Here is a 55,311-nt window from a genome sequence, read left to right as displayed (position 1 = left end):
GGCGCCGGACGTCAAAGCATCGCCAGTCAAAGAGACTGCTGATGACCTGGCTGACGCTGATATCTGATTGATCCGATGACCGCCGTACTCGATACACTCGTCGCGGTGCGGCGAACCGCAATGGACCTGCTCGCACGACGCGAGCACGGTCGAGTCGAGCTGACGCGTAAACTGCGTCAGCGCGGCGCCCTCCTTGAAATGATCGACACAGCACTCGACCGCTTGACGGAAGAGGGCCTGCTGTCTGAATCCCGTTACCTCGAAAGCTTTGTTTCCTACCGTGCCCGTTCGGGCTATGGCCCTTTGCGTATTCGTGAGGAGTTGAGCCAGCGCGGTCTGCAACGAGTCGATATCGAACTGGCGTTACGCGAGAGTGGTATCAACTGGCAGGAGCAACTGGAGGATACCTGGCGGCGTAAATTTTCCGGGCATCTTCCGATAGACGCTCGGGAGCGTGCCAAGCAGGGGCGCTTCCTGAGTTATCGGGGATACTCCATGGAGATGATCGGTCGCTTGCTCAGTGGCCGGGGAATGGATGATTGATAAAAAATGGCCCGCTATTTCGATAGCGGGCCATTTTTTCTGCCTTACGTCACCTTGGAAGGTTTGCGCGTGAGTTGTTGTGTCTGGGGTTTGGGCTGAGCCCGGTTTTCCGGCAGGTTGATGTAATCCACCAGTTCGCGCAGACGGCCATGATCACGCGCGTTGAAATTGAAGGCCAGTCGCGCCAGGTGGCTGAACTGTGCTTCGTCGTGTTCCTCTTCGTTGTAGGCATGCTGATGAAAACGATCGCTCAGGCACAAGTCGGCAAAGGCCTTCTGCATGTGTTCGAGCGCTTGCTCGCTGAGCCTGTGATTCATGCGAATCACGAACTGACGCTTCAGCCAGCGACTGGAATGGAAGTTGCTGTAGAACTGGTTGATCTGTTCCACCGCCTCTTCGGCGCTGTAGACCAGGCTCACGAGCTTCATGTCGGTCGGCAGGATGTAGCGGTTTTCCTCCAATTGATGGTGAATGAAGTCCAGCGCGCCTTGCCAGAACTTGCCGCCCGGCGCATCCAGCAGTACCACCGGCACCAAAGGGCTTTTACCGGTTTGAATCAATGTCAGTACTTCCAGCGCCTCATCCAGGGTGCCGAAACCACCTGGGCACAGGACTAGCGCATCGGCTTCTTTGACGAAGAACAGCTTGCGGGTAAAAAAGAAGTGGAAGGGCAGCAGATTGGCAGTGCCTTGCACGGTGGGATTGGCATGCTGTTCGAAGGGCAGGGTGATGTTGAATCCCAGGCTGTGCTCCCTGCCGGCCCCTTCGTGAGCGGCCGCCATGATGCCGCCGCCAGCACCCGTGATCACCATCAGGTCGGAGCGCGCCAGCGCCGCCCCCAATTCTCGGGCCAAACCATACAGCGGGTGTTCGATCGGTGTTCGGGCGGAGCCAAACACGGTGACTTTACGCCGCCCCCGGAACTGCTCGAGAACACGAAAGGCGTGCTCCAGTTCGCGCAGGGCTTGAAGGGTGATCTTGGCATTCCAGCGGTTGTGATCTTCCTGGGCCATGCGCAGCACGGTCAGGATCATGTCGCGGTAAATGGGGAGGTTGGGACTGTTGGGTGAAACCAGGTTGAGCTGTTCTTCGACCTTGCTGGTGAGGTCGTGGCCGCTTTCTTCAAAATGACGGCTTAGCAGATCATTCGGTTGGTAAGGCATCAATTTCTCCTTCCATACAGGCTCTGTTTTTCCCTTGGATGAAGGAAACATTCGCACATCAAGACGCGTCGCGGGCGGCCCCTTTCCAGCCCGGAAAAGTGAATGGGAACACTATGAATCTAGACCCTTGCAGAGATTTACGCTGCCTTGATCATTGCGCCGCAAAGTCTTTCCTGGCAATCGCTTATTGACGGTTTGCAAGGTGATTTCACCGCTCGTCTGAACACGAGCCGAGTCTCTGGCGCTCTGATTTACTAAGTTACAGGCGTAACACGACAACTTTGCGTCAAAGGCAGGGCGCGCGGTTCAAGAGATTGAAGGATTTGTTTCGCTCAAGCAGGGCGAGGAGCAGGGAGGCGGGATGTTATGGCCAGAGTCATTCTGGAAATCGATGCGCAACTGTATCGATTACTGAAATCATCTGCCGAGACCCATCATGTGAGTCTCGAAGAGGAGTGCTGTCGGCGTTTAGAGGGAGCCGAACGGCGCTCACGTTACTTGCAGGCGTTATTGGCTGAACTGCGCGCCGAGGATGAACAGCGGCGCGCAAATGCTCGTTGATTACTTTTTCTTCACCGGTGTGGCTTTCGGGCAATCCGATTCCTGGAAGCTTGCGGAGCCGATCGGGCGATTGGACTTCACCTCGGCAAAGTCATAACGCATGATCGCGCCCTTTGCCATCAGCTTGCGGAACCCCGGGTTTCTGCAGACGGACGCGCCAAGCTGGAAGTAAACCGCTTTCGGGTCAGACCGCATCTTTTCGGCGTGGCTGCTCTGCACACTCAGGTGGTTGATCAGTACATTGCCTTCGACAGTGTAGCCCTGATCGAGAATGTCCTCGTTGATCGCCCGTGGCGTGCCGACGCTGCTTTGTGCCGCGACATTTTGCAGCTCTTTGTTGAGGTTCTGCTCTTTCAAGGACGCCGCCTGAGCACTGAAGGACGACGCCAGCAAAATGGCAACGGTGGGAACGATAAGGCGCAGCATGAAACTCTCCTGGTTCAGTGACTGGTGCTTCGACCCGCCACATGACTGTGCGTTCAGTGGCGGCGAATTATAGGGGACGAGCTCCAGACGGTACAGGCTTGCACCGACTGCTCTGGTAAACTGGCGCCACTTTTTGCCCTGCCGAGTGTTTTTCGTGTCGATTTACTTCCCTTGCCGGCGTTGCCTGCGATGAACCCCGCAATTTCTCACTTTGCTGCCAACGCTGTGGCCCGCTTGCGCGATATGCGAGAGGAAGAGGGTATCAAGCCGATTCAGGCCCGAGGCTGGCGGGCAGCGCGTTGCCGTGCCTGCCGCGTGATCGAGAGCCACTGCCTGTGCGCCTGGCGCCCGCAGGTCGAGGCGCGTTCTGGTGTGTGCCTGATCATGACCAACAAGGAAGTGTTCAAACCGAGCAACACCGGTTGGCTGATTGCCGATGTAGTGCGCGACAACCATGCGTTCATCTGGTCGCGCACGGAGGTCGATGAACAACTGTTGGCGTTGCTGGCCGACCCGCAATGGCAGCCGTATCTGGTGTTTCCGGGGGAGTACGTCGAGCCCGAGCGTGTCACCAACAGCGTCGACACGGATAGCTCGAAACGTCCGCTGTTCATTTTGCTGGATGCCACCTGGACAGAGGCCCGGAAGATTTTCCGCAAAAGCCCCTATTTTGACCGGCTTCCGATCTTGAGCCTGCTGCCCGAGAAACTGTCACGGTATCGGTTGCGCAGGTCGACCCGCAGCGAGCATTTGTGCACCGCCGAAGTGGCGGCACTGTGTCTGGATCTGGCCGGTGACACTGACGCTGCATCGGCGCTGGACGCTTATTTCGACGTGTTCAGCCAGCATTACCTGGACGCAAAGCATCAGTTGGACATGAATGTGGCAACGCCGGCTCACGCCGACCTGATGCCGTTCGTGCAAAACACGGCCCCGGTCATCTGCTGATTGTCACCCATACTGCAAAGAACTGTACCGGCCAAGCACCTTGACCACCCCGACTTCGCTGGGCATGCTTGGCGCCGATTAGGGCGCGGCCAGGTTTGATACGCCGAATTCTTGCGTTAGTTAATAGCTACGTGATTGGCGTTGAACGTGCCCTGTTAGTGCAGCTTCGTGGCTGTGCCTTGAGTTGTTTGAAAAACAGGATCATTTGAAAAATGGCCACATACGAAATCCTGATTGCCGATGATCACCCACTGTTTCGCAGTGCGCTGCATCAGGCCGTGACGCTGGGCCTGGGCCCGGATGTTCGGCTGGTGGAAGTGGCGAGCATTGCCGAGCTGGAAGCCCGCCTGGATGAAAAGTCCGACTGGGATCTGGTGCTGCTGGACCTGAACATGCCCGGCGCCTACGGTTTTTCCGGGCTCGTGCTGTTGCGCGGTCAGTACCCGCAAATTCCGGTGGTGATGGTTTCCGCGCAGGAAGAAGCGTCAATCATGGTCAAGTCCCGTGAGTTCGGCGCCAGTGGGTTCATTCCAAAATCCAGCGACCTGAGTGTCATCCAGAAGGCTGTCCGTGCGGTGCTGGACGGCGACGTATTCTGGCCACCTCAAGCCTTTGAAGCGGTCAGTGTTTCCGATGAGGCCAAAGCGGCCAGCGAAGGCCTTGCGAGCCTGACGCCCCAGCAATTCCGGGTGTTGACCATGGTTTGCGAGGGCTTGCTGAATAAACAGATTGCGTACGAGCTGAGCGTCTCCGAGGCGACGATCAAAGCCCATGTCACGGCGATTTTCCGCAAGCTGAATGTGCGGACCCGCACTCAGGCGGCGTTGCTCTTGCAACAACTTGAGTCAATTTCCAGCCACTAAACTATTACATGTTCACGCTTTTTTGACTTTGCTTGATCTAGCGTTCCCATTCCTACCTGGTCAGTTGCCCATTCTATGTCACCTTTCAAAGGCCAAACCGGCCTCAAACGCATCCTCAATGCCACCGGTTACTCGCTGGATGGCCTGCGCGCCGCCTTCACCGGTGAAGCGGCCTTTCGGCAACTGGTGTTGCTCAACGTTATCCTGATACCGATTTCGTTCTTCTTGAACGTCAGCCGCGTCGAACAGGCGCTGCTGATCGCCGTCTGCCTGTTGGCGCTGATCGTCGAACTGCTGAACTCGGCGGTGGAAGCCGCCATCGATCGCATTTCCCTCGAACTGCACCCGCTGTCCAAAAACGCCAAGGACATGGGCAGCGCAGCTCAATTCGTGGCGTTGAGCATGATCGCGCTGGTCTGGGCAGTCATCCTGCTTTAAGCGATGTTTGGCAGAACGATCTCGTCGCTGCGCTGAACCCCCTCGGTGAACGCGCGGCACAGCTCGAGGAATTCGCGCATCGCCGACGTCTGATATTTCTGTTTGTGCCAGATGAAATAAAACTGCCGCGCCAGGTCCAGGTCCGGTGTCTCCACGGGCACCAGGCTGCCACGACGGAACGCATCGCGCAGTGCCAGGCGCGAAATGCAACCGATCCCCAATCCCGACTCCACGGCGCGCTTGATCGCTTCGGTGTGTTCCAGTTCGAGCCGGATATTCAGCGCACTGCGATGGTGACGCATGGCCTGGTCAAAGGTCAGCCGTGTGCCAGAGCCTTGTTCTCGCAGAATCCAGGCCTCGTGGGTCAGTTCTTCCATGGTCGCGGTGCCGCGTTTGGCCAGTGGATGCTGAGGCGCGCAAAACACCACCAGTTCATCCTCGACCCAACTCTGCACTTCGATGTCGGGATGACTGCAATCGCCTTCGATTAGACCCAGATCAATTTCATAGTGGGCAACTTGTTGCACGATATTGGCAGTGTTTTGCACGTGCAGCTTCACCTGGCTTTCCGGGTGGCGCTGCATGAAGCTGCCGATCAGCAGGGTGGCCAGGTAATTGCCGATGGTCAGGGTCGCGCCGACCGCCAGCGAGCCGAACCCGGACTTGCCGTTGAGCAGGTCTTCAATTTCCTTGGACTGATCGAGCAATGCCACGGCCTGTGGCAGCAACTGTTTGCCGAGGGCGTTGAGGCTCAAGCGTTTGCCAGCGCGGTCAAACAACTGGCAGCTGGACTGGCGCTCCAGTTCGGTGATCGAGGTGCTCGCCGCCGATTGTGAGAGGTTGAGCAAGCCCGCAGCACGGGATACGCTTTCCTGCTGGGCGACGGCGACGAAAACTTGAAGTTGACGGAGAGTAAATCGCATATCGATATAACCGATAACCCTTATCTTAATAATCCATTTAACAGATATTGTCTCTGCCTTTAGAATGCGATGCAATTGCGCATATCACTGGCGCAGGCAAAATCTCCAGGAGTCCCACGTACATGAGCAACATGAACCACGAGCGTGTCCTCAGTGTTCATCACTGGAACGACACTCTGTTCAGCTTCAAGTGCACCCGCGATCCGGGCCTGCGCTTCGAGAACGGTCAGTTCGTGATGATCGGCCTGCAACAGCCCAACGGCCGCCCGCTTATGCGCGCTTACTCGATTGCCAGCCCGAACTGGGAAGAGCATCTCGAGTTCTTCAGCATCAAGGTGCCTGATGGCCCGCTGACTTCCCAGTTGCAGCATCTGAAGGAAGGCGACGAGATCATCATCAGCAAGAAGCCTACCGGCACACTGGTGCTGGATGACTTGAAGCCTGGCAAACATTTGTACCTGCTCAGCACCGGTACCGGTCTGGCGCCATTCATGAGCGTCATCCAGGACCCGGAAACCTACGAGCGTTTCGAAAAAGTGATCCTGTGCCACGGCGTGCGTTACGTCAACGAAGTCGCTTACCGCGAGTTCATCACCGAGCACTTGCCGCAGAACGAGTTCTTCGGTGAGGCGCTGCGTGACAAGTTGATCTACTACCCGACCGTGACCCGCGAGCCGTTCGAGAACGAAGGCCGCCTGACCGACCTGATGCGCAGCGGCAAGCTGTTCAGCGACATCGGCCTGCCACCGATCAACCCGCAGGACGACCGCGCCATGCTGTGCGGTAGCCCGAGCATGCTCGACGAGACCAGCGAAGTGTTGAACAGCTTCGGCCTGAAAGTTTCGCCGCGGATGCGCGAGCCGGGTGATTACCTGATCGAGCGTGCATTCGTCGAGAAGTAAGCAAACGCATCACTAAAAAGCCCCATTGCCCTTGCAGGCAGTGGGGCTTTGTTATGCCCGACGCAATCCCTGTAGGAGCACGGCTTGCCGGCGATGGCGTCCTTGAGTTCGCCATCGCGAGCAAGCTTTGCTCCTACAAGTCAGGTACAGGGATGACTTCGAGAACGCGGATAACCCCTGCTTCGGGGTAATGCCAGCGCACATCCAGGTCCCAGAACTGTGCGCCGTATTCCCGTTCGGGCGTCGGCGTCTGGTAGGCCGGCCGTGGATCTTGGGCCAGGCACTGTTCGATCAGCGCCACCAGGGGCTCTTCAAGGCGCTGAGCATGCGCGTGAGCCTGATGCAGCGCTGCATCCGTCCACTGCACGGGGATCAATTGCGGCGCGGCGCTGGCGATGCTGTTGGAGGCGCTGTCGATGATGTCGGCGTAAGGCACGTAGGGTTTGATGTCGAGAATCGGCGTGCCGTCCAACAGATCGATACCGGATATCCACAGGCGATTGGCTTCGACCTTGTCCAGCTTCACTACGGATTGACCAATGCCATTGGGCCGATGCGTGGCTCGGGTGGCGAACACGCCCATGGATTTGTTGCCGCCCAGACGCGGCGGGCGGACTTTCAGGCGTGGCTTTTCTTCCAGCGCCTGATGGAACACAAACAGCAGCCAAACGTGACTGACCTGTTCCAGGCCCTGTACCGCATCCCCCTGATCAAACGGCGCGACAAGCTCCAGAACACCGCGAGCGGCTGGGGCCAGTTGCGGTTGGCGCGGGATAGCGAACTTCTCCTTGAAGCAGGAGCGCACGAAGCCGATGGGGGAAACGCTGTAGGTCATGGTCTGGGTCGAGGCGGGGTGAGGGTGGGCATGATAACCCGAGCGGCCACGGGATCGTTGGTGCCTGTCAGTCCGCCATCGCGGGCAAGCCACGCTCCCACAGGGTTCTCGGGCGTATACACATTTTGTGTACGGCATAAAACCTGTGGGAGCGTGGCTTGCCCGCGATAGCCGCACAGCCGATCTAGAGGCTAAACCCACCATCCAACGGAATGATATTCCCCGTCATGTACGCCCCCGCCGTGCTCGCCAGGCTGATCGCCAGCGCCGCCATCTCTTCCTCCCGGCCCCAACGCTTCATCGGAATCATCGCGGTATCCTGCGCCAGCGCCTGTTCATCGCTGCCAATATGCTGCGTCATCTTGCTCGGAAAGCGCCCCGGCGCGATCACGTTGACGTTGATGTGCTGGCTCACCAGTTCCCGGGCCAGAATCCGCGACAGTTGGTGTAGGGCCGCTTTACTCGGGCCGTAGGCATAAGCTTGTTCACCAAAGGAAGAAATCGCGGCCACCGAGCCGATGTTGATAATCCGTGCCGGATTGGCGGCGGAGCCTGCCTTGCGTAACAGTGGCAAGAACTGCTGAATGCAGTTGAACACCGAGGTCACGTTGAGTTGCATGACCTTTTCCCAGCCTTTGACGGGGTAGCTTTCCAGTGGTGCGCCCCAGGTCGTCCCAGCGTTGTTCACCAGGATGTCCAGATGGGTGATCTGTTCACCCAGTTGCGTGGCCAACTGAAGCACGCCTTCTTCGGTGGCCAGGTTGGCCGCAATCGCGTGGCAACGACCGAGCACACTCAATTCATCCGCCGTTTGCTGGCAGGCTTCGGCGTCCCGGGCGCAGACATACACCGTCGCCCCAGCCTCGACGTAAGCCTTGGCGATCATTTTGCCGATACCACGGGTGCCGCCGGTTACAAGGGCGGTGCGACCTTGAAGGGAAAAGTACGGGTGCATGGCAAATCCTGAGCGCTTAAGGGTGACTACACCCTAGTCGTCAGCCGCGTTAAGCGGAGCCACTATTTTTGCCGGGAATGAGGATCTATACAGCGTGGCCTGCAACGGCCTCTGTAGGAGCACAGCTTGCTGGCGATGGCGTTTTGAAGATCGCCATCGCCAGCAAGCTGTGCTCCTACAGGGATGGGCGCTTACTGCGGGCGAACGCGCAGGGTCAGGCCCTTGAGGAAGTTGCGCAGCAACTGGTCGCCACAGGTGCGGTAGTTGGTGTGGCCGAACTTGCGGAACAACGCGCTCAACTCCGGCTTGGACACCGGAAACTCGGCGGCCTTCAGGATCGCGTGCATGTCGTCTTCTTTCAGTTCGAACGCCACGCGCAGTTTCTTGAGGATGATGTTGTTGGTCACCGGCACTTCGATTGGCTGCGGTGGACGGCTTTCGTCCTTGCCGCGCTTGAAGATCACCAGGCCATCAAGGAAGTGCGCCATGACTTCATCCGGGCAACGCACGAAGCCTTCCTCGTCTTCCTCTTTTTTGTCGAGGTAAGTCAACAGGTCTTCCATGGACACGTCCATGCCGCCGAGTTTGATGATCTCGATGACTTTCTTGTCGCTGATGTCCAGCATGTAGCGAACGCTGCGCAGTACGTCGTTATGAATCATGGTGTGCAATCCTGATATTCGGCAGTGGGTACCGCTTCAAACAGCGGTACCGAAATGTGTGGCGGCGCGAGAAGTCTTAGAACTTCTCTTTGCCGGACAGGTAGCGCCATTGCCCCAACGGCACTTTGCCGATGGACACGCCACCTATGCGGATGCGGCGGATGGCAACGACCTTCAAGCCTACGGCCTGGCAGAACAGGGCGATCACGCCCGGTTGCGGGTTCTTCATGGCAAAGCGCAGGCGATTTTCGTTCTGCCAGCTGGCTTTGACGGGCGGCAGCTCCTTGCCTTTGTAGGTCAGACCGTGGTTCAGGCGGTTGAGGCCGTGAGCCACCATGTCGCCTTCAACCTCGACCACATACTCTTGCTCGATCTTGCTGGCATCGGCGGTGAGTTTGCGCAGGATCTTCCAGTCCTGGGTGAACACCAGCAGCCCGCTGGCGTTGGCCTGCAAGTCGGTGCTGGCGGTCAGGCGCAGGAAGTGGCCCTTGAGCGCACGTTTGCTGAAGCGGTGCTCTTCGCTCAGGGTCTCGGCGCTCAGGGTGGCCATGGCGGTGTCCGCGTCCATGCCCACGGGTACGTTCAACAGGATAGTCACCGGTTCCGGTGCGGTGGCCTTGGCCTCTGGGTCGAGTTCGACTTTTTGCGTGTCGACCTTGAACTGCGGCTCGTCGATGACTTCACCGTCCACGGTCACCCAGCCGCCCTCGATGAACAGCTCAGCCTCCCGACGGGAACAGCCGACGAGTTCGATGAGGCGTTTGGAGAGACGAATCGGGTCAGTCATGACAGGGCCGTAACAAAAAAGGGGTGGGCATTGTACCTGCCTGGCGCCGGTTAATCCCGGCTCCATTTCAGTGCTGGGGCTTTTTGTGGGAGCTGGCTTGCCTGCGATGGCATCAGCCGGGTCTAACTGACCTGCCGCGTCGCCTGCATCGCAGGCAAGCCAGCTCCCACATTTGATCTATGTTGTGTCAGCCATTACGCGTCAGTTGTTGCGCCTGGCGCAGGCGCATATGCAACAGCGGATAAGGCTGCTTCATGCCGTCAAACTCGGAGCGACCGATCACCTCGAAGCCTTGTTTGAGGTAAAACCCCAGCGCTTGCGGGTTCTGTTCGTTGACGTCCAGTTCATCGGCATTCAGGTGTTCCATGGCATAGCGTAGCAACTGTTTGCCCAGACCCTGGCCGCGATGCGCCGGATCGATAAAGAGCATTTCGATCTTGCCGGCTGCCACCCCGGCGAACCCGGTGATGCGCTGGCGTGAGTCTTTGGTGCAAATCAGCATCACCGCATCGAGGTAGCGGGTCAGCACCAGATCTTTCAACAACAGGATGTAACTGTCTGGCAGAAAGTCATGGGTGGCGCGTACCGAGGCCTCCCAGACCCGGGTGAGTTCTTTGTAGTCACTCTGTTTCGGTGTGAGGATGACCGAATGATGGCGCATGGCCGGATGCCTTATGTGCGTGGAGGGTGCGAGTCCTTTCTCCCACAAAACGATAGACGTAAAAAAGCCCCGCATCTCGTCAAGAGAGCGGGGCTTTGCGTATTTTTTGCGTTTAGATCTGTTCAGCCCACAAGTCGTATTCGTCAGCGTCGGTCACTTTGCACCAGACTTTGTCGCCTGGCTTGAGGTTGCTGCCGTTATCGATGAACACGTTGCCGTCGATTTCCGGGGCATCGAAGAAGCAGCGGCCAACCGCGCCTTGCTCGTCGACTTCGTCGACCAGCACTTCGATTTCGCGGCCGATGCGCATTTGCAGGCGCGCCGAGCTGATCGCTTGTTGGTGCGCCATGAAGCGGTCCCAACGGTCCTGCTTGACGTCGTCCGGAACGATGTCCAGGTCCAGGTCATTGGCGGGCGCACCTTCAACCGGCGAGTACTGGAAGCAGCCGACGCGGTCGAGCTGAGCTTCGGTCAGCCAGTTCAACAGGTACTGGAAGTCTTCTTCGGTTTCGCCAGGGAAGCCGACGATGAAGGTCGAACGGATGATCAGGTCCGGGCAGATCTCGCGCCAGTTCTTGATGCGCGCCAAGGTCTTGTCTTCGAACGCCGGGCGTTTCATCGACTTCAACACTTTCGGGCTGGCGTGCTGGAACGGGATGTCCAGGTACGGCAGAATTTTGCCGGCGGCCATCAATGGAATCAGCTCGTCGACGTGCGGGTACGGGTAAACGTAGTGCAGGCGAACCCAGACGCCCAGCGTGCTCAGGGCTTCGCAGAGTTCGGTCATGCGGGTTTTCACCGGCGCGCCGTTCCAGAAACCGGTGCGGTACTTGACGTCGACGCCATAGGCGCTGGTGTCTTGAGAGATCACCAGCAGCTCTTTGACGCCGGCCTTGACCAGGCGCTGGGCTTCGTCGAGCACGTCACCGACCGGACGGCTGACCAGTTTGCCGCGCATCGAGGGGATGATGCAGAAGCTGCAGCTGTGGTTGCAGCCTTCGGAAATCTTCAGGTAGGCGTAGTGGCGCGGGGTCAGTTTGATCCCTTGTGGCGGTACCAGGTCGATCAACGGGTTGTGGTCCTGGCGCGGCGGCACGACGTCGTGCACGGCGTTGACCACTTGCTCGTACTGCTGCGGACCGGTCACGGCCAGCACGCTCGGGTGCACGTTACGAATGTTGCCTTCTTCGACGCCCATGCAGCCGGTCACGATGACCTTGCCGTTTTCCTTGATGGCTTCGCCGATCACTTCCAGCGATTCTGCCTTGGCCGAGTCGATGAAACCGCAGGTGTTGACCACCACGACGTCAGCGTCCTGATAGGTGGACACAACGTCATAGCCTTCCATGCGCAGCTGGGTAAGGATGCGCTCGGAGTCGACCAGTGCTTTGGGGCAACCCAGGGATACGAAGCCAACCTTTGGATTGGCCGGCGCAGGAGTGGTGGACATGTCTAACCTCGGTATTTGGGACGCCTCCAGCCGAAGACGGCAAGGCGACAGACGGGCGCTTGGTGCGCCTCTGGTCAAAAAGTGCGCAATTCTAGCGATGAGTCGCTCACTTGACCAGCTTTATGCAGGGAAATACGACGAGTGCTGCGCTATGCTTCGCGCCGTTAGGCTTTACCGAATTTTTACAGTCAACAAAACGTCTGTAACGTGAAGTAAAACAGCGCATGCTGCACGACAAAGCATAGTGCTTCTTTAAAAGAAGCCGGGTCTGGGAATCAGGAGTGGTGGATGGGTCAGGCAAGTAGTCAGGTGGCGGGCGCCGAGCATTCGGCGGCGAAGCCGATCGGCATGCTGGTCGCGGCGGTCGGAGTGGTTTACGGCGATATCGGCACAAGCCCGCTGTACACCCTCAAAGAAGTGTTTTCCGGTGGCTATGGCGTGCCGGTCAACCATGACGGCGTGTTGGGGATTCTGGCGCTGATCTTCTGGTCGCTGATCTGGGTCGTTTCGATCAAGTACATGATGTTTGTCCTGCGTGCCGACAACCAGGGCGAAGGCGGGATCATGGCCTTGACCGCACTGGCCCGACGGGCGGCGGCGGGGCACCCGAAGTTGCGCACCTTGCTGGTGGTCTGCGGGTTGATCGGTGCGGCGCTGTTCTACGGCGACAGCATGATCACCCCGGCGATTTCCGTGCTCTCGGCCATCGAAGGCCTGGGGCTGGCGTTTGATGGCATCGACCATTGGGTGGTGCCGCTGTCGCTGATCGTGCTGGTCGCACTGTTCCTGATCCAGAGCCACGGTACTGCGCGCATCGGCATTCTGTTCGGGCCGATCATGGTCACCTGGTTTGTGGTCCTGGGCGCGCTGGGTGTCTACGGCATCATTCAGCACCCGGAAGTGTTGCAAGCGATGAACCCGGTCTGGGGCGTGCGTTTCTTCACCCAGCATCCGGGCATGGGCGTGGCGATCCTCGGCGCGGTCGTGCTGGCACTGACGGGTGCCGAAGCCCTTTACGCCGACATGGGCCACTTCGGTCGCAAGCCGATTGCCCGTGCCTGGTTCATCCTCGTGCTACCGGCGCTGGTGCTGAACTACTTCGGCCAAGGCGCGCTGTTGCTGGGTGATCCGGAAGCCGCGCGTAACCCGTTCTATCTGTTGGCACCGAGTTGGGCGTTGATCCCGTTGGTGGGCTTGTCGACTCTGGCCACGGTCATTGCGTCCCAAGCGGTCATTTCCGGGGCGTTCTCCCTGACCCGCCAGGCGATCCAGCTCGGCTACATTCCGCGCATGCACATTCGCCACACCTCCAGCGCCGAACAAGGCCAGATCTACATCGGCGCGGTGAACTGGGCGTTGATGGTCGGCGTGGTGCTGTTGGTCTTGGGTTTCGAATCCTCCGGTGCCCTGGCCTCGGCCTACGGCGTGGCGGTGACCGGCACGATGCTGATGACCAGCATCCTGGTGTCGGCAGTGATACTGCTGTTGTGGAAATGGCCTCCGGTCCTCGCGGTGCCTGTGTTGCTCGGCTTCATACTGGTGGACGGTGTGTACTTTGCCGCCAACGTTCCGAAAATCATTCAGGGCGGGGCCTTCCCGGTGATCGCCGGTATCGCGCTGTTCGTGCTGATGACTACCTGGAAACGCGGCAAGCAATTGCTGGTGGAGCGTATGGACGAAGGCGGGCTGCCCCTGCCGATTTTCATCAGCAGTATCGCCGTGCAACCGCCACATCGCGTGCAAGGCACCGCCGTGTTCCTGACCGCTCGCCCGGACGCCGTGCCACACGCGCTGTTGCACAACCTGCTGCATAACCAGGTGCTGCACGAGCAAGTGGTGCTGCTGACCGTGGTCTACGAAGACATCCCGCGCGTACCGCCGACCCGACGCTTCGAAGTCGATTCCTACGGAGAAGGGTTCTTCCGGGTGATCCTGCACTTTGGCTTCGTCGACGAACCGGACGTGCCGCAAGCGCTGAAACTGTGTCACCTCGACGACCTGGACTTCAGCCCGATGCGCACCACGTATTTCCTCAGCCGCGAGACGGTGATTGCCTCCAAGCTCGAAGGCATGGCGCGCTGGCGGGAAGGGTTGTTCGCCTTTATGTTGAAAAATGCCAATGGCAATTTGCGCTTCTTCAATCTGCCGTTGAACCGGGTGATTGAGTTGGGTACTCAGGTCGAGATGTAAGCCCGAACAAAAAGCCCCCGTTGCCGTGAAGGTGGCGGGGGTTTTTTGTGTCCGAACACATAACTTGAAGACGACGGAAACTCAATGTGGGAGCGGGCTTGCTCGCGAAGGCGGTGTGTCAGTCACTGTATGTATTGACTGATACACCGCCTTCGCGAGCAAGCCCGCTCCCACATTTGATTTGCGGTGTTACGTGCCTGGGGCAGTTCTTCTTCGGATTCGGTCTTTGTCCGGGCTGGTCGTGGCGTCAGGACTTTCAACACATCATCAATTACGGCCTTACCCATCGCCGTCAGGTAATGCGCGGCCCAGGCGTGGCGGTCGGTGTCTTTTGCGTAGGCGGCATCCTCGGCGAATGATTTGCCGAGGAAGAGGAGGTCGGAGGCTTGGGCCAATGCTTCGACGATGGGGACGCCGGCGCGGACGTTGAATAGCGCTTGATCGGAGCAGTAAATGAGGGGGGTGAAGCCGATGGTTTTTAATTCTGAAATCGCGGAAGCATCAATTTTAGTCATGTCTATTCCCTAAGCTTGAGGAGCTGCCACGTTCGTTTCCAAGCGAATGGGTGGCAGCTGTGCGCAGGTTGGAAAACCGGGAGCCTAGGAAACCGGCACGTCCGAAGACGTCCCACGCACAGCCACCATGACACAAGATTGCAGCCGTGAAGGTCTGCGGTCATGTTGGGCACGTTGTTGCTATTCGCTCGTCGGGTTTCCAATCCCGATCGCTGAATGGTCAGCGACGTCCGGAGACTACCCCGTCGAAGAAAAGCGCAACAAGGCATCAAAGTGCCCAAACGTACGATTCGGAGTTTGCCTACAAGGTCTGCGGGCGTCATCCGATATTGCGACACCAGAAGTAAACGAAACTAAACACGGCAAAGTGTTTACACGTCCTTAGGCTCACTTTTTCTCAGGATGAAAAACACCGGATGAGAAATTCGCGTTTTTTGCAGCTTGCTGTATGTCTAATTCAACGCAATACTCTGCGTAGAACTGTGTGTTCAAATTTGCATGATTGTGTAGAGAGGTGAGTATGACGGCATTACTGGAGCGTGCTGACCAAGCGATTTCGGTGACTGCGATGGTCCGGGGGTTCAGTGCGAGGCTAAAGGAGATTTCCAGCCGAGCCACCGAACGACTGGTCATTTTCAAAGACAACCAACCCGCAGCGGTCATTATCAATGTCGATGCGTATCAGGAAATGCTCGACGAGCTTGAGGACCTTCGGATTGAAGTCGCGGCTCGAGAGCGACTGATCGGTTTTGATCAGGCCAAGGCTGTAAGCCACGACGATATGCGGGCGCGGTACGCCAAGAAAGACTAAAGGAGCTATGGATGGTTTGGGGCGTTATCTATCATCCGGAGGTTCAGAAGGATCTGGATCTGCTGGGAGCTGTGGCGGCGAACCGCATTCTTGATGTAATCGAAGAGCGGATTATCAATGGTGAGCCGGACAAGAGCGGCAAGCCCCTAAGAGCCAGTCTTGCAGGCTGCAGACGGATCCGGACAGGCGACACGCGGATCGTATATCGAGTCGAGGGCAAGGCCATTCAGGTATTGATCGTCGCAGTCGGGGCCCGGCGTGACGAAGAGGTTTATGACGCCGCAGAGCGTCGCTTATAAGTAGGAAGCCCCCGTTGCCGTGAAGGTAGCGGGGGCTTTTTTGTGCCCGATGATTTTGAATTTACTGACCACCCCTGTGGGAGCGAACTTGCTCGCGATAGCGGTCTGTCAGTCGACATCAATGGTGACTGCTCGTCCGTCATCGCGAGCAAGCTCGCTTGTACACAGGGGGCGGCAGTGTTACTTGCTTTCAGGCAGTTCGTCATCAGATTGGTCTTTGCCCGGGCCGGTCGCGAGGTCAGGATCTATCGAACGGTGTTGACGGCTCGATTTTTCCAATGAAAAAAGTGTCCACGTTTTATGGAATGTGGACACTTGGACTTTCTAGCTTGATGAAGAGTCAAGACATTTTGCTTTTGTGCAAGATGGCCAGCCTGCACCTAAGCAGAAAGCTTTTTAGGACGAGACAGTACATGTAAAAAAGCCCCCGCAACCAAACAGCTGCGGGGGCTTTTTCGTGGCGACGCTCAGATCACTCCTGCGTCGCCGCCTCTTCCTTGGCCTGACGCTTGACGATGATGTCCACCAGGCGCTGGGCCAGCGCCGGGTAGTTCTCGTCGAAGTGGTGGCCGCCAGGCAGTTTGATCGCTTCACCCACGGCGCTCTTGTCGGTGCAGCCGCTTTCGTCGACTTCTTCTTCACCGTAGATGCACACCACTTTTTCCGGTGGCAGCTTGGCCATTTCCGGGCCGGTGGCGGCTTCTTTGCCGGCGTTGCCGAGCCAGCCTTCGACTTCGATTTCGAAGCTGCCGGTGCGGGCGAAGGCCAAGAGGATGATGGCGTCGACGCGTTGCTGTTCCGATTCGGCCAGGCGGTTGTAGATTGCCGGCAGCACATCAGCGCCGAACGAATAACCGGTCAGGATGAAGCGTTTGGTGCCCCATTTCTGCCGGTAGTGCTGCATCAGTTCGGCGAGGTCCAGGGCGCTTTGCTCCGGGCTCTTGTGTTGCCAGTAGTAGCGCAGGGTATCGATGCCGACCACCGGGTAACCGATCTTGGCCATTTCGCCCGCGACATCACGGTCCAGGTCGCGCCAACCGCCGTCACCGGAGAGGAACAGGGTGACGGTGTCCTTGGCTTGACCGGCTGGCACTTCGACCACTGGAATTTGCAGGCCGCCGGCGGCTTTGTCGCCACCCACGAGGATTTTGCGCAGTTCGTTGTTCAGCACTTGCGGCAGGTTGATGTCGTAGTCGCTGATGCTGGTTTCGGCGTTGGGTTGGTCGCGCACGAAGCCGGCACTGGTGTCGTCCGGGTTATCGTTCCACGCCACCAGCCAGTGGCCATGGGCAGCACTTTTTGGCAGCAGGTGCGTGCAGCCTGGTTTTTCCAGCGCCAGGTCGACGGAAACGGCCTGGGCCAGGTCATTCTTCTGCTCGGACAACCAGCGCCAGGCCAGCACGGCGCCAGGGCCGATGCCGCTGACCAGGGTTGCCGGGCCTTTGAGTTCGCGCAGGCCCGATTGCAGGGCGCGGCTTTGCAGCAGGCAGTCTTTAGGCAGGATCACTTGAACAATCTGCGCCGAACCGGAACGGCTCAGGGTCATCAGTTGTTGGTCGCTGAGCTTCTGGTCTTCATTGACCGCTACCAGCACCTGAGCCTTCGGCGTGGTGCCGGGAATCACGCGGGTCATCACCGCGCCATTGGCGGGCGTCAGCTGTTCGAGCGTCGGTGCCGGTGCCGGGCGTTTCAGGTACCAGTAGCCGCCACCGACAATCAGGGCCAGCACTACCAGTGTGGCCAGTACGTACCGCAAGGAGCGTTGAATCATCAGCGTTTCACCAATCCAGTCAAGCCGCCCGCAATCAGGGCAGCAGTATCGGCCAGGGCAACCAGCGGATCGAGTCCGGCGGGCACGGCCATATAACGGGGTTCCCAGTCAGGCTGGAACTTGTCTTTGAAGCGGCGCAAGCCTTGGAAGTTGTAGAGCTGCTCACCACGGCGGAATACCATCGAGCCCAGACGCTGGGTCAGGGGGGCGCCACGACGGGGTTGCAACCCCGACAACGGCACCATGCCCAGGCTGAAACGCGCGTATCCATGATTTTTATAATGTTGTATCAGGCCGACCATCATGAACTCCATGGTCAGCTTGGGGGCGTCCGGGTGCGCGCGCATCAGGTCGAGACTGGCCAGGTCATGGCCGTATGTTTCGAGCAGGTTGGCGAACGCGACCGGGCGACCTTCAAAACGGATCACCGCAATGCGGAAGTGCTTGAGGTAATCATCACTGAAGCGGCCCAGGGAGAAGCCTTTCTCGCGGACATTCTTGCCGGTCAGCCAGGCATCGGAAATCACCTTGAGCTCATCCATCGGCGCCTGGCCCGGCTCATGGATTTCCAGTGACAGACCATCACGAGTGCCACGGTTCCAGGTGTAGCGCAGGTCTTTCATCTCTTTGCCCTTGGCTTCGAGATCAAAGCGATGCAGATCGACCCGGGCTTCTTCGCCGAGCTTGATCGCAGTCAAGCCGATGTCCATGTAGTACGGCAGGTTCTCGGCACGCACTTGATAGAACACAGGACGGGCGTGATGGACGTCGCAGAGGTCGCGGAACTGCCAGATCATTTCCGCCCGTTGTTGCGTCGGGCCGATTGGGTCGTACAACGCCACCAGGCTGCGCCCACGGCGTGCGTACATCAGAAACGCCTCGTCGTTAGGGTGGAACAGCAGCGCCTTGTCACCGGTCAAGGCCAGGCCCCCATCCGGCTGGGCGGACGCCATGAGGATCTTGTGCGCGCGCTCCAGTTCATCGGGCGCCGGCAAATGGATGACCGGGCGGGCGGTGCGCAGCAACCATGTCAGCGATACCACCACCAGCAACACTGCGGCGCCCAGCAACGAGCGCAAGCCACGCGGCGCATCGGCATCAAGGGTGAACTGCCACCAGAGTTGATGGCTGTACGGAACGTCTTGATACGCAAACAGCAGCAACCAGATCGAGGCACCCAGAACGCACAGGCTAGACACCAGATACAGCGGCGAAAACGGCAGTTCGGTGAGGCGGCTCGGGCGATAGAACGAGCGGCGGAATACCCCCAGCAGGCTGGCAATGAGGGTCATCAGGCAGGCTTCTTCCCAGTCAAACCCCTTGAGCAGGGAGAGCAGGGCGCCGACCAGCAGCAAAATGGTGGTCAGCATCCAGGCTGCAGACAGGCGCCGACGCAGCCCTTGAGCCAGCAGCAGGCACAGCACGCCGATCAGGCTGGCACCGAAGTGCGAGGCATCGACCAGGCGATGCGGGATCAGAAAGCCGATGTGTTCCAGGCGGGTGTCGATTTCCGGGGTCACGCCGGAAAACAGCAACACCACACCGGAAAGAAACACCAGTACCGCCAGAATCGGTGCCGCTAGGCCGGACGCCGCGCGCAGGGACTGGCGCGTCTGAAACAGGCGCTGGCCTTCGTTGATAAGCAAGAATACGCAGGCCACCAGCAAGGGCAAAATCACATAAATCAGCCGATACAACAGCAGGGCGGCCGCCAGTGGTGCGGCGCCGAGGGTGTCGGCGAACGCGGCCAGCAGGATCGCTTCGAATACACCGACGCCGCCCGGCACGTGGCTGAGCACGCCTGCGGCCAATGCCAGCAAGTACACCAGCAGGAAGGCGCCGAAGGGCGGTGCCTCTGGCAGCAACAGATAAAGCACGGTCGCGGCGGCAGCCACGTCCAGGGCGGTAATGATCAGTTGCAGGAAAGTCAGGCGGCGCCCGGGCAGGCGCAAGGTGCGGCGGCCGACTTTGACCAACAGGTTGTCCGACGAAGGTTGATCCGGCAGGCGACGGCGGTAGATGCCGATGGCCAGCACGCTGAAGAGCAGCAGAACCGCCGCAGCGATCGCGCCGAGCAATGTTTCGGATAGACCCAGGGCTGCAGAGGCGGCAGGCAGGTCGCTGAGGGTTGCCAGCGCGGCCAGTGGCGGCAGGGCGCACCCGAGCGACAGGCTGGCAAACAGTGTCATGTGGGCGACTTCAGAAGCCCCCAGGCCATGACGTGCATATAAGCGGTAACGAACCGAGCCCCCCGAAAGCATCGACAGGCCAATGGCGTTACCGATGGCGAATGCAGTGAAACCGCCGAGTGCCAGGATTCGCGGCGCCAGCGTCACCCCCGCATAGCGGCTGGCCGACCACTCGTAACCCAGCAATATGATGAAACCAACGACGGTCGCACCCAATGCGCCCAGCAGCGCCGGTTTCGGTACTTCCAGGATCGAGTCGTGCAAAGCGTACAGATCAAGTTCGCTCAACAGGTGGCGGCAGGCAATCAGCGCGATCGCGAACAGCAGCAGAGTAACCGCCAGGCCAATGGGCTGACGATACTTGCTGACCAGATCAAGCAGGTGCAAACGCCCGGCCTTGATCGGTTGTGTCGCTGTGACGGTGTCCTGTGGATCAGACGAGTTGGCGCGCATCAATCACCTCTTGGATTGTGCGCGACAGGATGGAGGTATCGAGCCAAGTTACCAATCCCTGTAGAAAAAAATAATCACGAATATTAACGCCTCTCACCGGGTTCCGGCGATGGCGCATCATGCGTCGTAGAGGGGCTGCCTGCGTTCCAGCATAGTCTGAACTGGGCAGTTTGATGATCCCCGACGCTTCACGACACTGTGACAGATCATTGTTGCGAAAGGACTTTTTCGGCGGATACAAAAAAGGCCACTCTTTCGAGTAGCCTTTTTTGATGTTTGGTTGCGGGAGCCGGATTTGAACCGACGACCTTCGGGTTATGAGCCCGACGAGCTACCAGACTGCTCCATCCCGCGTCTGTGTGGCGGCATTCTACAGGCGAACGGCGAGGTGTCAACCGTTAATCCCAAGAAGGGTTAAATAAGTATAGAAGAGCGGCGAACGGTCGCAGGGGAGAGCTAAGTTTCGGAATCAGAACGATTTCTCATTTTGGGCAGCATCAGCCTAAATGTCCCTACATTCGCCCTGACTACCGCTAGGAGTACAAAACGAGCAGGCACAAAAAAGGCCACTCTTTCGAGTAGCCTTTTTTGATGTTTGGTTGCGGGAGCCGGATTTGAACCGACGACCTTCGGGTTATGAGCCCGACGAGCTACCAGACTGCTCCATCCCGCGTCTGTGTGTCGGCATTCTACAGAGGATCGCCGGGGTGTCAACCTGCAATTCCGGAAAAACCTCTTCCTGTTCAACCGCTTAGCTTGAAAATGGGGTTGGGCGATCGTCTGTAAGGCAGGCGTGGCAAGGCTTTCAGCTCTATTGGCGGGTTGCGTTCGATTGATAAAATAAATGCAAAGCGCACTTTCCTACGCATGGAAAAGAACATTCAGACTACTGGTGCTATATACAGGTGTCAGTGAGATACTGCTTATCCGACTGGCCAACGTCCCATTTCTTCGTCATGAACGCCGCTTTTATATGACTCAGCGAAAAATCATCCACGTCGATTGTGACTGCTTCTATGCCGCCATCGAGATGCGTGACGACCCGCGCCTGGCCGGTAAACCGTTGGCAGTGGGTGGTTCGGCGGATCGGCGGGGAGTCATCGCGACCTGTAACTATGAAGCGCGGGCCTATGGCGTACGTTCGGCCATGTCGTCCGGGCATGCGTTAAAGCTGTGTCCGGACCTGACCATCGTCAAGCCACGCATGGACGCTTATAGAGAGGCGTCGAAGGAAATTCACACGATCTTTCGCGATTACACCGACATGATCGAGCCGCTGTCCCTCGATGAGGCTTACCTTGACGTATCGGACAGTGCGCATTTTGGGGGCAGCGCCACGCGTATCGCTCAGGACATCCGTCGCAGGGTGTCCAATCAATTGCATATCACCGTGTCGGCGGGCGTGGCGCCGAACAAATTTCTGGCCAAGATCGCCAGTGACTGGAAAAAGCCCAACGGCTTGTTCGTCATTACGCCAGATCAAGTGGAAGACTTTGTCAGCGGTTTGCCAGTGAGCAAGCTGCACGGTGTGGGTAAGGTCACTGCTGATAAATTGGGCCGGCTGGGCATCGTCGATTGCTCGCAGTTGCGCGAGTGGGACAAATTGGCGCTTGTGCGCGAATTCGGCAGTTTTGGTGAACGACTTTGGAGCCTGGCCCGTGGGATCGATGAGCGTTTGGTCCATAACGACAGTCGTCGGCAGTCGATCAGTGTCGAAAATACCTATGACGTGGATCTGCCGGATTTGGTGAGCTGCCTGGATAAATTGCCCGAGTTGCTGGAAACCCTGGCGGGACGTATGGCGCGGATCGACAGCAGTTATCGGCCGGGCAAGCCATTCGTCAAAGTGAAATTCCATGACTTTACCCAGACCACGCTGGAACAGGCCGGGGCAGGGCGGGACTTGGGTAGTTATCAGTTGTTGCTGACCCAGGCGTTCAATCGCGGCGGGAAACCGGTGCGGTTGTTGGGGGTTGGGGTCAGGCTGGAGGATTTGCGCGGTGGGTTTGAGCAGATGGAGTTGTTTGAGCGGTAGTTCTGCCGTGAACTCAAGGGGCTCATCGCGGGCAAGCCCGCGATGCTTCTGCTTTTAGTTCAGTCCCGGATTCGCAACCAGGCGCCCTGCATTGCGGTTCAACGACTTGAGGAACTCGGCCTGCAACTCAGGATCGTTGCGGGTCAGCTCGATCAGGCTTTGTTCCAGTTCGCTGGCTTCTTCTTCCAGGCCCAGGTCCGACAGACGCTTGACCCGGTGTACCCACTGGCTCACTTCGTCGTCTTCGAGGTCCTCGTAAATCAGCTCGTGGGCCTCAAGCAATTTGCCGCGCAATGAACTGCTGACCGCCAAGGATGAATTGGTGCGCACATCACCCTGGCCATCTTCGACACTGATCAACAATCGGGTCAGATGGTTGATGTCATGCTCGGCGAACGGGCTGTCCAGCAGATTCAGGCGCAAAACGCCGTTTTTGTCGGTGCTCAGTTCGAACGTTTCCTTGCCGGCCTTGACCTGCACCGGGCGCTCGCTCCATGGCAGGCTCGAGTATTCGGTGCGCTTATCGCGCTGGACTTCGTCGATGCCGGCCAGGTTTTGCTGTGCACGACCGTGCGATTGCACGTTCATGAACGGGTTGAGCCCGGCGAAACCATAGCTCAGCCAATCCTTGGTCATGCTGTCCGGCAAGTTACCGAGGGCGAACACATTGACGACATTCGCCCCGACACCGGCTACGACGGCCACCGCGCCCAGCGGGATCTCATACACCTCCCGCCAGGGTTGATAAGGCGTGTAGCGATCATAGTGGCGCGTGACTTCGAACTCGGTGACTTCGAACGTCTTCTGCTCGTGAATTTTCACCCGACGTTGCGGCAGATCCAGCACCTTCGGCTCGCCGACATCGATCTGCAGGCTGTGATCGAGCAATTTGCGCTCGACACGCTCCTCGTTCTCGCTACGTTGCGACATGTGATTGGCGCAGCCGCTGACCAGCAGGGTACCGCACAGGGCGGCACCACCGAGGCCTAAGGTGTTTCGCTTGAACATGACTTCTCTATCTGGTGTCAGCGGCGGATACGGGCCTGGAGGAAAGACAACACGTCATCGACCGGCAGCGCTTGCGCTTCAGGTTCGGTGCGGCTCTTGTATTCCAGATTGCCTTCGGCAAGGCCGCGGTCACTGACCACGATCCGGTGAGGGATGCCGATCAGCTCCATGTCCGCGAACTTGATGCCCGGGCTGGTTTTCTTGTCGCGGTCGTCCAGCAGTACTTCGAAACCGGCTGCAGTCAGTTCTGCATAGAGCTTGTCGGTGGCTTCACGAACCTGTTCGGTTTCGTAGCGCAATGGCACCAGGGCAACCTGGAAGGGCGCAAGCGTGTCGCTCCAGATGATGCCGTTGGCGTCGTTGTTCTGCTCGATGGCGGCAGCCACCACGCGGGAAACGCCGATGCCGTAGCAGCCCATTTCCAGGGTGACCGGCTTGCCGTTCTCGCCCAGCACTTCGCACTTCATCGCCTTGCTGTACTTGTTGCCCAGCTGGAAGATGTGCCCGACTTCGATGCCACGCTTGATTTCCAGCGTGCCCTTGCCATCCGGGCTTGGGTCGCCAGCTACTACGTTGCGCAGGTCGGCAACGGTCGGAACTGGCAGATCGCGCTCCCAGTTCACGCCGAAGTAGTGCTTGTCGTCGATGTTCGCGCCGATGCCGAAGTCGCTCATCAGCTCAACCGAACGGTCGATGATGATCGGCAGTGGCAGGTTCAGCGGGCCGAGGGAGCCGGCGCCAGCGCCAATGGCGTCGCGCAGTTCTGCGTCGGTGGCCATGACCAGCGGGCTGGCAACGCCAGGTTGCTGGGCAGCCTTGATCTCGTTGAGCTCGTGGTCACCGCGAATGACCAGGGCGATCAGCTTGCCTTCTTCTTCGGCGCGCACAATCAGGGTCTTGATGGTTTTTTCAATCGGCAGATTGAATTTTTCCACCAGCGCGGCGATGGTCTTGGTGTCTGGCGTGTCGACCAGACGCAGCTCTTCGGCGGGGGCTGGACGGGAAGTTTCCCGTGGCACCGCTTCGGCTTTCTCGATGTTCGCTGCGTAGTCGGAACCGTTGCTGAAGACGATGTCGTCCTCGCCTGATTCGGCCAGTACGTGGAACTCATGGGAGCCGGCGCCGCCGATGGAGCCGTTGTCGGCTTCTACAGGGCGGAATCTCAGACCCAGACGGGTGAACACATTGCAGTACGCCTGGTGCATGCGGTCGTAGGTGACTTGCAGCGAAGCCTGGTCAGCGTGGAACGAATAGGCGTCCTTCATGATGAACTCACGACCGCGCATCAAACCGAAGCGTGGACGGATTTCATCACGGAATTTGGTCTGGATCTGATACAGGTTGATCGGTAGCTGTTTGTAGCTGCTCAATTCGTTGCGCATCAGGTCGGTGATGACTTCTTCGTGGGTCGGGCCCGCGCAGAAATCACGACCGTGGCGATCCTTGAAGCGCAGCAATTCAGGGCCGTACTCTTCCCAGCGACCGGATTCCTGCCACAGCTCAGCCGGTTGTGTGCTCGGCATCAACACTTCGAGAGAGCCCGCAGCGTTCATTTCTTCACGAACGACGGCTTCGACCTTGCGCATCACTCGCAAGCCCATCGGCAGCCAGGTGTACAGGCCCGAGGCGAGTTTGCGGATCATGCCGGCGCGCAGCATCAGCTGATGGCTGATCACGACCGCGTCGGAAGGCGTTTCTTTCTGTGTGGCGAGCAAAAATTGACTGGTGCGCATGGTTGGCCGTTGTCGGTTGCTGATGACGAGAAATGACGGAGCATTGTACGGGCGAGATCCGCTGGCGTACAGGCGTGCGGTCGGTGGGGTGGCAGGAGGGCGGGAATCACACCGCCCCTTGCGACGCTTCCTACGATTCTTCCACGATCTGGCTCGGAACCGGCTCCGGCGTTGGTGTCGGACCTGCACGACGGCTCTCCTGGAACCAGTGCAAGGCAATCAACAGCAGGGTCGGAACGCCGAGCAAGGCGGTAATCAAGAAGAAATTGTGATAGCCGAACTTCTCGACCATGACCCCTGAGTAACCGCCGATCAGGCGTGGCAACAGCAGCATGATCGAGCTGAGCAGGGCGTATTGTGTGGCGGAAAACTTGAGGTTGGTCAGGCTCGACAGGTAAGCGACGAACGCGGAAGTCGCCAGGCCGGAACTGAAGTTGTCCAGGGAAATGGTGAGGATCAGCATGTTCAGGTTGGCGCCCATGTCGGCGAGCATCAGGAACAGGATGTTTGTCGCCGCGGACGCAACGCCGCCGATGAACAGGATCGGCAAAATGCCGAAACGTACGATCAGCAGGCCGCCCATGCCGGCACCGACCAGCGTCATGATCAAGCCAAAGATTTTACTGACGCTGGCAATCTGGTCCTTGGTGAACCCCATGTCGATGTAAAACACGTTGGCCATCACACCCATGACCGTATCGGACATCCGGTACGTGGCGATCAGCCCCAATAGCAGGAGGGCTTGCCAGCGGTAACGCGAAATGAAGTCGTTGATGGGGGTCAGTACGGGCGCCAGGCCGCGGCGGCCCATGGACGACAGGCAAAGCAGCGTTAGCGTGGTGTAGAGGATTGCCCGCAGGAATGCACGGTCATCGAGCAGCAGGTCGAGCAGACTCACGCCTTCGAACAGCACGCTGGCGAAGTCGGTGTAATAGAACTGAGTGAACATCGCGGGAACGGACACCAGCAACACGATCAGTACAAACACCGATGCCAGTTGATGCACGAATTTGTAGCGCCCGGCCTGAAGCTGAGTGCGCAGCGGCACAGGTGGTTCGCGCATGAACAGCGAGGTGATCAATGCCGGAACCATCAGGGCGCCGAACAGCAAGTAGGTGCCGGCCCAGGCTGAATGCTGATAATTGAAACCGGTGGAACCGAAGCCCTCGGCGAAGAACAGTGCACCGGCGGTCGCTAGCAACGCGGCGATCCGATAGCCTGACATATAACTGGCGGCAAGCGCTGCCTGACGGCTGTCTTCGGCAATTTCCAGGCGATAGGCATCTACAGCAATGTCTTGTGTCGCCGAGGCGAAGGCAACGACCACTGCGATAGCGATCAACCAGGACAAATGCTTTTGTGGGTCACAGAAGCCCATGCCGATCAGGCCAAGGATCACCAGCGCCTGGGACAACACCAGCCACGAGCGTCGTCGACCCAGTTTGCCGAGAAATGGCAGGCGCCATTGGTCGAGCAGCGGGGACCAGACCCATTTAAAGGCGTAGGCCAGGCCTATCAGGCTTGCATAGCCGATGGTTTCGCGGGCAACTCCGGCCTCGCGAAGCCAGACGGAAAGCGTCGAAAACACCAGCATGTAGGGCAGGCCGGCGGCGAAACCAAGCAGCAACAACACGAGCGTCGAAGGGCTGGCATAGGCGGCGAGCGCGGCGCGCCAGGTTTTACGGGGCATGGGCTGGAGTCTGCCTCAAGAATTACGGAAACAAAGCGCGCACTCTAACCGCTGTGCTCTACCGGACGCCAGCCATGGCGCTGAATATCAACACGATTGTTCAGGATGCTGATGCCTTCGGCGCGTAAACGCGCGCGCTGTTCATCCCCCGAAGGGCTGCCCACAGGCAGGCTGATCCGACCACCGGCACCGAGCACCCGATGCCAGGGCAGTTTGGTGTCACCCGGCAATTGGCTCAACGTGCGTCCGACCCAGCGGGCGGCGCGACCGAGTCCGGCCAGCTCTGCCAGTTGACCATAGCTCACCACTTTGCCTTCAGGCACTTGGGCCAGGGTCAGGTAGAGCGCCGTGCGTCGGATTTGCGCCTGGCTTTCCGTTTCAGAGGTGGGGTTGAGCATGTCCGGGGTTCCTGAGGAGGTTCGCGTTACCGTTTGTAGAGTAAATCCGGGATCAGGAATTGAGAAATGAACTCAATAGAATTAGTCGAGTCAGTCCTTGTCTGGGCCTTGTCAGTAAGGATAATGACGATTTTTTTTCGCAATCTTGAGCGTGTATTTACTTATGTTGTCCAGAACACTGCTCTGTCTCGCTGTCCTGAGCGCTTCCATGCCGGTGCTCGCCGATACTGTCTGGTTGAAAAACGGTGACAAGTTGAGCGGCAAGATCACGCTGTTCGATGGTGGCAAGCTGGTGATCCAGACCGAATACGCCGGTGCGATCCCGATCGACTGGAAACAGGTCAAAACCCTGGAGAGTGATCAGGAATTGCTGGTCAAACAGAATGCCTATACCGGCGAGAAGGCCAAGTCGTTGCGTGCGGCAGAGGACGGTAAGGTCACGCTGGCCAATGGCGACGCGCCGAAGACGGTGGAATTGGCCAGTATCCAGCAAATTCTCAAGCCCAAGCCGGTGGTCGAGGATTTGGTGTGGAAGGGTAACGTCGACTTGGCGCTGGACTACCAGAGGGCTGAGAACGACACCAACGATTATGACGTCGACTTCAGGACCACGGCGCGTCATGGCCGCTGGCGGCATATCGCGGAAGGTGAATACAACCGCGAATTCCAGGATGGAGATGTGACCGCGGACAACTGGCGTGCTGAATACTCGCTCGACCGCTTCCTGACCGAGAAATGGTTCTGGGAGGGGCGACTGGTGTACAAGCGCGACAAAGTCGAAGACCTTTCCCGTCAACGCACTGTCGGTACAGGCCCTGGTTACCAGTTCTGGGACGACGAGCTGGGTGCATTCTCCTTGGGGTCGCTGGTCAACCGCACGGACTATGAGTTCTCGGACGGCAACAAGGATAACTTCTATGCCCTGGCGATGAAGTGGGATTACAACCGTTACCTGGTCGGCAAGACGGTGGAGTTCTTTACCCACGGTGAGGTGGCCAAGCCGTTGTCGGGTGTGGCGGATTACGCGCTGGATGCTGAAATGGGATTGCGATACAAGGTGACAGACTGGGCTTCGCTCAATCTCAAGGCGGAGCGAGACATCATCAGCGGTACCGATGACAGTGACCTGAGCAAGACGCGCTACACCGCAGGGTTCGGTGTGGCCTGGTAAGACGCAAAAATCGCAGTCGTGGGGCTGCGATTTTTTTTGCCTGAAAAACCGTCAGGCACAAAAAAGCCCCGCTTTTAAGGGCGGGGCTTTTTACTAAAGCAAGTACAAGTTAGATAACTTGAACTTCTTCAGCTTGCATGCCTTTCTGACCGCGGGTAGCGATGAAAGAAACCTGTTGGCCTTCTTTCAGGCTTTTGAAGCCGTCGGATTGGATAGCTTTGAAGTGAACGAACAGGTCGTCACCGGATTGTGGAGTGATGAAGCCGAAGCCTTTTTCATCGTTGAACCACTTAACGGTACCGGTTTGGCGATTAGACATGGTGTAACTCCTTGAACAAAGATAACTGCGACTCAGGAAGAACCCTGGCCGAGACTGAGTGCAAAGAGCAGGAAAAATTCTTGTAGATGGTTGGATCGAAATTCAACATATCGTGTAGAGATTCTCAGTGACACAAGCAGCACAGTGGCGCCACCTTAACCCTTTTTCCGGGACGTGCCAATGCTTCTTGCGAAGGTTTCTCTCTTTTCAGGACTGACGGTCCTTTGGATTGGGCGAAAGGTCCTGAATTCACGGGGGAGCGGGGAGAATTATGCCCCGGACTTTGAACCCGGGGCGCGCGCCCGGTAAGATGCCGGACAGAATTTTTCCACCTCGCTATTCAGGACACACGCCATGAGCATCAAATCGGACAAGTGGATTCGCCGCATGGCGCAAGAGCACGGCATGATCGACCCCTTCGTTGAGCGCCAGATGCGTGGCGAAGGCGCCGAGCGTGTGATTTCCTACGGCGTTTCGAGCTACGGCTACGATGTGCGCTGCGCCGATGAGTTCAAGGTGTTCACCAACATTAACTCGGCGACCGTTGATCCGAAGAATTTCGACGAGAAGAGCTTCGTCGACGTCAAAAGCGATGTTTGCATCATTCCGCCAAACTCCTTCGCATTGGCGCGCACCGTGGAATTCTTCCGTATTCCGCGCAACGTGCTGACCATCTGCCTGGGTAAAAGCACCTACGCGCGTTGCGGCATTATCGTCAACGTGACGCCGCTTGAGCCTGAGTGGGAAGGGCACGTGACGCTGGAGTTCTCCAACACCACGACACTGCCGGCGAAGATCTACGCCAATGAAGGCGTCGCACAGATGCTGTTCTTCGAATCCGACGAAGAGTGCGAAGTCTCCTACAAGGACCGTGGCGGCAAGTACCAGGGCCAGCTCGGCGTTACCCTGCCGCGCACCTGATCCGTTCATCTGGCCAGTCAGCGGGAATTCCTGAGCGGGTAGACACTCTATGGGGTGTACTGCCCGGTTCGCGCACAGCGGACGGGGCCATTGCTCAGGAGTGCTTTATGAAGATCGATCCGCGAATAAGTGCCGAGCTGGCAAGGCTTGAGCCCAATCAGATTGGCGTTTTGGCCTGGTCCTTGTTGGCACATCCACCCGTCAGCATGGCGGGGGGCATCCCCGGTCAACCAGACCCCGATACCCCGAACGAACAACCGACGGAACCTGGCGAACCCACCCTGCCGGATGAGCCACCTCCGGCGCCTGTCGCCTGATCTGCCGCCAAAAAAAATGGCCAGTGCAGTTGATGTTCGTAAAGACGTCAGCTGACTGGCCATTTTTTGTTGTGGGGTTGAGGCTCGGCGTTACTTAAGGTTGCCGCTGAGGAATTGCTTGAGCCGCTCACTCTTCGGATTGCCCAGCACGTCTTCCGGCGCGCCTTCTTCTTCCACCAGCCCTTTGTGCAGGAACAGTACCTGGCTGGAGACTTTGCGGGCGAAGCTCATTTCGTGCGTCACCATGATCATGGTCCGGCCTTCTTCGGCCAGGCCCTGGATCACGCGCAATACTTCACCCACCAGTTCCGGGTCGAGCGCCGACGTCGGTTCATCAAACAGCATGACCTCCGGTTCCATGGCCAGCGCCCGGGCAATGGCGACCCGCTGCTGCTGGCCTCCGGACAGGAAGGCGGGGTACTGATCGGCGACGCGCGGCGCCAGGCCGACCTTGTCCAGGTAACGTCGGGCGCGGTCTTCGGCCTCTTCTTTGCTGCAACCCAGCACCCGGCGCGGGGCCATGGTGATGTTTTCCAGCACCGTCATATGGCTCCACAGGTTGAAATGCTGGAACACCATGGCCAGGCGGGTACGGATCCGTTGCAGTTCATCGGCATCGGCCACGTGCATGCCGTGACGATCCTTGATCATGCGGATGTTCTGGCCGTCCAGGCTCATGGCGCCGTCGTTGGGCTGTTCGAGAAAGTTGATGCAACGCAGGAACGTACTTTTACCCGAGCCGCTGGCGCCGATCAGGCTGATGACGTCGCCGGTGTTGGCCTTGAGCGAAACACCTTTGAGGACTTCGTGATCGCCATAGCTTTTATGCAGGCCTTCGATCGTCAGTTTGTACATGGGGCATGCATCCTCAAGGCGAAAGTAGGTAGCCGCTGCGATAGGCTTCGGCGCCCGCGACGTGCGCGATCACCATGCCTGCAGTGGCCATGCGCCGCAGCGAACGGGCGTACATCAACCCGGCGGCGGTGCAATGAACGGGGGTGACGCGATCGTTGATCGGGTCAATGATTTCGGCGATCAGTTGCCCGGCTTCCAGGTATTCCCCCGGCAGTGCGGTGAACACCAGCAAGCCGCCGACCGGTGTGGCTACCGGTTCGACGCCCGCCAACGGTGTGGCGGGGTAGGGCAGTTCGGGCAGCGGAGCCGGCTCGCCGGCAATGGCGCCGAAGTGAATCAGGTACTCGATCAGCGCCTGGCAATCGAGGCTGGCCAGCGGATGATTGACGTCACCCTGGCCGCGCAATTCGACGGTCACCGAGAAACTGCCCGGCGGAATGTCAAAGCGCTCGCTGAAGCGCTCCTTCAATTGCCACCAGAGCAGGGTGAAACATTCGTCGAACGATTGGCCGCCGGAATCGGTGGCTAGCAAACTCGCCTCGGAACCGATGTAGCGCGCCAGCGGCTCGACCTGCGGCCAGGCTTCCGGTGTGGTGTAGAGGTGCGCGACGGCTTCGAAGTCGCAGTGCAGGTCCAGCACCATGTCTGCATCGCAGGCCAGGCGTTGCAGCGTCAGGCGCTGGGATTGCAGTTGAGTGCTGGCGGTCTGCCGGGCGAGGGCGTTGCGCAAACTTTCGCGGATCAACTCGAGGTTGCGCTGCGGGTCGTCACTGAGTTGGCCTTCGATTTCATTGCCGACTGCTTCGCTCAGATCGATGAACCAGCGGTTGAAGTTCTGACCGCTTTCCAGTTCGAAGCGGCCCAGAGGGACTTCCATCAGCACTTGTTCCAGGCCGACCGGATTGGCCACGGGCACCAACACGATTTCGCTGATCAGCCGGCCGGCGGCTTCCAGTTCCGCCAGGCGTTGCTTGAGGTGCCAGGCCACGAGCATGCCGGGCAGTTCATCGGCATGCAGTGACGACTGGATGTAGATCTTGCCTTTGGCCGCCGCAGGGCCGTAATGAAAACTGTGGATCTGTCGTGCAGTCCCCGGTACTGGGGCCAGCAAGTCATGAGTCTGGTGGCGCATGTTTCTTTATTCCTAAAGCGGGTCCTAGTGGGTCGGCCCGAGGAAGGCCAGCCATCGGCGTTCGGCGAGGCGGAACAGGCCGACCAGCGCAAAGGTCACGGTCAGGTAGATCAGCGCAGCGATGCCGAACGACTGGAAGGTCAGGAAGGTCGCCGAGTTGGCGTCCCGAGCGACTTTCAAAATGTCCGGAATGGTTGCGGTGAACGCCACTGTGGTCGAGTGCAGCATCAGGATCACTTCGTTGCTGTAGTACGGCAACGAGCGACGCAGGGCTGAGGGCATGATCACGTAGGCATACAGCTTCCAGCCGGTCAGGCCATAAGCCTTGGCGGCTTCGACTTCACCGTGGTTCATGCTGCGAATGGCACCGGCGAAAATTTCCGTGGTGTAGGCGCAGGTGTTCAGGGCGAAGGCCAGGATCGTGCAATTCATCGCATCGCGAAAGAATGCGTCCAGTACCGGCTGAGCCCGAATGGCGGCCAGGCTGTAGATCCCCGTGTAACAGATCAATAGCTGGATATAGAGCGGCGTGCCACGAAACAGATAGGTATAGAACTGCACTGGCCAACGGATGTAGAAGTGCGGTGACACCCGGGCGATGGACAGCGGAATCGACACGATAAAACCGAAGAAGATCGAAGCGCTGAGCAACCACATCGTCATGGCCAGGCCGGTGATGTTGTTGCCGTCGCTATAGAGGAAAGGTTTCCAGTATTCCTGCAGAAGTTCGATCATCGTACGGCCTCCCGGGTACCGGCGGAGTAACGACGTTCAAGCCAGCGCAGAATGAAGTTGGACGCGCTGGTGATCACCAGGTAGATCAGCGCGGCAAGTACCAGGAAGTAAAATAGCTGATAGCTGCTTTTACCGGCGTCCTGGGCAGCCTTGACCAGATCGGCAAGGCCGATGATCGAGACCAGGGCCGTGGCCTTGAGCATCACCATCCAGTTGTTACCGATACCCGGCAGGGCATAACGCATCATCTGCGGGAACACCACGATCCAGAAACGCTGGCCGCGCTTGAGGCCATAGGCGGTGGCCGCTTCGACCTGACCCCGTGGGACGGCGAGAATCGCGCCACGGAAGGTTTCGGTGAAATACGCGCCATAGATAAAGCCCAGGGTGATGACCCCGGCGCTGAATGGGTTGATCTCGATGTATTCCCATTCCATGTAATCGGTCAGGGACGTCAGCCAGGTTTGCAGGCTGTAGAAAATCAGTAGCATCAGGACCAGGTCCGGAACGCCGCGAATAAGTGTGGTGTAAAGCTGGGCAGGCACGCGCATCAGTTTGACTTTTGACAGCTTGGCACTGGCACCGAGTAGCCCGAGCAACACGGCTACCAATAGCGACAACGCCGACAACTTGATCGTCATCCAGGTGCCTTGCATCAGCAACGGACCGAAGCCCTTGAGACTGAAGGCAGAGAGCCCCAGATTTTGTAATAGGTTTTCGAACATAAATCAGCAACCTGATCGGATGAAAAAAGCGCCCATCGCGAGATGGGCGCCGGGCATTATTTGCCGCTGAACAGATTCAGATCGCCAAAGTGTTTCTTCTGAATGGTGGCGTAGGTGCCATCATCGTGTAACGCTTTGATACCTTTATCCAAAAGTGCTTTCAGCTCGGTGTTACCTTTCTTAATGCCCACCGCCGTTTTGGCAGGCAACAAATGGTCGTCGACTGGCTTGCTGACGTCATAGTCGGCGCCTTGTGGCGACTTCAGGAAGCCCAGTTCGGCTTGCAGCATGTCCTGAATCCCTGCATCGAGACGACCGGACGTCAAGTCGGCGTAGACCTGATCCTGGTTGGCGTAGGCCTGGGTTTTCACACCGGCCTTGTCCAGAACGGCTTTGGCATAGGCTTCCTGAATGGTGCCTTGTTCATAGCCGACGGTTTTGCCTTTGAGCGAAGCGACGTCCGCCGTCACGCCGGAACCTTTCTTGGACACGTAGGCGGTTGGGCCGGAAAACAGCTCGCTGGAGAAGTCGATGACTTTTTCACGGGCTTCGGTAACGGTCATCGACGAGATCACACCGTCGAATTTATTGGCCTTGAGGCCTGGAATCATGCCATCGAAGTCACTTTCGACCCATTTGCACTTGACCTTCAGCTCGGCGCAGATCGCGTTCCCCAGATCGATGTCGAAGCCTACCAGGCTACCGTCGGCCGCTTTGGACTCGAAAGGTGCATAGGAAGGGTCAACACCAAAACGCAGCTCTTTGTATTCCTTGGCCAGCGCGGAGCCGGCAGCCATGCACAAAGCCAGTGCAGAAAGGGTCAGCAATGCTTTTTTCATTATTCAATCCCTAAGAACCAATATGAGCGCTTGTGGCGCAGAATTATTGTTACTGGAAAGCGTAAGACCTAATGAAAGTAGCAATTTCCGAACCAGAGTCCCGAACAAGCGTTTTAAAAGGTCATACAAGAAGTGACGGCGCAGGAATTGTGCACGAAAACGGGCTTGATGAGTGGGGTGCACCAACTTTGTTCGAGCGGACACAAAAACCAGTGGGTCAGCCCAGTAATTTTTGCAATGTGCCGAGGTCGTCAGCGTCCTCAACCGACTTGTCCTGACGCCAGCGCAACATCCTGGGGAAGCGCACGGCAATTCCGCTCTTGTGGCGTTTTGAAAGGGCAATGCCTTCGAATCCCAACTCGAACACCAGGCTGGGTTTCACGCTGTTGACCGGGCCGAATTTTTCCACCGTGGTTTTGCGCACGATGCTGTCGACCTGGCGCAATTCTTCGTCGGTCAGCCCTGAATAGGCCTTGGCGAAGGGGACCAGCGTGCGTTCGCTGGCATCAGGCGGACCATCCCAGACCGCGAAGGTGTAATCACTGTAGAGATTCGCCCGTCGTCCGTTGCCACGCTGGGCATAAATCAGCACCGCGTCGACGCTGAACGGGTCGACTTTCCATTTCCACCACGCGCCCATGTCCTTGGTCCGGCCGACGCCGTACAGCGAATCCCGTGCTTTGAGCATCATGCCTTCGACGCCGAGACTGCGGGAGGCCTCCCTTTGTTGGGCGAGGTCCAGCCAGTTCTCACCGATGAGCACTGGTGAGGCGAGTAACACCGGGCTGTTACAGGTGGCTACGACCGTTTCCAACTGAGTGCGACGCTTGGCCAGCGATTGATTGCGCCAATCCGCGCCGTGCCATTCCAGCAGGTCGTAGGCGAGGATCACCACGGGCACCTCTTCGAGGATTTTCTTGCCGAGAGTTTTGCGTCCAAGGCGCTGTTGCAACAAGGCGAAAGGTTGCACGGCGGGAATGCCGGGCAGGCTGGCATCGGTGCCGTGAGGCGCGGATTTCCATGCCACGATTTCACCGTCGATCACCGTGCCGTCGGGCAAGCCGTGCACGAGGTGATCAAACTCAGGGAAGCGTTCGGTCACCAATTCCTCGCCCCGCGACCAGATCCACAAACGCCCGTCGCGCTTGATCACTTGCGCGCGAATGCCATCCCATTTCCACTCCACCAGCCATTGGCTGGCGGGGCCGAGCAATGCTTCGAATTGCCCGGCCGGTTGCGACAAGGCATGGGCCAGGAAGAACGGATAAGGTTGCCCCCCGCGCTGCGCGTGTTCATCACCGGACTCAGCCGCGATCAATTTCAGGTAGCTGGCAGCGCTCGGGCGATTAGATAAGTCGGTGTAACCGACCATGCGCTGGGCCACGCGTTTACTGTCGAGTCCGGCCATGGCTGCCAGGGCTCGGGTCACCAGTTGCCTGTAAACGCCGACACGGAAACTGCCGGTGATCAGTTTGATGCAGAGCATCAGGCTGGCGCGATCCAGTTGCGACCAGAGCGTGGGCAATTGCTGGGCGAGTACAGAGGGGGATTCGCCGCGCAAGGGCAGCAGCTTGTCTTCGATCCAGGTCGCCAGTCCCTCAGTGGAACGGTGGTGGGCTACGGGCAGCACCAGTGAGATGGTTTCTGCCAGATCGCCCACCGCCTGATAACTCTCTTCGAACAGCCAGGGTTGAAGGCCGGAAACGGTCACCGCCAACTCTCGCAATATGCGCACGGGCACCAATTGCCGAGGGCGTCCTCCGGCTAAAAAGTACACGGCCCACGCGGCATCTTGCGGCGAGGCCTGAGCAAAGTAGATTTGCATGGCCGCCAGCTTGGCGTTGCTCGACGTGGTGGCGTCGAGTTCGGCATACAACTCGGCGAACGCCTTCATGCCAACACCTTGTCTTTCTGGGGGGCGATCAGGGTGTTTTCTTCCTCGTCGTCGCCGTACTCGGTGTTGAAACCCTGTGCATCGAGACCTTGTTCACGCAGGTGGCGCACCAGAACCTCGACCGAGCCATGCGTCACCATCACCCGCTCGGCCCCGGTTTGTTCAATCGCCCAAAGCAAGCCCGGCCAATCGGCATGGTCGGAGAGCACGAATCCCCGATCGACACCGCGCCGCCGACGGGGGCCACGCAAGCGCATCCAGCCGCTGGCGAAGCCGTCGCTGTACTCACCGAAACGACGCATCCAGGTACTGGCGCCCGCGGATGGCGGCGCGATGATCAGGGCTTTACGCATCATCGGGTCACTCTTTTTTACCTCGCCGGCATAGAGAGTGGGCGGTAGGTAAACGCCGCTCTGGCGATACATCTGGTTAATCGGCTCCACGGCGCCATGCACCAGAATCGGGCCGAGAAGGGCGTCGATGCCATGGAGAATGCGCTGCGCTTTGCCGAACGAGTAGCAGAGCAGCACGCTGGCCCTGTCGGCGGCGGCGTTGGCCTGCCACCACTGATTGATCTCGGCAAACACCTGCGCCTGAGGTTGCCAGCGATAAATCGGCAGGCCGAAGGTCGACTCGGTGATGAAGGTGTGGCACCGCACCGGCTCGAAGGGCGCACACGTGCCGTCGGCTTCGGTCTTGTAATCCCCCGAGGCGACCCAGACCTCGCCGCCGTATTCCAGTCGCACCTGGGCCGAGCCGAGCACGTGCCCGGCGGGGTGAAAGCTGACGGTGACGCCATGATGTTTCAGGGCGTGGCCGTAAGGCAGGGTTTGCAGATTGATGCCTGCACCCAGGCGAGCGTGCAGGATGCCTTCGCCGGCTGACGCCGTCAGGTAGTGACGATTTCCGCTTCGGGCATGATCGCTGTGAGCATGGGTGATGATTGCGCGCTCGACGGGGCGCCACGGGTCGATGTAGAAATCCCCGGCCGGGCAGTACAAACCTTCAGGACGCGCGATAACAAGTTCCATGCTGTTGCCAAAATGGAGGGACTTGTTAGCTATGAGGTTGGCGTGAAGCCAGAAGTTCTATTGTTTTTTCAAGGGTGTTGATTGTTCCCACGCTCCGCGTGGTAACGCCTCAAGGGACGCTCCGCGTCCAGTGACGCAAAGCGTCACGAGCCGCATTCCCACGCAGAGCATGGGAACGATCTTTACGCCTACAGTGATCGGGGGTTATTTGCCCGGAGCCAGGGTCAATTGAGTCTTGCCGTACACCTTGTCAAAGTTCTGCGGTTGCATCGGCAGGCTCATGTAATTCCCTTTGAGCCATGGATCAATGCTGTCGAGGTAGTGCGGGCTTGCCGGGTTGCCCGACTGGCCGGTGCCGTTCTGGCCCATCAGCGGTTCGGCCTGGCCGAAGTCGACGATAAAGCGCATGGCCGGCGCCTGCGTGGTGTTGAAGTCCTCACCCCAGGCGAAGGCCGCCGTGTTGAGCGTGGTGTGGTCACCGCCCGCCGCAACGGGACCGCGAACGGTCTGGCCACTGGCGTTTTTCCATTCATAGCGGTGCAGTTTGCCCCACTGCCAGGCGTTGTGATTGCCACCCAACTGACTGTCACCGGCGTTGATCGCCGCTGCCAGGCTGCGGGCGAGGATCGCCGGCTTGTCTTCTTTCTGCGGTGTGCGCGCGTCATCCCAGAACGGGCTGTCTTCGCGCCCCAGCAGGTGATCGGCTTGAGCGGCGTAGGACAACTTGCCGTTGGCCACAAAGGCCTTCCACGCCGGGCTGCTTTGCGGGCCAAGTTCGTCGAGGAAGATCTGTTTCATGCTTTCTTGCAGAAACAATTCATAAATCGCTGCATCGGCAGAGGTCGTGCTGAGCTTGCCGTCGAACGCCATCAGGCGGGTATAGGCCTCGCGAGCCTTGCCGCGATCGGCATCCGGTAGCGCTTCGATCGCCTGTTTGAGCGGCTGGGACATGCCCGGTGCTTCAAACATTTTCTTCAGTTTGGCGGCGAACGTGGTGGTCTGGTCGTATTGCATCGCGATCACGCTGCGCGTGTCGTGTTTACCCGCGCCGGCCAATTCGGCCATACGCTCGCCACGTTCCGGTGCCGCCCACGAATTGGACAATTGCATGCCGTAGCCATGGGGAATGACGCGCTGATTGGCGGTGCCGAGCCAACCTTGCGCCGGATCCTGGTCGTAAGGGTGCAGCATCGGATCGGCGTAGCCGTCCCAGTCGTAGCGACCTTCCCAGCCCGGCGACGGCAACAGGCCTTCGCCCTCACGGCGGTTCGGGTAGCGACCGGTGACTTGCCAGCCGATGTTGCTGGCGTCGGCGAAGACCAGGTTCAGGGCGATGGCGCGGATTTCGCGGCTGGCGTCCGACGCTTTCTCGACGGTCTGGGCGCGGGACAGGTCGAAAAACGCATCCAGGGTTTTATCGTCGGTGAAGTTCGGCATTTGCAGGGCCAGGCCGAAACCATTGGCCAGCGTCGTGCCTTGGGCGCTATTGAGCAGCGGACCGTGACGGGTTTCGTACACCACTTCGCGAATCGGACGCTGGCCTTTGACGAAGTAGGTTTCGTTACGCACGATCGCTGGTTGCCATTTGCCGGCCACTTCATAGGTGAGGCCGTTGCCCTGGCGTTTGATCTTTTCCAGGAACAGGTCCTGGTTGTCGCCCATGACGGTGGTCATGCTCCAGGCGACTTTGCCGTTAAAACCACCGAGCACCATCGGTAAACCGGCAATGGTCACGCCCGAAGCCTGATATTTCGGCGCGCGGATCTGCACGTAACTGAACAGCGACGGCACGCCCAAGGGGCCATGACTGTCGCTGGCCAGCAGGCTTTTGCCACTGCGGCTGCGTTGCGGGCCGATCGCCCAGTTGTTCGACGAGGTCGTGCCCGACAGATTCAGGTCGGACAGTTGGCCGGTGGCCTTGCTGATTTCAGCCAGCCCCGGGATGGCGCCGTTGAGCTTGATGCCCTGAAGTTTTTCGGCTTCGGCCAGTGGCAGTTTTTCATCGGGCGCGGACGGTGTCAGCCAGGCGAGTTTGTCGGTGGTGACGGTCTGAGCCAGCATCAGCGAGGAAATTTCTTCCGGCAGGTTGGCCGATTGACTGAAATTCAACAGGCAGAAAATCAGCGCCGAATCTTCCGGTTTCCAGTATTCAGGCTTGTAACCGGTGGCCGCGAGATCGGCTGGCAGCTTGTCGCGGTAGCGGAACAGGTAGGCGTTGACGCCGCGCGCATACACTTCGAAGAAGCGCTTGAGACGCGGCGAAGAGGCTTTGTACAACTCACCGGCGTTTTTCTTCAGATTGACCGCGCGCATGTAGCGGTCGGCGTCCAACAGGTCGGCACCGGACATTTCTGCCAGGCGACCTTCGGCCAGCAGGCGCAGGGTGACCATTTGCGTGATGCGGTCACTGGCGTGAACGTAACCCAGGGCGAACAACGCATCGTGGAAGCTGTTGCTTTCGATCAGCGGCATGCCCATGGCATTGCGGCGCACCGAAACGTTCTGCGCCAAGCCCTTGAGCGGCTGCACACCGGAAGTTGGCGGGAGGGTGTCCTGAGCGTTCCGGGTCTGACAACCGGTCAGGCTCAAAACACCGGCCACTGCTGCGGCAACGCCGAACCGGGGAAGAAAATGTGTGAGGGCTGGCGAGGCCATGGCAAAGCTCCTGCGGGGGTAAAGGCGCAATAAAGGCGCTACGTTAGTGAGCAGGAGGAGGGCGCGCAAGCGGCGACGGGGTTATTTCTTTATGACGGTCGTTCCCACGCTCTGCATGGGTATGCCTTGCCTGTAAGAAGAGGTGATGCTGAAGTGTGTGAAATTCAATCACCACTGTTTGAGAAAAACCGGCATGGAGCTCAAGACCAACGCAGCGCTAATCATCATCGATCAACAAAAAGGTATTTTGCATCCTAGGCTCGGTCGCCGAAATAACCCTCAGGCCGAGGCGCGGATTCTGGATTTATTGAGCCATTGGCGTCGAACCGGGCGACCGGTGATTCATGTGCAGCATCTGTCTCGTTCACCGGATTCGGTGTTCTGGCCGCAACAGTCAGGCGTGGAATTCCAGGAGCGGTTTGAGCCACAGGCCGGCGAACAGTTGATCCAGAAACAGGTGCCGGATGCCTTTTGTGCCACGGGGCTGGAGGGTCGTTTGCGTGACGTGGGGATTTCTCAACTGGTGATTGTTGGCGTGGCGACCCATAACTCGGTGGAGTCCACGACGCGAACCGCCGGTAATCTGGGGTTTGAAACGTGGGTTGCGGAGGATGCGTGCTTTACCTTCGACAAGGCGGACTATTTTGGAAACGTGCGTTCAGCCGAGGACGTGCATGCGATGTCGCTGGGGAATTTGCAGGGCGAATATGCGACGGTGGTGAGTACTGCGCAGATCCTGGCTTGAGATTGATCTTTGGGGCCTCTTCGCGAGCAGGCTCGCTCGCGAAGATGATTCAACAGGCGAAAAAAACTTTCGCCCGAAGCATCAAGCGCCGTGGCACTTCTTGAATTTCTTGCCGTTGCCGCATGGGCAAGGGTCGTTGCGGCCGACGTCCTTCAGGGCATTGCGCACCGGTTCCTGGTGGGCGTGGCCACAGTTCGGGCCGTGAACATGGCCATGGTCGTGATCATGGTGATCATGGTGGTCGTGATGGTCGTGATCGTGGTTGCAGTCAGGGCCATGGACATGGGGTTGCTGGGTCATCGGGTTCGCTCCGGAATTAAATCGGCGGGGATTATCACGCCATTGCGCGCCAGGTGCACGTCGTGAGGGATGAAAAAACCGGTTTTCAGTTCACCTTCCAGACGATAGGGGATGGGTTGATCGGGTTTTTTCAGCATTTTCACCAGGTCTCGCACCTTGGGCCACAGATTGGTACGGATCGGCACTTTGAAATAGGCGCTGTGCTTGGGGCTCACCGTAAACCGGTGATCATGCTCGCCTTCGGTCAGCAGGATGTCGCCCAAGTGAATCCGGTATTCAAGGCCGCGCACGGTCAAGTCGCTGTCGTTGGGGTTGTCGATACGAAAGTGCAGGAGAAATTTTTGCTCCAACAGTTTTGCCCGCACGAGTTCGACCTTGACCAGATGCACCTCGGGGTCCGGTTCATCGTCGTCAAACCAGGACGCACACCCTGTAAGCCCCAGAAACAGGAGCAGGCTGAACAGATAAAGTGTGTGTCGCCGGGTGATCATGGTCGTGTATCTCCCTTGAACCTGTAGCAGTCTTCGGCAGCTGCTACAGGGTGTCACTCAACTGTTGAAATACCCCGCGCAACACTTCTTGAATTTTTGCCCACTGGCGCAGGGGCAGGCGTCATTGCGTCCGGTCTTGAGTGTCACGGTGGGGTCGATGAAGTACCAGTGGCCGGCGTTCTGCACAAATGACGAACGCTCGCGGTGGCTATGTTCACCACCGCCATCGTGCCAGCGCGCGGTGAAGGTCACGAAGGCGTGTTCCGGTTGTCCGCCGAATACCTCTGAGCTTTCCACTTCCAGGCCCAGCCAGGTGCTTTGGGCGCTCCAGTCGCTGATGGACTGACGATTCAGGCCGGCCTGTTGGGCGGGCAGGGTGGTTGCCACCAGATAGTCGATCAACCCCAGCACGTAGGCGCTGTAGCGCGAACGCATCAAGGCTTCGGCACAGGGCGCCGGTTGCCCTGCGTGGTAATGACCGCAGCAGGCATCAAGCAGGGTGCCGCTGCCGCAAGGGCAAATGGATGTACTCATTGCATTACCACCAGTATTTCCCGAAATTTTCCGGATTGGCCCAAAAGCGTGAATTGAGCCAGTCGGGTACTTGTTTGTATTCAAGCAGATCGTAGGTAAACAGGGTCAAAACCTGTTCGTCGCGCTGGAAGCGTTCGCTGGCTTGCAGGGCCAGAGAGAAAAAATCCGTCTCCTGCCAACCACTGGCCGACAAGTCCGCCAGCACGGCAATACGACTGGCGTTGAGGTTGCGAATCCCGCCGAGCAGGTTCAGGCCATCGCGCTTGGGCAAATGTTCGAGGCAGTCGACGGCCAGCGCCAGATCAAAGCGGCGCGCCGCCAATTCTTCCGGCAACGGGCCCGGTGCAGCGTGCGCTACACACGTATCCGGATGGGCCAGCTTGAAAGCTTCCAGCGCGGGGAACTCACTGGCACCGATCAGCAACAGTTGTGCGGGGGCATAGCGATCCAGCAAAGCGGCCAAAGCTTGTTGGGGCGTGCGCGAAGAAATACCTGCAATCATCAAAGATCCTCATTCAGAACGCCAAGACTAGCCTGCCCAAACGTGCGGGCCTAGAGCGTGTTTGCAGCAAATACGCCAATCTGGCGTCAAGGCGAGATAAAACAGCGATGGCCCATTGCTGGCGGAGTTTAAAACTCGGGTCTTTACTACCTGAATCGGTTCTAAGCCGATCCCTCAGGAGAAAACTAGATGAGCATAGTTCGGACAGCATTACCCTTGGTTCTGCTCACCAGTGTGTTGACTGGTTGCGCAGGTTTGCAAAAAACCGACTGGCCGACCTGTGCGCTGGTCGGTGGTGTCGTAGGTGCGGGTCTCGGCGCGACCGAGAGCTCGGCATGGGCAGGCTATGGTGCGCTGCTTGTCGGCGGCACGGCAGCGGCCTATTGCTGGGTGCACGGTGATGGCGACGAAGATGGTGATGGTGTACCGGACAGCCGCGACAAGTGCCCGGGCACACCTCATGGCGTGACCGTCGATGCCAACGGTTGCCCTCCACCGGCACCGGTGGTCGAAGAAGCCGTTGTGGTCAAGGAAGAAACCATCGTCATCCGCGATGTTCACTTCCAGTTTGATAAAGCCACGCTCACCGAATCGGACAAGGAGGTACTCAACAAAATTGCGACTCGCCTGAAAGCGGAAGCGCCTACCGCTCAACTGACCGTTACTGGCCATACCGACAGCGTGGGTAGCGATACCTACAACCAGAAACTGTCGGATAAACGCGCCCACTCGGTGGTTGAATACCTCATCCAGGAAGGCGTACCACGCAGCAGCTTCGTGTCTGTCGTCGGTGCCGGTGAAAGCCAGCCAGTTGCCGATAACAAAACCGCTGACGGCCGCGCGCAGAACCGTCGCACGGAAATCAAAATCAACCGTTAAGTCTCCTCCGCTCCGCGGCTTGTATAGTCGCGGATGCGGGTCTTTACTCCTGTGTAACCGGTATAAGCCGGTAACACAGGAGCTTTCAATATGAGCGTTCTCACAAGGACCGTCTTGCCGGTTCTGCTGCTTGGCAGCCTGCTGACCGGTTGCGCTACTCACAGTGATGGCACCGCCCCCCTCAATCAACGTACCTGGCCGATCTGCAGTCTCATTGGCGGACTGGTCGGAGGTGGTTTGGGCGCTATCGAAAGTGGCAGTTGGGCGGCCGGAGGCGCAGCGCTCGGAATCTTGACCGGTGGCTTGATCTGTTATGCACAGGATGGCGACGAAGATGGCGATGGCGTCTTCGATCGACGTGATCGTTGCCCCGATACACCAGCCAACACGCCCGTTGAACATCACGGTTGTCCGTTGCCGCAAACCCCGGTCAGCGCGCCTGCCGAACCTGCACAATCGGAAGTCGTCACCCTCAGTGATTCGGGCAACGTGCTGTTTGCATTCAACCAATCCGACCTGACTCCTGCTGCCAAGAGTGAGCTGGATGCGTTGATGCCCAAACTGCAAAGTGCCGATGTGGTGAGTATCAAGGTCGTTGGACATACTGACGGCGTCGGTTCGGATGTCTACAACCAGTATTTGTCGGAACGTCGTGCCACCAGCGTGGCGGCCTATCTGATGGACCAAGGCCTGGACCCGAACAAAATCACCAGTGAAGGCAAGGGCAAAAGTGAGCCTGTGGCCGATAACGATACTGATGAAGGCCGCGCGAAAAATCGTCGCGTGGAATTGCACATCAACCGCTAAGCCGCTAGCTAGAGCCATCGGTCGGTCAATGCGGCGGGCCGATGGCCATTCGGCGGACTTCATGAAGATTTTTCCGTTGCCCTCTGGCGCACCCCTCGCACAAGCCGTTACTGTGCGCGCAAAGAATAATGATCAGCGGGGGAGCGTATGAAGGTTTTTTGGGGGCTGGGGAAGCTATTGACCCTGCTGTTCTGGTGCATGGTGCTGGTCAATCTGCTCATGCCATTCATTTATCCGCTGCACCTGTTGGTCAATCTGGCGGGTGGTCTGCTGGCACTGCTCCATCTGCTGGAACTGGTGTTCTGCAACCGCAGCCTCAAAGGCCGTGCCCACCCTTGGCGCGATCGCCTCAAGATTGCCCTGTTCGGCGTGTTCCACCTGCAAACCATCCCGGCTCCCTCCGCATCGAAGGCTTCCCATGCGTAATCTCTGTCTGCTCGCCGCTTTTATCAGTCCATTGGCCTGCGCTCAGGTTGTCAGTGTCGAAGCCAACTCGTTGATGCGCTTGCCCAACACGGCCAGCACGCTGCAGTTGGAGCGTCTGGAAGTCGCCGATTACGCCACGCTGTTGATCCCTTCGAACGTGACCGAAGTGACGGTGGGTGAATTGCACCTGGGGCGTGAAGCGCGAATTGCCATTGTGCCGAGTGAGCAAGCGCTGGAGCTGAAAGTCCATCGCGCCGAAATGTCTGAAGGCAGCCAGATTACCGCGAGGGGCGCACCGGGAAGTTTCCAGAAGGCTGCACGCTCGGGACGCAACCTGAACTTGCAGATCAAGGCGTTGAATGCCCCGCAATTGTCGGTCGATGCTCGTGGCGGCGCCGGTGCACCAGGTTTTTTTGGTCTTGATGGCGCCAATGGCCAGGCAGCGGGTTGCACCTGGGGGCAGGCCGGTCACGGCGCCGATGGCAGCAACGGCAGTGATGGTCAGCCGGGGGGCGCAGGTGCGCTGGTAAGGCTGGAAGTGCCGCGCGATTACCCGGCGGATAAAATCAAGGTGCAGGTCGCTGGCGGTGCCGGTGGCCTGGCAGGTCCTGGCGGCAAGCCGGGAGCAGGTGGCAAAGCCAAAGGCTGTCTCGTGTACAAGACTGATGGCGGCAAAAGTGGCCGTTCGGGTGCGGACGGCCAGCCTGGTCCTGCCGGCGCGGCGGGTTCGGTGACGATTCAGCGTCTCTAAAGAACGACCGGTTGCTCCCACGCAGAGCGTGGGAACGATCGACTCAGAACATCGGCCGGGCCGCGGCAATGGCCACCAACAACAGACCCACGATCAAATTGATCCCCACCAACCGTCGAATCCTTCCGAGTACCGCAGCACCCGCCGGCCAATCCTGTGCCGTCACCGCTGTGCGCAACTCCGGCAGCATCAACGCCTGAATCCGGATAAACAGCGCCGTCATCACCACGTACAGCCCCATCATCACCTGCACATAGCGCGGTGCGGCCTCGAAACCGGCGAATTGCAGATGAATCATGCCGACACCACTGATCGGCAACAGCACCACCGCGACCCAGACCCAGCGGAAAAAACCCTGGAACACTTCCACCCACAGCTTCAACCGCGCGGGGCCTTCCAGCGCCTTCACGGCAGCGGGACGCAAGACCATCCAGGCGAAAAACATGCCGCCCACCCACACCAGGGCGGACAGGACATGCAGGGTATAAACGATGCCAAAAGGTGTCATTGAGGTACTCCGTTCTGCGCGGGATTCATTAGCGGGGTATGATAGCGGCCGAACCGAACTACTGAAAATTTATCCAGCGTTTTTTGCGCCCGACAATCCATGATCAGCACCGAACTCAAAACCACGATCCAGGGCGCCTACTCGCGTTTTCTCGAAGCCAAGAGCCTCAAGCCGCGCTACGGTCAACGCCTGATGATCGCCGAAATTGCCAAGGTTCTCGGGGACATCGACACCGATGACGAAGGCCGGCGCAGTGGCGACCCCGCGATTGTCGCGGTGGAAGCCGGCACCGGTACCGGCAAAACCGTGGCCTACAGCCTGGCGGCGATCCCTACCGCCAAGGCTGCCGGCAAACGCCTGGTGATCGCCACGGCCACCGTGGCCCTGCAAGAGCAGATCGTCTACAAGGATCTACCCGACCTGATGCGCAATAGCGGGCTGAATTTCAGCTTCGCATTGGCCAAGGGACGTGGGCGCTATATGTGCCTGTCCAAGCTCGACATGTTGCTGCAAGAAGGTCACGCGCAAACCGCTACCGCGCAGTTGTTCGAAGAAGAAGGCTTCAAGATCGAGGTCGACGAGGCCAGTCAGAAGCTGTTCACCAGCATGATCGAAAAACTCGCCGGCAATAAATGGGATGGTGACCGCGACAGTTGGTCCACCGCCCTGGAAGATGCCGACTGGGCGCGCTTGACCACCGATCATAGCCAATGCACCAACCGTCATTGCCCGAACTTCGGCCAGTGCGCCTTCTACAAGGCCCGCGAAGGCATGGGCAAGGTTGACGTCATCGTGACCAACCACGACATGGTGCTGGCTGACCTGGCCCTGGGCGGTGGTGCGGTGCTTCCCGACCCACGAGACACCCTCTACGTCTTCGACGAAGGTCATCACCTGCCGGACAAGGCCATCGGCCACTTCGCCCATTACACGCGCCTGCGCTCCACGGCCGACTGGCTGGAAACCACCGCCAAAAACCTCACCAAACTGCTGGCCCAGCACCCGCTGCCGGGCGACTTGGGCAAGCTGATCGAACAAGTGCCGGAACTGGCCCGCGAGATCAAGACCCAACAGCAGTTCATGTTCAGCGCGTGTGAACAGATTGCCGATTTCAAGCCGGGCGAAGACGTCGAAGGCCGGGAACGGCCGCGTCACCGCTTCGTCGGCGGGGTGGTTCCCGAGCACATGCGCGAGATGGGCATCGAGTTGAAGAAGGGCTTTGCCCGCCTGACCGACCTGTTCACCCGGCTCACCGAGTTGCTCAAGGAAGGCATGGACGGCGAGGTCAACATCGGCATCGCCAGTAATCAGGCCGAAGAGTGGTATCCACTGTTCGGCAGCTTGTTGTCGCGCTCCTCGGGCAATTGGGAATTGTGGGTCGCGTTCACCGCCGAAGACCCGGAAGACAATCCGCCCATGGCGCGTTGGCTGACGCTGGCCGAAAGCGGTTCGCTGTTTGACATCGAGGTCAATGCCAGCCCGATCCTTGCGGCGGAAATGCTCCGGCGCAACCTGTGGAACGTGGCTTACGGCGCATTGGTGACCTCGGCAACCTTGACTGCGCTCGGCACGTTCGACCGTTTCCGCATGCGCGCCGGCCTGCCTAAAAAAGCCGTGACCGCCGTGGTCCCGAGCCCGTTCCACCATGCCGATGCCGGCGTGCTGCGGGTGCCGGACCTGAAAGCCGATCCACGGGATGCGCCAGCTCACACGGCGGCGATCATTCGCGATTTGCCGGACCTGGTTGAAGGCTCGCGAGGCACGCTGGTGCTGTTCTCCTCACGCAAACAGATGCAGGACGTGTTCGACGGCCTCGACCGCGACTGGCGCAAGCAAGTGTTCATTCAAGGCAACCTGTCGAAGCAGGAAACGTTGAACAAGCACAAGGCGCGTGTCGATGGCGGGGATTCCAGTGTGCTGTTCGGCCTCGCGAGTTTTGCAGAAGGCGTCGACTTGCCCGGTGCTTACTGCGAGCACGTGGTAATTGCGAAGATTCCGTTCTCGGTGCCGGACGATCCCGTCGAAGCGGCGTTGGCGGAATGGATCGAAGCGCGAGGCGGCAATCCGTTCATGGAGATCTCCGTGCCGGATGCCTCGTTGAAACTGGTCCAGGCCTGCGGTCGTTTGCTGCGTACCGAGGAAGACCGCGGCACCATCACCTTGCTCGACCGGCGTCTGGTCACCCAGCGTTATGGCAAAGCCATCCTCAATGCGTTGCCACCCTTCCGCCGCGAAATTTCCTGATACACCGGTGGGCACATTTGCCCGCCGCGTTGTCTATCTCTCTGCCATCGCTTTTCCATTGGCCCATTGAAGGTCGTTAGGGAGAACCACGTTCCTATGATTCGCCGTTCGTTACCCGCTGTATTTGCCCTGATGTTCGCAGCCCCTTTGCTGGCGGCCCCTGCTGGCCAGCAGACGCTGTTCAACTTTGTCCGCCCTGCCGACGTGGTCCAAGTGGCGACTCAGGATGCCAGCCTGCCGCAATCCAATGCGGAGCAAACAGCCGAAGGCGAAGTGTTGCGCCGGGTCACGTTCAACCCGGTGGCTCAGCCGAGTTTGCGCTTGACCCCGCAAACGGGGGCCTGGGACTGGTCGCAGTCGGGCGTCATGAGCCTGCGGATTCAAAGTGCGATGGACTGGGCCGTGACCCTGTACGTGAAAATCCAGAGCAATGACGGCAAGACACTGTTCAGTCGTGTCGATTTGCCGGCGGGCCCTGCGCAGACCTTGCTGGTGCCGCTGGTGGCAAGCTCCCCCTTGAGTCAGGGCATGAAAGCCGGGCCGCCGATGCCGATGACGGTCGACGGGCAGCGCATTTTGTTGGCCAGCAGCGCCGGTGACCTGGATCGCAGCCAAGTGGTGTCGGTGACCTTGTCGATGGATCAACCGAAAGTGGCGCAGAACATCTTGCTGGAACGTTTTGGTGTGCAAGACGGAGAGGCTGTGACACGGGCCGTTTATGGCGGACTGGTGGATGCTTACGGCCAGTCGACACGGGCCAAATGGCCAGAAAAGGTCAGCAGCGATGAGCAACTGAAAAGCGCCGCCGCCAAGGAACAGCAACAACTGAAAACCTGGCTGGCCGAGCGCGAAAAATCTTCCCTGGATACGTTTGGTGGCTGGACCAAAGGCCCGACGTTCAAGGCCAGCGGTTTTTTTCGAACCGAAAAGCGTGACGGTCGCTGGTACCTGGTGACCCCGCAAGGGCACCCGTTCTATTCACTTGGGGTCAATACCGTTGCCCCGGACGTCAACCAGACTTACGTCGCCGGCCGGGAGTGGATGTTCGAGTCCCTGCCAAAACCCGACGAGCCGTTGGCCAGCCACTTTGGCGAAGGCGATAACCGTGGCGGCAACGGCGCCGATCAGGGTCGTGGCTACAACGCCGGCCAGTGGTACGACTTTTATGGTGCCAACCTGCAACGTCTGTACGGCGCACCTTGCGCACAGGGCCGCGACACCAAGGCAGGTGTCGCGCAAGCGGCCAAGGCTGACGCGGTAGAAGCCACGTCCGACAGAACTGCCGAGCAACCCGTCGTGCCTTCGACGGCCGAGTCCGGTGTCGCCGAAGCCGTCAAGGCCGACGCTGTTGATGCGTCCGCCGCAAAAGCGATTGAGCAAAAACCTGCCGAACCCTGCAAAGCGCTGGTTGATGAACAACGCTGGGCCAGTCACACGCTTGATCGCCTGCAAGCCTGGGGCTTCAACACCGTTGGCAACTGGAGCGCCCCGGCGCTGGCCAACGCCGACCGCGTGGCGTACACCTTGCCGCTGTCGATCGTCGGCGATTACGCCAGTATCAGCACCGGCACCGACTGGTGGGGCGGCATGCCCGACCCGTTCGACCCGCGTTTTGCCATGGCCACCGAGCGCGCCGTGGCCATTGCTGCCCGCGACCATCGCGACGATCCATGGCTGATCGGCTACTACGCCGACAATGAACTGGCCTGGGCTGGTCCTGGTGACGATCCAAAAGCCCGTTACGCCTTGGCCTATGGCACCTTGAAAATGACCACCGACGTGCCGGCCAAACGCGCGTTTCTCAAGCAACTGCGCGACAAGTATCGCAATCAGGCCGGTCTGTCCAAAGCCTGGGGCATTGACTTGCCGGCCTGGGAATTGATGGAAGACCCAGGCTTCGTGCCACCGCTGCCGAGCGCCGAACACCCGGAAATCGAGGCCGACTTCAAATACTTCCAGAAAGTTTTTGCGGATACCTACTTCAAGACCCTCTCCGACTCGCTCAAATGGCACGCGCCGAACCAGCTGTTGCTGGGCGGTCGTTTCGCCGTCAGCACCCCGGAAGCCGTGGAGTCCTGCGCACAGTATTGCGATGTGCTGAGCTTCAACATGTACACCCTGCAACCGCAGGACGGTTATGACTTCGCCAAACTGCGCAGTCTGGACAAACCGGTGTTGATCACCGAGTTCAACGTGGGCTCGGCGGATCGCGGCCCGTTCTGGGGCGGCGTGACGCCATTGGCCAAGGAAGAAGACCGTGGGCCGGCCTACGCGAACTTCCTGAAACAGGCGTTGAGCGAACCGTCGATTGTCGGCGTGCACTGGTTCCAGTTCCTCGACCAACCGGTGACCGGGCGTTTGCTGGATGGCGAAAATGGTCACTTCGGGCTGGTGGGCATCACCGATCTGCCGTTCCAGGGTTTTGTCGAATCGGTGCGCAAGAGCAACCTGGCGACGGTGGATCAATTGGGCAAAGCGGCCGAGAAGGCCGCGACCGAGGCAGACAAAGCCAGCCACGATGCTGAAGGCGGCAGAAAGGCCGAGGCCGGCAAAGGCCCGGGCAAGGGCGCCGGTGGGCATTCCGGCCAAGGTCACTGAGGCTTCCTGTGGGGAGTCATTTCAATAGGTAACCGCCCAGCCCAACACTGTTCCCAAAACGGCTAATGGCTGGAACAATGCGGGCCACTTTGTATAGCGAATATCCGGGAGCAATGCGGGTGCAGATTCAGGGTCATTACGAGCTCAAGTTCGAAGCAGTGCGCGAAGCGTTCGCGGCGCTGTTCGACGATCCTCAGGAACGTGGCGCAGCCTTGTGCATCCAGGTCGGCGGTGAAACCGTCCTCGACCTCTGGTCCGGTACCGCCGACAAGGATGGCAGCGAAGCCTGGCACAGCGACACCATCGCCAACCTGTTCTCCTGCACCAAGACCTTCACCGCCGTCACGGCCCTGCAGTTGGTGGCCGAAGGCAAGCTGCAACTGGACGCCCCGGTTGCGCGTTACTGGCCTGAATTTGCTGCGGCCGGCAAAGAATCCGTAACCCTGCGTCAATTGCTCTGCCATCAAGCCGGCTTGCCAGCGTTACGTGAATTGCTGCCCCCGGAAGCCCTTTACGACTGGCAAACCATGGTCGATGCCCTGGCGGCCGAAGCCCCTTGGTGGACGCCGGGCCAAGGCCACGGATACGCCGCGATCACTTACGGCTGGCTGGTCGGCGAGTTGCTGCGACGTGCCGACGGTCGTGGGCCGGGCGAGTCCATCGTGGCGCGTGTGGCCAAGCCTTTGGGACTGGATTTCCATGTCGGCCTGGCCGATGAAGAATTCCACCGCGTGGCGCATATCGCCCGAGGCAAGGGGAACGTCGGCGACGCCGCTGCCCAACGCCTGCTGCAAGTGACCCTGCGCGAGCCGACAGCCATGACCACGCGTGCCTTCATCAACCCGCCGTCGATCATGACCAGCACCAACAAGCCCGAGTGGCGGCGCATGCAGCAACCTGCCGCCAACGGTCACGGCAACGCTCGTAGCCTGGCAGGTTTCTACGCCGGCCTGCTCGACGGCAGTCTGCTGGAAAGCGAAATGCTCGAGGAGCTGACCCGCGAACACAGCCTTGGCGAAGACAAGACTTTATTGACCCGGACCCGCTTCGGTCTGGGGTGCATGCTCGATCAACCGGACGTACCTAACGCGACTTACGGCCTCGGCCCGCGCGCGTTCGGGCATCCGGGCGCTGGCGGCTCCATCGGCTTTGCCGACCCGGAATACGATGTGGCCTTCGGCTTTGTGACAAATACCCTGGGGCCGTACGTCTTGATGGATCCACGCGCGCAAAAGCTTGCGCGAGTATTGGCCACTTGTCTGTAAAACCCGCTCGAGGGTTCCGCAACCGGAACCCGACAGTGTTTTCGGCTTCAAAGCGTCAGTTTGTGCAGGCCGGTTCGGTCTGACTTTTCATTACTTCATATTTGTGGATATCCAATGTCATCCAAACAAACCCTCGCCCTGGCCCTGTGCTTTGCTATCACCGGTTGTGCACAGACACCAAAAAGTGATTCCGATGGCGGTAGCTGGTGGTCGTTCGGCTCCTCCGACAAAGTCGCCGCTAAAGAACCGACTCCGGCTCCGGTCCCACTCAAACCTGCTGCCACGGCCCCGGTTGCCAAAGCCGAAAGCACCAGCCCTTGGTACTGGCCGTTCGGTTCCGATGACGCTGTCGATAAGACTGCTGTAAAGCCGGAAGTGAAACCTGAAGCCAAACCGACCCAGGTGGCCAAGGCTGAGACGGGTAACAGTTGGTGGTGGCCGTTCGGTGGTAAGGAGCAGAGTGGCGCCAAAGCCGTACCGATGCCAGACCCTAAAGTCACCCAGGCCTGGCTCGACGATTACGAGCCGCGCCTGCGTGAAGCGATCAAGGACAGCAACCTGAAACTTGAACGCCGTGAAAACGTGTTGGTGGTGATCGCGCCGGTAGAAGGCTCCTTCAACCCGGACCGTCCTGCCATGCTGCTGCCGGTCACCCTCGGCCCGTTCACGCGTGTTGCGAAAATCCTCGAGGTCGACCCAAAAACTGCCGTGCTGGTACTCGGTCACAGTGATACGTCGGGTGCTGCACCGGCCAACGTGAAACTGAGCCAGGAGCGTGCACAAGCGGTAGCCGCGATTTTCCGTCTCAGCGGTTTGCAGCGTGATCGCCTGATGCTGCGCGGCATGGGCGGTGAAGCCCCGCGTGCCGCCAACGACAGCGTCGAAGGCCGTGCCTTGAATCGTCGCGTGGAATTGCTGGTGACCCCGCAAAACACCATGGTGGCGCTGTTGAGCAAGTACAACATGCCGGCCCCTGCGCCAGTGACCATGATCGCGGCCAAGGACATCAAGCCTGTGGCCACACCGGTCACTCCTGCGCCAGCCGCGAAAAAAGCGACTGTGCCTGCCACTAAAAAGGCTCCGGCCCATAAAGCCACTGCCAAGAAAGCGCCAGCTAAAACCGCAACGCCGGCGAAGAAAACGACACCGGCCAAAGCAGCTGCCGACACCAAGAAAGTCGCCGTCACCGCAGACGCCACTAAAAAGTGATTCGTTAACCAAAAGGAATGCGCCATGACCCAGCGCCTGGCTGATATGCGTCGTGACTACACCCGTGATGGCCTGACCGAGGCTCAAGCACCGGCAGAGCCGTTCGGGCTGTTCCACCAATGGTTTGCCGATGCGGTGAAAACCGAGCAGGTGCCGGTGGAGGCGAACGCCATGACCTTGGCGACCGTCGATCAGGACGGTCGGCCACATTGCCGCATTCTGTTGCTCAAAGGCCTGGACGAGCAGGGCTTTACGTTCTTCACCAACTACGAAAGTGCCAAGGGTCAGCATCTGGCGGCGAATCCGTTCGCGGCCATGACCTTTTTCTGGCCGGCCCTGGAGCGCCAGGTGCGTATCGAAGGTCGGGTGGTGAAGGTTTCGCCTGAAGAGTCTGATGCGTATTTCCAGGTTCGTCCGCTGGGCAGTCGGCTCGGTGCCTGGGCATCACCGCAGAGTCGGGTGATTGCTGATCGTGCGGAACTGGAGGCGCTGCTCAAGAACACCGAGCAACGTTTCAGCGACACGGCACCGCATTGTCCGGATCACTGGGGTGGTTATCGCTTGCTGCCGGAGCGCATCGAGTTCTGGCAAGGCCGCGCAAGCCGTCTGCATGACCGCCTCAACTACCGTTTACAGGGCACCGACTGGATTCTTGAACGTCTGGCACCCTGAAACAGTCTACCGATCGTGATAGCCTTCCGCAGCGGCCTCAAGCCACTGCGGCAGGTCCCGGCGCTTGATCTTCTGCGCCTGAGCGTTCGCCAGTTGCTGGAGCATGAAAGCTTTTTTCTGCTCGTCTTTACCCGCCAGGGCCAACGCCAGATCGCGGTCCATCCAGCGCTTTATCCGCACGTACAGCCACCAGTGGAAGTACAGACCCGCGACGGTAGTGACGACGATGATGAAGTAATCCATGACAATCCTTGGGGCAGCGGCGCAGATTCCGGATAATGCCGCTACTGTGTGGTGAGTTCGTGGTAGCGCCTGTACCGGGCCTGAATCAAACCATTTTTATCCGGGCGATGCCGTGACAGGCGTCAAGCTGCGGAGTTTAATGAATACCTGTCTTTTGGAGTTGATGCTATGCGTAAGTCTGTTTTGTTGGTTGCTTCCTTTTCCACGATGGCGATGTTACTCACTGGCTGCCAATCGAGCCTGACCGGTGACTCCTACTCCCGTGATGAAGCGCGTCGTGTTCAAACGATTCGCATGGGCACCATCGAAGCGCTGCGTCCGGTGAAAATCGAAGGCACCAAAACCCCGATCGGCGGCCTCGCCGGTGCAGCGGTCGGCGGCGTTGGCGGGAGCTCCATCGGTGGCGGCAAAGGCAGCATCGTTGCTGCTGTTATCGGCGCAGTCGCCGGCGGCCTGGTGGGTTCGGCAGCTGAAGAAGGCCTGACTCGTACTCAAGGCGTAGAAATCACCGTTCGCGAAGACGACGGCAGCATGCGCGCCTATGTCCAGCAGGTGCAGGAGAATGAAGTATTCCGCGTAGGTGAGCGGGTACGGATTGCGACTGTTGACGGGACTAGCCGCGTTTCGCACTAAGCGGGAACGGGTAAAAGAAAACCCCGATCAGGTGACTGGTCGGGGTTTTTTGTGTCTGTCGCTTTCACCCATTACACGTGAGTTGAAAGTAATGATCGGAATCGTAAATGGGCCTTCCTATAATTTTTTCTATTGCTGACAGTTGCAACTGACTCAGGTTATAGCCTTCCCAGCCTTGCTGGTTTCGAGTCCAGCCCATGATGGATTTGATTTGCACATCGCAATCTTGCGGCAACTCGACGACAAAGGCTTGGAAATCCGTTTCTTTGTAAAAAGCTTCTACCAGATACTTCAAGGCTCAATCCTCCTTTCTTTTCCCTTTTTCTTTTTGGACTTTTTGTTTTTTGATTTAGTCGTCTGCTCACCTGTATTTGGATCGAATTCCCCAATGTGTTTGCCTCGCGCCTCATACATCTCGATCGCACCATGCATGGAGTCCCATTCCAGAATTAACCCTTTTGCGGTTTTCCATCGTTTACGAAGGGCTCCACCACCTAAAACTGGTGTTTTACGGCCTACAACTCTAGCGTCAGGGTAGGCAGGAAGAGCTTCAGGTGGTGGGTAGTATTCGTGATCTCCCGTCCGAACGCTGACAACAATGTAAACCGGCTTCACCCCCGACCCCACCGGAAACACAAGAATGAAGTCCTTGTACTCAGGCGGATACACCGGGTTGACGATAATGCTGTCCGCCGCCGGCG

The 55,311-nt window shown here is 58.9% G+C and carries 56 protein-coding genes, 2 tRNA genes and 2 pseudogenes (1 of these 60 only partly in view); 25 read left to right on the top strand and 35 right to left on the bottom strand.

The features are described 5' to 3' along the window. Positions 1-67: pseudogene (locus C7534_RS30095) on the top strand (recombinase RecA); its annotated part reaches 494 nt to the left of the window's first position; the annotation flags it as partial. An 8-nt stretch (positions 68-75) separates the two neighbouring features. Then, on the top strand, positions 76-543 hold the full coding sequence (gene recX, locus C7534_RS30090) for a recombination regulator RecX (RefSeq protein WP_109788012.1): 468 nt from the start codon (positions 76-78) through the stop codon (positions 541-543). A gap of 44 nt (positions 544-587) precedes the next feature. On the opposite strand, the gene C7534_RS30085 is transcribed toward recX, so the two are convergent. Further along, positions 588-1,706, bottom strand: a complete 1,119-nt coding sequence (locus tag C7534_RS30085; RefSeq protein ID WP_046029248.1) for a TIGR00730 family Rossman fold protein — start codon at positions 1,704-1,706, stop codon at positions 588-590. Between the two features lie 366 nt (positions 1,707-2,072). On the opposite strand from C7534_RS30085, the gene C7534_RS30080 reads away from it, so the two are divergent. Beyond that, positions 2,073-2,267: a hypothetical protein gene (locus tag C7534_RS30080; RefSeq protein WP_046029250.1), complete on the top strand. Its 195-nt coding sequence runs from the start codon at positions 2,073-2,075 to the stop codon at positions 2,265-2,267. Here the strand turns inward: C7534_RS30080 and C7534_RS30075 are convergent, their stop codons facing one another. Next, the gene (locus C7534_RS30075; RefSeq protein ID WP_077430786.1) at positions 2,268-2,693 is read right to left on the bottom strand and encodes a PA3611 family quorum-sensing-regulated virulence factor; all 426 of its coding nucleotides are present in this window, start codon (positions 2,691-2,693) and stop codon (positions 2,268-2,270) included. A gap of 189 nt (positions 2,694-2,882) precedes the next feature. On the opposite strand from C7534_RS30075, the gene C7534_RS30070 reads away from it, so the two are divergent. From C7534_RS30070 to C7534_RS30060, 3 genes are all read left to right on the top strand, one after another. Continuing rightward, the gene (locus tag C7534_RS30070) at positions 2,883-3,641 is read left to right on the top strand and encodes a tRNA-uridine aminocarboxypropyltransferase (protein ID WP_077430785.1); all 759 of its coding nucleotides are present in this window, start codon (positions 2,883-2,885) and stop codon (positions 3,639-3,641) included. A gap of 212 nt (positions 3,642-3,853) precedes the next feature. Next, positions 3,854-4,504, top strand: a complete 651-nt coding sequence (gene erdR / locus C7534_RS30065; RefSeq protein ID WP_046029256.1) for a response regulator transcription factor ErdR — start codon at positions 3,854-3,856, stop codon at positions 4,502-4,504. Between the two features lie 75 nt (positions 4,505-4,579). After that, complete coding sequence (locus C7534_RS30060; RefSeq protein WP_109788011.1) at positions 4,580-4,942, top strand: diacylglycerol kinase; 363 nt, start codon at positions 4,580-4,582, stop codon at positions 4,940-4,942. Here the strand turns inward: C7534_RS30060 and C7534_RS30055 are convergent. Then, a complete protein-coding gene (locus tag C7534_RS30055; RefSeq protein ID WP_046029261.1) occupies positions 4,939-5,865 on the bottom strand; it encodes a LysR family transcriptional regulator in 927 nt (308 codons plus the stop codon). The two genes, C7534_RS30060 and C7534_RS30055, sit on opposite strands and share 4 nt — an antisense overlap. Positions 5,866-5,987: 122 nt before the next feature. Between C7534_RS30055 and fpr the strand changes: the two genes are divergently transcribed. Continuing rightward, positions 5,988-6,767 carry a ferredoxin-NADP reductase gene (gene fpr / locus C7534_RS30050; protein ID WP_003443014.1) on the top strand — a complete coding sequence of 260 codons (780 nt, stop codon included), beginning with the start codon at positions 5,988-5,990 and terminating at the stop codon, positions 6,765-6,767. 133 nt (positions 6,768-6,900) lie between these two features. Here the strand turns inward: fpr and tsaA are convergent, their stop codons facing one another. The 6 genes from tsaA to rimO form a co-directional block, all read right to left on the bottom strand. After that, on the bottom strand, positions 6,901-7,602 hold the full coding sequence (tsaA, locus tag C7534_RS30045) for a tRNA (N6-threonylcarbamoyladenosine(37)-N6)-methyltransferase TrmO (protein ID WP_109788010.1): 702 nt from the start codon (positions 7,600-7,602) through the stop codon (positions 6,901-6,903). A 184-nt stretch (positions 7,603-7,786) separates the two neighbouring features. Next, complete coding sequence (locus C7534_RS30040) at positions 7,787-8,557, bottom strand: SDR family oxidoreductase (protein WP_109788009.1); 771 nt, start codon at positions 8,555-8,557, stop codon at positions 7,787-7,789. A 191-nt stretch (positions 8,558-8,748) separates the two neighbouring features. Next, positions 8,749-9,219, bottom strand: a complete 471-nt coding sequence (locus C7534_RS30035) for a DUF1456 family protein (protein WP_008010137.1) — start codon at positions 9,217-9,219, stop codon at positions 8,749-8,751. 76 nt (positions 9,220-9,295) lie between these two features. Continuing rightward, complete coding sequence (locus C7534_RS30030) at positions 9,296-10,006, bottom strand: rRNA pseudouridine synthase (RefSeq protein ID WP_077430783.1); 711 nt, start codon at positions 10,004-10,006, stop codon at positions 9,296-9,298. Positions 10,007-10,193: 187 nt separating this feature from the next. Beyond that, positions 10,194-10,667: a GNAT family N-acetyltransferase gene (locus C7534_RS30025; protein ID WP_046029271.1), complete on the bottom strand. Its 474-nt coding sequence runs from the start codon at positions 10,665-10,667 to the stop codon at positions 10,194-10,196. Between the two features lie 112 nt (positions 10,668-10,779). Then, positions 10,780-12,117 carry a 30S ribosomal protein S12 methylthiotransferase RimO gene (rimO, locus tag C7534_RS30020; protein WP_046029273.1) on the bottom strand — a complete coding sequence of 446 codons (1,338 nt, stop codon included), beginning with the start codon at positions 12,115-12,117 and terminating at the stop codon, positions 10,780-10,782. A 288-nt stretch (positions 12,118-12,405) separates the two neighbouring features. On the opposite strand from rimO, the gene C7534_RS30010 reads away from it, so the two are divergent. Continuing rightward, positions 12,406-14,307: a potassium transporter Kup gene (locus tag C7534_RS30010; protein ID WP_109788007.1), complete on the top strand. Its 1,902-nt coding sequence runs from the start codon at positions 12,406-12,408 to the stop codon at positions 14,305-14,307. Positions 14,308-14,498: 191 nt separating this feature from the next. Here C7534_RS30010 and C7534_RS30000 read toward each other — a convergent pair. Further along, a pseudogene (locus C7534_RS30000) lies at positions 14,499-14,822 on the bottom strand (DUF3077 domain-containing protein); the annotation flags it as partial. Between the two features lie 520 nt (positions 14,823-15,342). Here C7534_RS30000 and C7534_RS29995 point away from each other — a divergent pair. Both C7534_RS29995 and C7534_RS29990 read left to right on the top strand, forming a co-directional pair. Further along, entirely contained in the window at positions 15,343-15,633 is a 291-nt protein-coding gene (locus C7534_RS29995) for a Phd-YefM (RefSeq protein ID WP_109788006.1), read from the top strand. Between the two features lie 11 nt (positions 15,634-15,644). Then, on the top strand, positions 15,645-15,932 hold the full coding sequence (locus tag C7534_RS29990; protein ID WP_109788005.1) for a type II toxin-antitoxin system RelE family toxin: 288 nt from the start codon (positions 15,645-15,647) through the stop codon (positions 15,930-15,932). A gap of 472 nt (positions 15,933-16,404) precedes the next feature. Here C7534_RS29990 and C7534_RS29975 read toward each other — a convergent pair whose 3' ends face one another. The 4 genes from C7534_RS29975 to C7534_RS29960 all read right to left on the bottom strand — a co-directional run bounded on the left by C7534_RS29975 (position 16,405) and on the right by C7534_RS29960 (position 21,018). Beyond that, the gene (locus C7534_RS29975; RefSeq protein WP_109788003.1) at positions 16,405-17,703 is read right to left on the bottom strand and encodes a virulence factor family protein; all 1,299 of its coding nucleotides are present in this window, start codon (positions 17,701-17,703) and stop codon (positions 16,405-16,407) included. Beyond that, positions 17,703-20,345 (bottom strand): bifunctional lysylphosphatidylglycerol flippase/synthetase MprF, encoded by a 2,643-nt coding sequence (mprF, locus tag C7534_RS29970; RefSeq protein WP_046029286.1) that lies wholly within the window; start codon positions 20,343-20,345, stop codon positions 17,703-17,705. Before mprF ends, C7534_RS29975 begins: the two co-directional genes overlap by 1 nt. A gap of 277 nt (positions 20,346-20,622) precedes the next feature. Continuing rightward, positions 20,623-20,699, bottom strand: a tRNA-Met gene (locus C7534_RS29965). Between the two features lie 242 nt (positions 20,700-20,941). Beyond that, positions 20,942-21,018 (bottom strand) — tRNA-Met (locus C7534_RS29960). 300 nt (positions 21,019-21,318) lie between these two features. Between C7534_RS29960 and dinB the strand changes: the two genes are divergently transcribed. After that, positions 21,319-22,380, top strand: a complete 1,062-nt coding sequence (gene dinB, locus C7534_RS29955; RefSeq protein ID WP_109788002.1) for a DNA polymerase IV — start codon at positions 21,319-21,321, stop codon at positions 22,378-22,380. Between the two features lie 54 nt (positions 22,381-22,434). Here the strand turns inward: dinB and C7534_RS29950 are convergent, their stop codons facing one another. The 4 genes from C7534_RS29950 to C7534_RS29935 all read right to left on the bottom strand — a co-directional run bounded on the left by C7534_RS29950 (position 22,435) and on the right by C7534_RS29935 (position 27,209). Beyond that, on the bottom strand, positions 22,435-23,388 hold the full coding sequence (locus tag C7534_RS29950) for a hypothetical protein (protein WP_109788001.1): 954 nt from the start codon (positions 23,386-23,388) through the stop codon (positions 22,435-22,437). Between the two features lie 17 nt (positions 23,389-23,405). Continuing rightward, positions 23,406-25,121 carry a proline--tRNA ligase gene (locus C7534_RS29945; RefSeq protein WP_109788000.1) on the bottom strand — a complete coding sequence of 572 codons (1,716 nt, stop codon included), beginning with the start codon at positions 25,119-25,121 and terminating at the stop codon, positions 23,406-23,408. 130 nt (positions 25,122-25,251) lie between these two features. Beyond that, a complete protein-coding gene (locus C7534_RS29940; RefSeq protein WP_046029290.1) occupies positions 25,252-26,811 on the bottom strand; it encodes an AmpG family muropeptide MFS transporter in 1,560 nt (519 codons plus the stop codon). A 44-nt stretch (positions 26,812-26,855) separates the two neighbouring features. Continuing rightward, on the bottom strand, positions 26,856-27,209 hold the full coding sequence (locus C7534_RS29935) for an MGMT family protein (protein ID WP_109787999.1): 354 nt from the start codon (positions 27,207-27,209) through the stop codon (positions 26,856-26,858). Positions 27,210-27,372: 163 nt separating this feature from the next. Here C7534_RS29935 and C7534_RS29930 point away from each other — a divergent pair, with 163 nt between their 5' ends. Then, positions 27,373-28,380 (top strand): DUF481 domain-containing protein, encoded by a 1,008-nt coding sequence (locus C7534_RS29930; RefSeq protein WP_046029292.1) that lies wholly within the window; start codon positions 27,373-27,375, stop codon positions 28,378-28,380. A 109-nt stretch (positions 28,381-28,489) separates the two neighbouring features. Here the strand turns inward: C7534_RS29930 and C7534_RS29925 are convergent, their stop codons facing one another. Beyond that, complete coding sequence (locus tag C7534_RS29925) at positions 28,490-28,699, bottom strand: cold-shock protein (protein WP_002554837.1); 210 nt, start codon at positions 28,697-28,699, stop codon at positions 28,490-28,492. Positions 28,700-29,053: 354 nt separating this feature from the next. Between C7534_RS29925 and dcd the strand changes: the two genes are divergently transcribed. After that, positions 29,054-29,620, top strand: a complete 567-nt coding sequence (dcd, locus tag C7534_RS29920) for a dCTP deaminase (RefSeq protein WP_046029293.1) — start codon at positions 29,054-29,056, stop codon at positions 29,618-29,620. 107 nt (positions 29,621-29,727) lie between these two features. Next, entirely contained in the window at positions 29,728-29,937 is a 210-nt protein-coding gene (locus C7534_RS29915) for a hypothetical protein (protein WP_007947208.1), read from the top strand. 90 nt (positions 29,938-30,027) lie between these two features. Here the strand turns inward: C7534_RS29915 and C7534_RS29910 are convergent, their stop codons facing one another. From C7534_RS29910 to C7534_RS29875, 8 genes are all read right to left on the bottom strand, one after another. Further along, entirely contained in the window at positions 30,028-30,792 is a 765-nt protein-coding gene (locus tag C7534_RS29910; protein ID WP_109787998.1) for an ABC transporter ATP-binding protein, read from the bottom strand. Between the two features lie 13 nt (positions 30,793-30,805). Beyond that, entirely contained in the window at positions 30,806-31,924 is a 1,119-nt protein-coding gene (locus tag C7534_RS29905) for a succinylglutamate desuccinylase/aspartoacylase family protein (protein WP_109787997.1), read from the bottom strand. 24 nt (positions 31,925-31,948) lie between these two features. Then, the gene (locus tag C7534_RS29900; RefSeq protein ID WP_046029299.1) at positions 31,949-32,659 is read right to left on the bottom strand and encodes an ABC transporter permease; all 711 of its coding nucleotides are present in this window, start codon (positions 32,657-32,659) and stop codon (positions 31,949-31,951) included. Further along, positions 32,656-33,384: an ABC transporter permease gene (locus C7534_RS29895; protein ID WP_046029301.1), complete on the bottom strand. Its 729-nt coding sequence runs from the start codon at positions 33,382-33,384 to the stop codon at positions 32,656-32,658. Before C7534_RS29895 ends, C7534_RS29900 begins: the two co-directional genes overlap by 4 nt. Before the next feature lie 56 nt (positions 33,385-33,440). After that, positions 33,441-34,223, bottom strand: coding sequence for a transporter substrate-binding domain-containing protein (locus tag C7534_RS29890; RefSeq protein ID WP_109787996.1), 783 nt, complete (start codon positions 34,221-34,223; stop codon positions 33,441-33,443). A gap of 217 nt (positions 34,224-34,440) precedes the next feature. Further along, positions 34,441-36,117, bottom strand: coding sequence for an ATP-dependent DNA ligase (locus C7534_RS29885; RefSeq protein WP_109787995.1), 1,677 nt, complete (start codon positions 36,115-36,117; stop codon positions 34,441-34,443). Further along, positions 36,114-37,148 carry a ligase-associated DNA damage response exonuclease gene (locus tag C7534_RS29880; RefSeq protein ID WP_109787994.1) on the bottom strand — a complete coding sequence of 345 codons (1,035 nt, stop codon included), beginning with the start codon at positions 37,146-37,148 and terminating at the stop codon, positions 36,114-36,116. The genes C7534_RS29885 and C7534_RS29880 overlap by 4 nt, the downstream gene beginning before the upstream one ends. A 204-nt stretch (positions 37,149-37,352) precedes the next feature. Beyond that, entirely contained in the window at positions 37,353-39,803 is a 2,451-nt protein-coding gene (locus C7534_RS29875) for a penicillin acylase family protein (RefSeq protein ID WP_109787993.1), read from the bottom strand. Positions 39,804-39,996: 193 nt separating this feature from the next. Here C7534_RS29875 and C7534_RS29870 point away from each other — a divergent pair, with 193 nt between their 5' ends. Next, on the top strand, positions 39,997-40,548 hold the full coding sequence (locus C7534_RS29870; RefSeq protein ID WP_109788024.1) for a cysteine hydrolase family protein: 552 nt from the start codon (positions 39,997-39,999) through the stop codon (positions 40,546-40,548). An 81-nt stretch (positions 40,549-40,629) separates the two neighbouring features. On the opposite strand, the gene C7534_RS29865 is transcribed toward C7534_RS29870, so the two are convergent. The 4 genes from C7534_RS29865 to C7534_RS29850 are packed head-to-tail and all read right to left on the bottom strand — an operon-like array spanning position 40,630 to position 42,375. Beyond that, the gene (locus C7534_RS29865; RefSeq protein WP_046046248.1) at positions 40,630-40,848 is read right to left on the bottom strand and encodes an SEC-C metal-binding domain-containing protein; all 219 of its coding nucleotides are present in this window, start codon (positions 40,846-40,848) and stop codon (positions 40,630-40,632) included. Beyond that, positions 40,845-41,339 (bottom strand): LEA type 2 family protein, encoded by a 495-nt coding sequence (locus C7534_RS29860; protein ID WP_046029309.1) that lies wholly within the window; start codon positions 41,337-41,339, stop codon positions 40,845-40,847. Before C7534_RS29860 ends, C7534_RS29865 begins: the two co-directional genes overlap by 4 nt. A 57-nt stretch (positions 41,340-41,396) precedes the next feature. Next, on the bottom strand, positions 41,397-41,873 hold the full coding sequence (locus C7534_RS29855; RefSeq protein ID WP_046029310.1) for a YchJ family protein: 477 nt from the start codon (positions 41,871-41,873) through the stop codon (positions 41,397-41,399). 4 nt (positions 41,874-41,877) lie between these two features. After that, positions 41,878-42,375 (bottom strand): DUF6231 family protein, encoded by a 498-nt coding sequence (locus tag C7534_RS29850; RefSeq protein WP_046029312.1) that lies wholly within the window; start codon positions 42,373-42,375, stop codon positions 41,878-41,880. A gap of 189 nt (positions 42,376-42,564) precedes the next feature. Between C7534_RS29850 and C7534_RS29845 the strand changes: the two genes are divergently transcribed. The 4 genes from C7534_RS29845 to C7534_RS29830 all read left to right on the top strand — a co-directional run bounded on the left by C7534_RS29845 (position 42,565) and on the right by C7534_RS29830 (position 45,238). Further along, entirely contained in the window at positions 42,565-43,254 is a 690-nt protein-coding gene (locus C7534_RS29845) for an OmpA family protein (RefSeq protein WP_046029314.1), read from the top strand. Between the two features lie 90 nt (positions 43,255-43,344). Further along, entirely contained in the window at positions 43,345-44,061 is a 717-nt protein-coding gene (locus tag C7534_RS29840) for an OmpA family protein (RefSeq protein WP_109787992.1), read from the top strand. Positions 44,062-44,208: 147 nt separating this feature from the next. After that, entirely contained in the window at positions 44,209-44,487 is a 279-nt protein-coding gene (locus tag C7534_RS29835) for a DUF1145 domain-containing protein (protein ID WP_046029318.1), read from the top strand. Then, a complete protein-coding gene (locus C7534_RS29830; protein ID WP_046029320.1) occupies positions 44,480-45,238 on the top strand; it encodes a hypothetical protein in 759 nt (252 codons plus the stop codon). The genes C7534_RS29835 and C7534_RS29830 overlap by 8 nt, the downstream gene beginning before the upstream one ends. Before the next feature lie 43 nt (positions 45,239-45,281). Here the strand turns inward: C7534_RS29830 and C7534_RS29825 are convergent, their stop codons facing one another. Continuing rightward, positions 45,282-45,746 (bottom strand): CopD family protein, encoded by a 465-nt coding sequence (locus C7534_RS29825; protein WP_046029321.1) that lies wholly within the window; start codon positions 45,744-45,746, stop codon positions 45,282-45,284. 99 nt (positions 45,747-45,845) lie between these two features. Between C7534_RS29825 and dinG the strand changes: the two genes are divergently transcribed. From dinG to pdxH, 5 genes are all read left to right on the top strand, one after another. After that, positions 45,846-47,990 (top strand): ATP-dependent DNA helicase DinG, encoded by a 2,145-nt coding sequence (gene dinG, locus C7534_RS29820; protein ID WP_109787991.1) that lies wholly within the window; start codon positions 45,846-45,848, stop codon positions 47,988-47,990. Between the two features lie 96 nt (positions 47,991-48,086). Continuing rightward, positions 48,087-50,588: a beta-galactosidase gene (locus C7534_RS29815; protein ID WP_109787990.1), complete on the top strand. Its 2,502-nt coding sequence runs from the start codon at positions 48,087-48,089 to the stop codon at positions 50,586-50,588. Positions 50,589-50,707: 119 nt separating this feature from the next. Then, a complete protein-coding gene (locus C7534_RS29810) occupies positions 50,708-51,853 on the top strand; it encodes an EstA family serine hydrolase (protein WP_046029641.1) in 1,146 nt (381 codons plus the stop codon). A gap of 114 nt (positions 51,854-51,967) precedes the next feature. Continuing rightward, positions 51,968-53,062, top strand: a complete 1,095-nt coding sequence (locus C7534_RS29805) for an OmpA family protein (protein ID WP_109787989.1) — start codon at positions 51,968-51,970, stop codon at positions 53,060-53,062. A 24-nt stretch (positions 53,063-53,086) separates the two neighbouring features. Beyond that, the gene (gene pdxH / locus C7534_RS29800; RefSeq protein ID WP_109787988.1) at positions 53,087-53,734 is read left to right on the top strand and encodes a pyridoxamine 5'-phosphate oxidase; all 648 of its coding nucleotides are present in this window, start codon (positions 53,087-53,089) and stop codon (positions 53,732-53,734) included. Positions 53,735-53,740: 6 nt separating this feature from the next. On the opposite strand, the gene C7534_RS29795 is transcribed toward pdxH, so the two are convergent. Beyond that, positions 53,741-53,977: a hypothetical protein gene (locus C7534_RS29795; protein WP_046029331.1), complete on the bottom strand. Its 237-nt coding sequence runs from the start codon at positions 53,975-53,977 to the stop codon at positions 53,741-53,743. Positions 53,978-54,145: 168 nt separating this feature from the next. Here C7534_RS29795 and C7534_RS29790 point away from each other — a divergent pair, with 168 nt between their 5' ends. After that, a complete protein-coding gene (locus C7534_RS29790) occupies positions 54,146-54,610 on the top strand; it encodes a glycine zipper 2TM domain-containing protein (protein WP_046029333.1) in 465 nt (154 codons plus the stop codon). A 64-nt stretch (positions 54,611-54,674) separates the two neighbouring features. Here C7534_RS29790 and C7534_RS29785 read toward each other — a convergent pair whose 3' ends face one another. Together C7534_RS29785 and C7534_RS29780 are read right to left on the bottom strand one after the other, a co-directional pair. Continuing rightward, positions 54,675-54,905 carry a DUF7683 domain-containing protein gene (locus C7534_RS29785; protein ID WP_109787987.1) on the bottom strand — a complete coding sequence of 77 codons (231 nt, stop codon included), beginning with the start codon at positions 54,903-54,905 and terminating at the stop codon, positions 54,675-54,677. After that, the coding region (locus tag C7534_RS29780; protein ID WP_177412302.1) for a colicin E3/pyocin S6 family cytotoxin at positions 54,902-55,311 on the bottom strand (410 nt) is incomplete at its 5' end. The genes C7534_RS29785 and C7534_RS29780, both read right to left, overlap by 4 nt.

The organism is Pseudomonas sp. OV226 (assembly GCF_003148705.1).
Lineage (GTDB): Bacteria > Pseudomonadota > Gammaproteobacteria > Pseudomonadales > Pseudomonadaceae > Aquipseudomonas.
This window is presented reverse-complemented; position numbering and strand designations above follow the sequence as displayed.

Excerpts from the sequence above, each read along its gene's own strand:
- recX (WP_109788012.1), top strand. The coding sequence starts at position 76 with ATGACCGCCGTACTCGATACACTCGTCGCGGTGCGGCGAACCGCAATG.
- C7534_RS30085 (WP_046029248.1), bottom strand. The coding sequence starts at position 1,706 with ATGCCTTACCAACCGAATGATCTGCTAAGCCGTCATTTTGAAGAAAGC.
- C7534_RS30080 (WP_046029250.1), top strand. The coding sequence starts at position 2,073 with ATGGCCAGAGTCATTCTGGAAATCGATGCGCAACTGTATCGATTACTG.
- C7534_RS30075 (WP_077430786.1), bottom strand. The coding sequence starts at position 2,693 with ATGCTGCGCCTTATCGTTCCCACCGTTGCCATTTTGCTGGCGTCGTCC.
- C7534_RS30070 (WP_077430785.1), top strand. The coding sequence starts at position 2,883 with ATGAACCCCGCAATTTCTCACTTTGCTGCCAACGCTGTGGCCCGCTTG.
- erdR (WP_046029256.1), top strand. The coding sequence starts at position 3,854 with ATGGCCACATACGAAATCCTGATTGCCGATGATCACCCACTGTTTCGC.
- C7534_RS30060 (WP_109788011.1), top strand. The coding sequence starts at position 4,580 with ATGTCACCTTTCAAAGGCCAAACCGGCCTCAAACGCATCCTCAATGCC.
- C7534_RS30055 (WP_046029261.1), bottom strand. The coding sequence starts at position 5,865 with ATGCGATTTACTCTCCGTCAACTTCAAGTTTTCGTCGCCGTCGCCCAG.
- fpr (WP_003443014.1), top strand. The coding sequence starts at position 5,988 with ATGAGCAACATGAACCACGAGCGTGTCCTCAGTGTTCATCACTGGAAC.
- tsaA (WP_109788010.1), bottom strand. The coding sequence starts at position 7,602 with ATGACCTACAGCGTTTCCCCCATCGGCTTCGTGCGCTCCTGCTTCAAG.
- C7534_RS30040 (WP_109788009.1), bottom strand. The coding sequence starts at position 8,557 with ATGCACCCGTACTTTTCCCTTCAAGGTCGCACCGCCCTTGTAACCGGC.
- C7534_RS30035 (WP_008010137.1), bottom strand. The coding sequence starts at position 9,219 with ATGATTCATAACGACGTACTGCGCAGCGTTCGCTACATGCTGGACATC.
- C7534_RS30030 (WP_077430783.1), bottom strand. The coding sequence starts at position 10,006 with ATGACTGACCCGATTCGTCTCTCCAAACGCCTCATCGAACTCGTCGGC.
- C7534_RS30025 (WP_046029271.1), bottom strand. The coding sequence starts at position 10,667 with ATGCGCCATCATTCGGTCATCCTCACACCGAAACAGAGTGACTACAAA.
- rimO (WP_046029273.1), bottom strand. The coding sequence starts at position 12,117 with ATGTCCACCACTCCTGCGCCGGCCAATCCAAAGGTTGGCTTCGTATCC.
- C7534_RS30010 (WP_109788007.1), top strand. The coding sequence starts at position 12,406 with ATGGGTCAGGCAAGTAGTCAGGTGGCGGGCGCCGAGCATTCGGCGGCG.
- C7534_RS29995 (WP_109788006.1), top strand. The coding sequence starts at position 15,343 with ATGACGGCATTACTGGAGCGTGCTGACCAAGCGATTTCGGTGACTGCG.
- C7534_RS29990 (WP_109788005.1), top strand. The coding sequence starts at position 15,645 with ATGGTTTGGGGCGTTATCTATCATCCGGAGGTTCAGAAGGATCTGGAT.
- C7534_RS29975 (WP_109788003.1), bottom strand. The coding sequence starts at position 17,703 with ATGATTCAACGCTCCTTGCGGTACGTACTGGCCACACTGGTAGTGCTG.
- mprF (WP_046029286.1), bottom strand. The coding sequence starts at position 20,345 with ATGCGCGCCAACTCGTCTGATCCACAGGACACCGTCACAGCGACACAA.
- dinB (WP_109788002.1), top strand. The coding sequence starts at position 21,319 with ATGACTCAGCGAAAAATCATCCACGTCGATTGTGACTGCTTCTATGCC.
- C7534_RS29950 (WP_109788001.1), bottom strand. The coding sequence starts at position 23,388 with ATGTTCAAGCGAAACACCTTAGGCCTCGGTGGTGCCGCCCTGTGCGGT.
- C7534_RS29945 (WP_109788000.1), bottom strand. The coding sequence starts at position 25,121 with ATGCGCACCAGTCAATTTTTGCTCGCCACACAGAAAGAAACGCCTTCC.
- C7534_RS29940 (WP_046029290.1), bottom strand. The coding sequence starts at position 26,811 with ATGCCCCGTAAAACCTGGCGCGCCGCGCTCGCCGCCTATGCCAGCCCT.
- C7534_RS29935 (WP_109787999.1), bottom strand. The coding sequence starts at position 27,209 with ATGCTCAACCCCACCTCTGAAACGGAAAGCCAGGCGCAAATCCGACGC.
- C7534_RS29930 (WP_046029292.1), top strand. The coding sequence starts at position 27,373 with ATGTTGTCCAGAACACTGCTCTGTCTCGCTGTCCTGAGCGCTTCCATG.
- C7534_RS29925 (WP_002554837.1), bottom strand. The coding sequence starts at position 28,699 with ATGTCTAATCGCCAAACCGGTACCGTTAAGTGGTTCAACGATGAAAAA.
- dcd (WP_046029293.1), top strand. The coding sequence starts at position 29,054 with ATGAGCATCAAATCGGACAAGTGGATTCGCCGCATGGCGCAAGAGCAC.
- C7534_RS29915 (WP_007947208.1), top strand. The coding sequence starts at position 29,728 with ATGAAGATCGATCCGCGAATAAGTGCCGAGCTGGCAAGGCTTGAGCCC.
- C7534_RS29910 (WP_109787998.1), bottom strand. The coding sequence starts at position 30,792 with ATGTACAAACTGACGATCGAAGGCCTGCATAAAAGCTATGGCGATCAC.
- C7534_RS29905 (WP_109787997.1), bottom strand. The coding sequence starts at position 31,924 with ATGCGCCACCAGACTCATGACTTGCTGGCCCCAGTACCGGGGACTGCA.
- C7534_RS29900 (WP_046029299.1), bottom strand. The coding sequence starts at position 32,659 with ATGATCGAACTTCTGCAGGAATACTGGAAACCTTTCCTCTATAGCGAC.
- C7534_RS29895 (WP_046029301.1), bottom strand. The coding sequence starts at position 33,384 with ATGTTCGAAAACCTATTACAAAATCTGGGGCTCTCTGCCTTCAGTCTC.
- C7534_RS29890 (WP_109787996.1), bottom strand. The coding sequence starts at position 34,223 with ATGAAAAAAGCATTGCTGACCCTTTCTGCACTGGCTTTGTGCATGGCT.
- C7534_RS29885 (WP_109787995.1), bottom strand. The coding sequence starts at position 36,117 with ATGAAGGCGTTCGCCGAGTTGTATGCCGAACTCGACGCCACCACGTCG.
- C7534_RS29880 (WP_109787994.1), bottom strand. The coding sequence starts at position 37,148 with ATGGAACTTGTTATCGCGCGTCCTGAAGGTTTGTACTGCCCGGCCGGG.
- C7534_RS29875 (WP_109787993.1), bottom strand. The coding sequence starts at position 39,803 with ATGGCCTCGCCAGCCCTCACACATTTTCTTCCCCGGTTCGGCGTTGCC.
- C7534_RS29870 (WP_109788024.1), top strand. The coding sequence starts at position 39,997 with ATGGAGCTCAAGACCAACGCAGCGCTAATCATCATCGATCAACAAAAA.
- C7534_RS29865 (WP_046046248.1), bottom strand. The coding sequence starts at position 40,848 with ATGACCCAGCAACCCCATGTCCATGGCCCTGACTGCAACCACGATCAC.
- C7534_RS29860 (WP_046029309.1), bottom strand. The coding sequence starts at position 41,339 with ATGATCACCCGGCGACACACACTTTATCTGTTCAGCCTGCTCCTGTTT.
- C7534_RS29855 (WP_046029310.1), bottom strand. The coding sequence starts at position 41,873 with ATGAGTACATCCATTTGCCCTTGCGGCAGCGGCACCCTGCTTGATGCC.
- C7534_RS29850 (WP_046029312.1), bottom strand. The coding sequence starts at position 42,375 with ATGATTGCAGGTATTTCTTCGCGCACGCCCCAACAAGCTTTGGCCGCT.
- C7534_RS29845 (WP_046029314.1), top strand. The coding sequence starts at position 42,565 with ATGAGCATAGTTCGGACAGCATTACCCTTGGTTCTGCTCACCAGTGTG.
- C7534_RS29840 (WP_109787992.1), top strand. The coding sequence starts at position 43,345 with ATGAGCGTTCTCACAAGGACCGTCTTGCCGGTTCTGCTGCTTGGCAGC.
- C7534_RS29835 (WP_046029318.1), top strand. The coding sequence starts at position 44,209 with ATGAAGGTTTTTTGGGGGCTGGGGAAGCTATTGACCCTGCTGTTCTGG.
- C7534_RS29830 (WP_046029320.1), top strand. The coding sequence starts at position 44,480 with ATGCGTAATCTCTGTCTGCTCGCCGCTTTTATCAGTCCATTGGCCTGC.
- C7534_RS29825 (WP_046029321.1), bottom strand. The coding sequence starts at position 45,746 with ATGACACCTTTTGGCATCGTTTATACCCTGCATGTCCTGTCCGCCCTG.
- dinG (WP_109787991.1), top strand. The coding sequence starts at position 45,846 with ATGATCAGCACCGAACTCAAAACCACGATCCAGGGCGCCTACTCGCGT.
- C7534_RS29815 (WP_109787990.1), top strand. The coding sequence starts at position 48,087 with ATGATTCGCCGTTCGTTACCCGCTGTATTTGCCCTGATGTTCGCAGCC.
- C7534_RS29805 (WP_109787989.1), top strand. The coding sequence starts at position 51,968 with ATGTCATCCAAACAAACCCTCGCCCTGGCCCTGTGCTTTGCTATCACC.
- pdxH (WP_109787988.1), top strand. The coding sequence starts at position 53,087 with ATGACCCAGCGCCTGGCTGATATGCGTCGTGACTACACCCGTGATGGC.
- C7534_RS29795 (WP_046029331.1), bottom strand. The coding sequence starts at position 53,977 with ATGGATTACTTCATCATCGTCGTCACTACCGTCGCGGGTCTGTACTTC.
- C7534_RS29790 (WP_046029333.1), top strand. The coding sequence starts at position 54,146 with ATGCGTAAGTCTGTTTTGTTGGTTGCTTCCTTTTCCACGATGGCGATG.